This window comes from Lachnoanaerobaculum gingivalis (genome assembly GCF_003862475.1).
In the GTDB taxonomy this organism is placed as follows: domain Bacteria; phylum Bacillota; class Clostridia; order Lachnospirales; family Lachnospiraceae; genus Lachnoanaerobaculum; species Lachnoanaerobaculum gingivalis.
Map to the genome: position 1 here is coordinate 1 of NZ_RRCO01000009.1, position 57,671 is coordinate 57,671.

Consider the following 57,671-nt stretch of genomic DNA (forward strand, 5'->3'; position numbering starts at 1 on the left):
CGACTTTCTCCAAGCCTCGGACACTGCGTTATTGGCATTATCCAAATATCTCCACTCACCGCCTGAGTTATCCCATCCTTCTGCATGTACAGTGAACGGATTGGCCCAGAGGAACAAAGCGGAAACCGCCAGCAAGCCTGCTTGACTTACTACCCTCTTTTTCTTCATCAAACCACCTCCTTGATTGTGTATCAACATGAATATAAGGTCCTATACCATGCTCTACATGCATACTCCCATATCACTGTTTAATGTGTCTGCATTAAATCAGTCTCTATATCCGGTTAAATTATTTATATATTTTCTCTATGCAAACAAAACAACTCGCAAAGATATGAAAAAATATCTTTGTAAGTAATTTTTGTATAAAGAAATTTATATCATGTTATTACTGTAAAAACCTAAATTATGTTTTTTATACTGTTTGTTCTTATAGATATTTCAGAAAATTTTTCTACAGTCCTTTTAAAATTTTTGCAAGTTACCGTCCTGTCAGTTATTTAATGCCAACACGGATATCTGACATAATATGTCCTATATAAGTTTATTCCACGCATATCTCACTCCACACTCTAATGCTTTAAGGTTACGTTAATATTATATTCATATAATATTATTATTTTAGTGTTTTGTCAAATAAGTCAAATCTTTAATTATCGTTTTGTTTTTATATCTTTTGCTGTAATACTTTTTTCAGTTTTTATAAATTAAACAGCATATTTGAATATATTTTTTTATTTTTTAGCTCTTATTTTTAGTGATTAAAACAGAAGCAAGATTGTTTGCAATGTATTATACATCTACTCAAATAGTCAAGCTATTGTACACATGTCTTTTATCCATATCCTTATTCATTAAGTCCTGTTCTTAATATTTTCGTCAGAAATAAAGTTTTAAAAAAGCACAACAAAAAACCGGCTCCGGGCAAAGCCCGAAACCGGCAATATTGTTTTATTCAAATTTATATGTAAATTATCTCTTTACATTGAATGCTGCCATACCAGGGTAGCAAGCGCTCTCACCAAGCTCCTCTTCGATTCTAAGTAACTGATTGTACTTAGCAACTCTCTCAGATCTTGAAGGTGCACCTGTCTTAATCTGACATGTGTTAAGAGCTACAGCAAGGTCTGCTATAGTTGTATCCTCTGTCTCACCTGATCTGTGTGAAGAAATTGAAGTATATCCTGCCTTGTGAGCCATCTTTATAGCCTCAAGTGTCTCAGAAACGGAACCGATCTGATTGAGCTTTATAAGAATTGAGTTTGCACAACCGTTGTCGATACCCTTCTTAAGTCTCTCAGTATTTGTAACGAATAAGTCATCACCTACAAGCTGAACTTTTCCGCCAAGTTCCTTTGTAAGAAGCTTCCATCCTTCCCAATCTTCCTCATCAAGACCGTCCTCGATAGAGATGATAGGATACTTCTCAACAAGCTTCTTCCAATGCTCAACAAGCTCTGCAGATGTGAACTCTGTTCCTGCTTTTGGAAGCTTATACTTTCCGATTGTACCTGTCTTCCACTCACTTGATGCTGCATCCATAGCGATCATGAAATCAACGCCCGGCTTATATCCTGCCTTCTCAACAGCCTTAAGAATGAACTCGATAGCTTCCTCATCGCCACCTGTAAGGTTTGGAGCAAAACCACCCTCATCACCTACACTTGTAGCAAGTCCTTCAGCCTTTAAAAGTGCTGCAAGGTTGTGGAATACTTCAGCACACCATCTAAGAGCCTCTTTGAAGCTTGGAGCTCCTACAGGCATAATCATAAACTCCTGAACGTCTACGTTGTTTGATGCATGAGCACCACCGTTTAAGATGTTCATCATCGGTACAGGAAGTCTGTTTGCATTTACACCACCAAGGAATCTGTAAAGCGGAATATCAAGTGAAATAGCTGCCGCTCTTGCACAAGCTATTGATACTGCAAGGATTGCATTAGCACCGAGCTTTGACTTATCCTTTGTTCCGTCGGCCTCGATCATTGCCTTATCTACAGCATAGATATCTGATGCATCCATACCTTCAAGTACATCATTGATAGTTGTATTTATATTCTCAACAGCCTTTGAAACACCCTTTCCGAGGTAACGTGACTTGTCACCGTCTCTAAGCTCAAGCGCCTCAAACTCACCTGTAGATGCACCTGATGGAGCTGTTCCTCTTCCGATTGTTCCGTCTACAAGATAAACCTCAGCCTCAACTGTCGGATTTCCTCTTGAGTCAAGTATTTCTCTTCCGATAACCTTCTCAATTTCTAAATAGTTCATTGGTAAAAACCTCCTTTTGGTCTCATATATCGCTTAACCTATATGATAAAATTATAACTCTATGCGACGATAGTATAATAACATAAATCTCAAGATAACTCTATATAAAAATATATAATTTTGTTATACTGTTGAATATTAGATTATATTGTGCCGAGCAATCAGGTACAAAAATGTAAACTTCGATGATTACTTCACTATTTTAGATATATTAAGGGGAATTTATGCCTGACTATAAGTATAATGAACAAGTCGATATAGAGAATATAAAGAAGCTCAGAACAATGCTTTCAGAGCTGCCTGCATTTTTTAAAGACTTTTTTAGAGGAATTGAGCCTCGTACACAATCAAGAACTCAAATTGCCTATGCCTATGATATAAAAATATTTTTGCAGTTTCTGCTTGAAGAAAATCCAAGTATTAAAAAATCCTATACCGATCTAACCGATATACCTATTTCAGTACTTGAAAGTCTTACTGTAACAGATATTGAGGAGTATATGGAGTATTTAAAATATCGTGACACTGACGGTAAGAAAATATCAAATAAGGAAAATGCCATAAAAAGAAAAATATCCACACTAAAGAGTGTATTTAAATATTTTTATCGTACCGAGAAGCTAAGCGAAAACATCATGGAAAGAGTGCAATTGCCGAAATTACATTCTAAAGAAATTATTAGACTTGATATTGATGAAGTCGCAATGATGATAGATGAAGCTGAAAACGGCGAAGGACTCAGTGACAGACAAAGAGCCTATCATGGAAAGACCAAAGTACGTGATGTGGCACTGCTCTCTTTATTGCTCGGTACAGGAATAAGAGTATCCGAATGTGTGGGACTTGATATATCCGATGTGGACTTTAAAAATAACGGGATCTTGATTCATAGAAAAGGTGGAAAAGATGTTACAATATATTTTTCAGATGAGGTAAAGGAAGCTCTGCAAAACTATTATGATGAAAGAGTTTTAATTCTGGAAGAAAGCGGACATGAAGGTGCATTTTTCTTATCAATACAAAACAAAAGACTATCCGTTCGTAGTGTTGAAAATCTTGTGAAAAAATATGCCAAGATAATCAGTCCTTTAAAGAAAATAACTCCACATAAGCTTCGTTCCACATATGGCACAAATCTATATAAGGAAACAGGTGATATATACCTGGTGGCTGATGTTCTGGGTCACAGTGATGTAAACACAACCAAAAAACACTATGCGGCTATAGAAGATGACAGGCGAAGAAGCGCCAGAAATGTGGTAAAGCTGAGGGAGAAATAATTTATTTCTCCCTCAATATATTTGGAATTATCTGTCGACCTTATAGCTTACAAGTATAAAGCAACCGGGATGCACCTTATTGCTGTCCATTCCGTTCATATCCATAATCTGTTCTATATACTTGCCATTAGATATACCTGTATTATTATATTTTTCAGATATACTCTCAAGGCTGTCGCCGTACTCAACTTTAACTGATGTATATCTTATATTCTCTGTATCCATGCCGGCTCTTGTAGTATTTGCCCTGCCAAGTAAAAAGCTTATTAAAAACAATGTAAAAATGAATGCTAAAAATACTTTTCTCATATTCTCCTCCAAACATTTGTTCTATGTAATAAGTCTACAATAAGAACATATGTTTGTCAAGAGAAAATCGAACATATGTTTTTTTACCTCATACTTCTCTTCATCGCCTTCTCTATTTCTCTTTGCTGTGTCTTTTTGGCAAGTGTCTCTCTCTTATCATAGTTTTTCTTTCCCCTTGCCAAACCTATTTCAACCTTTACAAGACTTCCCTTTAAATACACCTTTAAAGGTACTATGGTCAGTCCTTTTTCATTAAGCTTTGAATCGAGCTTTAATATCTCTTTCTTATGCATCAGAAGTTTTCTTACTCTCAAGGGATCTTTATTGAATATATTTCCCTTCTCATAAGGATTGATATGCATTCCCATGATAAAGACTTCACCGCGTTCGATTCTTATCCATGATTCCTTTATTGAAACATGACCCATTCTTACAGATTTTACCTCCGTTCCGAACAGCTCAATGCCTGTTTCATAGTTTTCCAAGATAAAATAATCAAAATATGCTTTTTTATTATTTGCTATTATCTTAATCCCCTCTGCCATCTCTCTCCTTTACAAGTTTAAAGTCAATTCTCTTTGCAAGTCTGTCTATATCATAGACTTTTACTCTTACCTTTTGACCCAAAACAAATTTCTTTTTTGTAATTTCTCCTACAAGTTCATATCCGGCTTCATTATAGACGAAGTAATCGCCTTCCAAGTCGGCCATTCTTATAAACCCTTCCACAGTGTTTTCAAGCTCTACAAATATACCGAAGCTTGTAACTCCGCTTATTATGCCGTCAAATTCCTCTCCCATATGCCCAAGCATATATTCGCATTTTTTATACTTTACAGTCTCTCTTTCGGCTTCCTCGGCTCTTCTTTCCATCTGTGATGATTGTAAAGCTACACCGTCCAAAATAGCTCTGTAGTGCTCTGTCCGTCTTTCGGAAAGTCCGTTTTTTATATTTTCTTTTATTATCCTATGTATCTGCAGGTCGGGATACCTTCTTATAGGTGAGGTAAAATGAGTATAATATTTTGCCGCAAGACCGAAATGACCTATGCATGATGTATCATACCTTGCCTGCTTCATACTTCTGAGCGCAATCCTTGATATAATGGCCTCGGCATCACTTCCTTCAATGCTTGCCAGAAGCTTTTGAAGTTCCTTCGGAGATACTTCATCATTTTTTCTTCTGAGCGTAAAGCCGAAGTTATTTATGAAAATTGCCAGACTCTTTATCTTTTCGGGATCCGGATTTTCATGGACTCTATAAAGAAACGGCAAATCCTGCCAGAAAAAATCCTCTGCTACGGTCTCATTTGCAGCAAGCATAAAATCCTCTATAAGCTTTGTAGCCGAATTCCTTTCATATGGCTTAATATCTACCGCCTTACCGTTTTTATCAAGTATTACCTTACTCTCCGGCAGGTCAAAATCTATAGATCCACGTTTTGTTCTTGCGCCTCTTAGAAGTTCGGATACAAGTTTGAAATTATTAAAAAGCTCAATATAATCGCTGTACCTTTTCTTTGTCTCCTCATTTGAATCTGTAATAATTTCATTAACCGCAGTATATGTCATTCTCTCATTTACATTAATAACACTCTCGCAGATATTATGTCCTATTATATTACCCTTTTCATCTATCTCCATCAAACATGAAAGTGCAAGTCTGTCTTCACCCTGATTTAATGAACAGATTCCGTTACTTAGCTTTCTCGGAAGCATAGGAATCACTCTGTCTACCAGATATACGCTTGTAGCTCTGTGTAATGCCTCCTTATCAAGTGCTGTATTCTCTCTCACATAATGAGTAACATCCGCTATATGAACCCCCAAATGCCATATATTTCCATTCTTCTCAAGTGTTATGGCATCATCCAAATCCTTTGCATCCTCACCGTCTATTGTAACGGTAACCAGATCTCTGAAATCCTGTCTTCCTTTTATATCTTTTTCAAGAACCGTACTCGGAATTTTTTTCAATTCATTTTCCACATCATCGCCAAACTTTTCAGGGAGACCGAAAGCTCTGACTATGGAAAGTATATCAACTCCTGCATCCGTGCTTTTTCCAAGAATTTCAATGACCTTGCCCTCAGGCTTCTTTTTATCACCACCGAAATCTGTGATCTCAACAACCACCTTATCTCCGGTTTTTGCACCCTTATCTCTTGCTGCAGGAATATATATATCTTTTAAAATCTTTGTGTCGTCAGGCAATACAAAGCCGAATTTATTATTCTTCTTGTAATAACCTACCATTTGAATATTGGCATGCTTTTCTATACCTATAATATGTCCTTCAGCTCTTTTTTCGCTGCTTTCAATATCTATAACAACTTTTACCTGATCTCCGTTCATGGCATTTGCTGTATAATCGGCAGGAATAAATATATCCGAATCTCTTCCTTCCACTCTTACAAAACCGAATCCCTTTGGATTTGCCATAAACTCACCGATTAAAAACTTATTCTCAGGTTTTTTATACTTACCTCTTTTGCTTATTTCAAGTCTGCCTTCAAGCAGCAATTCTTTCAATACTTCATCCAGCTCAGGTCTTCTTTCTTTATCAACGTTAAAAAAAACCGCCAGTTCTTTTGCCTTCATAGGCACGTACAGAGGGCTTTCTATAAAGTCCATCACTATCTTTTTTCTTTTTTCTAAATTCTTATCCATATAAACCTTTATAAATAAAAAGCACTCTTTTGAGTGCTTTTTGTTATTTAACAATATTTAAAACCAATGATAAAATCAAAAATAATGCCGCAGCAACCTTTGTAAGCTTCTCAAGTAAGCCTTCAACCGAACGGCCTCTGTTCTTACCCCAATATGTATCGGCAATACCGCCTATTGAACCAAGTCCCTGCTCATTTCCTTCCTGAAATAATACTACTGCAGTCAGGAAAACGCATACTAAAATAAATATTATTGAAATAATCCTGTTTAACATTAACATATTTACACTCCATTAAAATACAAAACTGTTCTTATAATATCACTAAACAGTACTAATTGCAAGCCGGATTTTATTACTCAATCCTTACATTGCTGTCACTGTTTTTCTCTTTCTCAGTCTGTGAAGACTCTTTGTTTCCTGTGACCTTTACCTTAGCACTGTTACTTACCCATATACTCGGCAAAATTTCATAAGAATATTTTACAGAGTAGTCACCTGTTTTACTTGTGTTCACATTAGACTCAACCTTTATTTTTCTCCTGTCAATTTCCGTAATCTCATCATCATTTTGAATCTTTGCGGTTACAAGATTGTCAAAGTTTTTCCACTCACTTCCGACTGTAATCTCAAGGTCTTTACAATCAAGAATCTTTTGAAACTCTACATATACCTTTGAAAGAGAATGATTATACTTATCCTTTTTACCAAGATGTAATTCAAGTCCTTCATCGTATATATGCTTTTTTTCTCCGACTATAAAACTGTATTTATCCTGTAATGAACCGTTTTTTATAAGGAGGGAATATCCTCTGTCATTTACAAGGCTCTGTAAATCCTTTGTATTGACACTGATATAGCTGTAATCGTTTACAAATGCGTCTTTCTTTTCATCTGTAGTAAACATCGAACAGAATGCCGCATTGGCTCCCGGAAGCTTTTCAATTATATCATTCGGCAATATATCATAGCTTTCCTCATCACGCCTTACTATACCTACTGTTTTTCCGTTTAAAAAATCTTCCGCCCTGTCACTTCCGTGGCAGGTTGCTATACTCATATTAAGTTCTTTCTTGATAGGATATCTGTAATCCAATTTGAAAACAAAGATATTATTTGTATTAACTTCTTCAATAGTCTTCAAATCATCCACAAAATCATCTTTTTTTTCTATTACCATTCTTCGCTCTATGATTTCCATAGGCAAAATGCCTTCAAATTTTTGTCCTGCAGCTAATTTCCCATCTATCTTTACAGAATTAACCTTATTAAAATCCACCTTTTTTCCGGACTTTCTTTCAGTCTCTGTGACAGTCTTTCCGTCAGTCACATACTTTATATCAACACCTGATAGATCTCCGGTAAAAATATCAAGACTTGAGTTTATAAGTCTAAGCTCAGACACACTGCCCTCCGTCTTAGGAGGCAGTGTTATATCAAAACTTATATCTCTTTCCACATCCGAACTGTTTTCAATATTTGCACTTAGACAGAGATTACTGTAAATATCCATATCCAGTATATCAGCAAAATTTTTTATAATACTTCTTCTATTATCATTCTCGCTCACGGAAATCAAGGACATAGCATTTGAACCATATTCGGTTTCTCCACTCAGATTATTAAGTACTCTAATTCTGAATGATGTCTTAACTCCGTTATCATTGCTTTCATAATCCGGATTTATAGGGTTTTTAAATACGGCATTTCTTCCTTCTCCATAAGCTCTGGTGTCATCTCCGACTAGCACAGAAGTAAGCAATATAACTGAAAACACAAAAAGACAAAAGTACCTGATAAAAGCTTTACTTTTCTTTTTCCTTCCTCTACTTCTAACCATATCTATCTCTCACTTTTCTAAAACAAAGCACATATCTGTCAAAGATTACCCCACAGCTTAATTTAAACTAGGATCTGATTCTGATATTCTTTTCCTCAAGCTTCTTTAATATCTTATCCATAACCTCATTCACATCCGCATCAAGAAGAGTTCTTTCCTTGTTTCTGAATGTAAGTGAATAAGCCACCGACTTAAATCCTGCCTCTATCTGATCTCCCTCGTAGATATCAAACAGATTAAAGAACTCAAGATTGCTTCCGCCGTTTTCAGAAATTATATCCTCAATCTCACCTACCAAAACGCTTCTTGGCACTACCAATGAAATATCTCTTGAAATTGCAGGATATTTTGCTATTCCTGTATATTTAATATCAAAGTTTACAAAAGGAATTACATTCGGCATATCAAGTACCGCTATATAGGTCTTCTCACCCAATTTATAATTTTCACATACAATCGGATGCACCTCACCCAAATATCCGAGGCGAACTCCGTCAAGTACTATATCGGCCTTTCTTCCCGGATGTAAGAACTCTTCCTTACAACTTGGATCATAGTGAAGCTTACATGCAATTCCTATTGTATATAAGAATTCCTCTACCACACCCTTCATATCAAAGAAGTTTTCCTTACCGTAGAATCCAAGTACAAACTGCATTCTCTCATCAGGCAATTCCTTTAAAGGAAGCTCCTTAGGAATATAGATGTTTGCAAGCTCAAATAAATGCACATCCTTATTTCTTCTGTTGTAATTTGTTGAAAGAGAATTAAGTATACCGTTTACAGCCTGAGTTCTCATCATTCTGAAATCTTCACCAAGAGGATTTGAAATCTCTATTGCTTTTCTGTAATGGCTGTCCTTTGATAATCCGAGCTTGTCAAAAACCTTTGCACTCTCAAATGAATAGTTCATCGCCTCTGAGAATCCTAAGAACTTTGCCACCTCTCTTGCAAATTCTTCTATTTCAAGCTTCATACTGATACCGCCTATAGTAGCGCTTGATTTAGGCAATGTTGTCGGTATCTTATCGTATCCGAAAAATCTTGCCACTTCCTCGGCCAAATCCGCCATGAAGTGAATATCCTGTCTGAATGTAGGAGCCACAATCTCATTAGTCTCTTTATCGTATTTTAACTCAATTCTGTCAAAGATTTCAAGCATATCTTCCTTTGATATGGAAGTTCCAAGTAATTTATTGATTCTTTCAGGCTCAAAGGCTACTCTTGACTCTACCGCCTTTATCGGGTAAACATCAACAGTTCCGCCTACTACTTCTCCCGCTCCAAGTTCTTCCACCAGGGAACATGCTCTCATCATAGCATCGTAAGCATTGTTCGGATCAAGTCCCTTTTCAAATTTTCCTGATGAATCTGTACGAAGTCCTATTCTCTTTGATGAAAGTCTGATATTTGTACCGTCAAATGTAGCGCATTCAAATATCATTGTGCTTACATCATCTGTAATCTTTGAGTTCTCACCACCCATAATTCCGGCAATGGCTACAGCTTTTTTAGCATCATTTATCATAAGTATGTTGCTGTCAAGCTTTCTTACCACTCCGTCAAGAGTTTCAAACTCATCTCCGTCCTTTGCTCTGTCTACAACTATTTTTTGTCCTTCGATAAGATTGTAATCAAAAGCATGCATAGGCTGACCGTACTCTGCCATAACATAGTTTGTTATATCCACTATATTATTTATAGGTCTTATTCCCACTGCACGAAGTCTTTGCTGCATCCATGCCGGTGACGGTGCAAGCTTTATATTCTTTACAACTCTTGCCACGTATCTCTTGCAAAGAGTTTCATCCTTCACTTCCACAGACAAATAATCATTTACATTCTCAGAATTTCCTGTTGTATTTACCTGCGGTAAAACAAGCTTTTTCTTAAATGTAGCAGCAGCCTCTCTTGCAATTCCTATTACTCCGTAGCAGTCCACTCTGTTTGATGTGATTTCATACTCAAATACTGTATCTCTAAGTCCTAAAAGTTCTATAGCATCGCTGCCGACTTTCGCATCCTTTGGCAAGATATATATTCCGTTTTCAGGTGCATCAGGGAAGTAGTTCTTATCTTGTCCAAGCTCATCAATAGAGCACATCATACCGAATGACTCAACTCCGCGAAGCTTACCTTTCTTTATCTTGATGCCATTTTCAGGCAACGGACTTCCGTCATGTCCTCCTGCAACTTTTCCGCCGTCTAAAACTACAGGCACCTTATCACCTACCGAAACATTAGGCGCTCCTGTAACTATCTGTATTTTTTCATTTCCGACATCCACCTGACAAACAATAAGTTTATCCGCATCAGGATGTTTCTCTATTGAAAGAATCTCTCCTACAACTATTTTATCGAGATTTTTATCCAATTCTTTATAACCCTCTACCTTTGTTCCGGTAAGAGTCATTGCATCTGTATATTCACTTGGAGTGACTTCCAAGTCAGGCACATAGGCCTTTATCCATGATAATGCTGTATCCATTCTTCACCTCTGTTATTTACTGTAAATATAATATTTTGTACAAGCTTTATTAGAATTGCTTTAAGAATCTGATATCATTCTCGTATAAAAGTCTCATATCATCGATTTCATACTTTAATAGAGCGATTCTCTCAAGTCCGATACCGAATGCAAAACCGTTGTATTCATTCTTGTCTACACCACACATATCAAATACATGTGGATGTACCATTCCACAACCAAGGATCTCTATCCAACCGCTGCCCTTACAGAATCTGCATCCGCTTCCATGACATTTAAAACAGGTCACATCCATCTCTGCACTTGGCTCTGTAAACGGGAAATGGTGAGGTCTGAACTTAACTTTAGTATCTTCTCCAAATAATTTTTTAGCAAATACCTCAAGTGTTCCCTTAAGATCTGCAAATGTGATATCCTTATCTACAATAAGTCCCTCTATCTGGTTAAATGTAGGTGAATGAGTGGCATCCACTTCGTCTGAACGATACACTCTTCCCGGGCTTATCATCTTTATAGGAAGCTTTCCTGTCTCCATAATTCTTGCCTGTACGGGTGATGTCTGAGTACGAAGCACTATATCCTTTGTTATGTAGAAGGTATCCTGTTCATCCTTTGCAGGGTGATCCTCAGGAATATTAAGCTTTGTAAAGTTGTATTCATCAAACTCTATCTCAGGTCCTTCCACAACCTCATATCCCATATTTGTAAATATTTTTTCAACTTCATGTAATGCGATTACATTCGGATGATTGTGCCCGAATTCTCTCTTGTTTGCAGGCAATGTGACATCTATAGTCTCCGCTTTTAACTTTGCCTCAAGCGCAAGCTTTGCAAGCTCGCTTCCGACATTATTTAATGTATTTTCAATAGCTTCTCTTGCTTCATTTACTACTTTACCGAATTCAGCTCTTTCTTCAGGAGCTATATTTTTCATATTTTTAAGAAGAGCGGTAAGTTCGCCCTTTTTACCAAGATATGCTACCTTAAGCTCATTCAATCTTTCTTTGTTTTCTGCACTGTTTATCTTTTCTAAAGCTTCTTTTTGAAGTTTCTCTATTATGTCCAGCATTTTTTCTCCTTATTTAATGAATAGTCATGCCCCATATCAGTTTAAACTAATATGGGGCCGGCAAAAGTCCTATCTATAGATAATATCATCTCTACCCGGTCCATTGCTTACCAACTTTACAGGTACTTCAAGTTCTTTTTCTATAAACTCAATATACTTCCTACAATTCTCAGGCAATTCCTCATACTTCTTTATACCTCTGATATCACAATTCCATCCCGGAAGATATTCATATACAGGTTTTGCAATCTTTAATTTATTTGTCGTAGGGAAGTCCTTGGTTATCTCACCATTTATATCATAGCCTACACATACAGGAATCTCCTTTAGATATCCGAGTACATCAAGTACTGTAAGTGCGACCTCTGTAGTACCCTGAATTCTTACACCGTATCTGGATGCTACAGCATCAAACCATCCCATTCTTCTGGGTCTTCCTGTGGTAGCACCGAACTCACCACCGTCTCCACCTCTTCTTCTAAGTTCATCTGCAGCAGCCTCATCCTCTATCTCACTGACGAATTCTCCTGCGCCTACCGCTGATGAGTAGGCCTTAACCACTGTTGTGATTTCTTTTATCTCATATGGAGCAATACCTGCACCGATAGCACCGTATGCAGCCAATGTGGAAGATGATGTAACCATAGGATAGATTCCGTGGTCAGGATCCTTTAGTGAACCCAGCTGACCCTCAAGGAGAATATTCTTTCCTTCTTTTATAGCCTTGTAAAGATATGAACTCACATCGCATACAAAAGGTTCAACCATATCTCTGTACTCATGAAGTGTATTCATAAGTTCTGTTTTATCAAGCTCAGGCATATTGTAAAGATGCTTGAACATAACATTTTTTAATGTACAAATCTTTTCAACCTTTTCTTCCAATATTTCATCATCAAAAAGCTCACTTACCTGTATTCCGATTTTTGCAAACTTATCTGAATAAAAAGGAGCTATTCCTGACTTGGTAGAGCCATATGCTTTTCCGGCAAGTCTTGCTTCCTCATAGGTATCCTGCAAAATATGATATGGCATCAGAAGCTGTGCTCTGTCTGATACCAAAATCTTAGGTCTCGGTACACCTTTTTCAACCAGTTCGTTTATCTCTTTAACAAGATATGGAATATTAAGTGCAACACCGTTTCCTATAATGCTTGTTGTATGATCATAAAATACTCCTGACGGCAACAGATGCAAAGCAAACTTACCGTAATTGTTTATAATTGTATGACCTGCATTGCTGCCACCCTGAAAACGAATAATAATATCCGCCTTTGCCGCAAGCATATCTGTGATTTTGCCCTTACCTTCGTCGCCCCAATTGGCGCCTACAATAGCTCTTACCATTTAATTCTCCTTACACATTTATATCAGCCTTTAATCCCAGAATATCTTTATTTTCATCCAGTATAGGCTTGATAATTCTTTTTATAAAATCTTCAACCTGAACGCTGCTTCTTCCGATATATTTTTCAGGCTTCATAGACTCTTTCAATTCTTCCTTTGAAAGATTGAACATAGGATCTTTTGCAATCAAATCAAGCAGATTGTTTTCTTCACCAAGTTCTTTTACATTCTTTCCGGCAATCATTGAAAGCTCTCTAATTCTTTCATGCAGCTCCTGCCTGTCTCCACCGGCTTTTACCGCATCCATCATTATATTCTCTGTAGCCATAAAAGGCAATTCTGACATCAAATGTTTTTCTATAACTTTCGGATATACCACCAATCCGTCCACTACATTTAAATATAAATCAAGTATACCGTCTATGCTTAAAAAGCCTTCAGGTATTGAAAGTCTCTTATTTGCGGAATCGTCAAGTGTCCTTTCAAACCACTGAGTGGATGCCACCATCATAGGATTCATAACATCACTCATTACATAGTTTGCCAAGGATGCAATTCTCTCGCTTCTCATCGGATTTCTCTTATATGCCATAGCTGATGAGCCTATCTGTGACTTTTCAAAAGGCTCTTCAATCTCTTTTAAATGTTGCAAAAGTCTGATATCATTTGAGAACTTATGTGCCGAAGCCGCAATACCTGCAAGCACATTTAATACCTTGATATCCACTTTTCTTGAGTATGTTTGCCCTGAAACAGGATAACATTCCTTAAATCCCATCTTATTTGCAATCATAGGATCTATTTTATTTATCTTCTCATCATCTCCGTCAAAAAGTTCCACAAAAGAGGCTTGAGTACCTGTAGTACCCTTACATCCCAAAAGCTTTAAATTCTCAAGAGTATAATTTACATCCTCATAATCTAGCAAAAGCTCATTTATCCAAAGTGTAGCTCTCTTACCCACTGTGGTAGGCTGTGCCGGTTGGAAATGAGTAAATGCCAAAGTAGGCAAATCCTTATATTTTAAAGCAAACTTTGAAAGTTCGTTTATTACATTGATAAGCTTTTCTTTTACCAGCTCCAGTGCTTCCTTCATTATGATAATATCCGTATTATCTCCTACATAACAGCTGGTTGCTCCAAGATGAATAATACCTTTTGCTTTTGGACATTGTACTCCGTAGGCGTATACATGACTCATTACATCATGCCTTACTTGCTTTTCCCTTTCCTTTGCCACATCAAAATTTATATCATCCTGAAATTTCTTTAATTCTTCTATTTGCTCATCAGTAATATTCAGGCCGAGTTCTTTTTCCGTCTCTGCAAGAGCAATCCACAGTTTTCTCCAAGTTTTAAACTTCTTGTCCTGTGAAAAAATATATTGCATCTTTGCACTTGCATATCTTTCTGAAAGCGGACTAATATATCTATCTTTCAAGCCTTCCTCCTATTGTATACCAAGTCTTTTAAATACTTCGGCGTAGGCATCTTCCACTCCGCCCAAATCTCTTCTGAATCTGTCCTTATCCAGTTTTTCATGGGTTTCTTTATCCCATAATCTGCATGTGTCCGGTGATATCTCATCAGCAAGAATTATATCTCCCTTATATCTGCCGAATTCTATTTTAAAATCTATCAGGTCTATTCCAAGTCCGTCAAAATAATTAATCAGTGTTTCATTTACTTTGAAAGCGTATGAGGCAATCTTGTCAATCTCATCCTGAGTTGCAAGATCAAGCGCCAATGCATAATAACCGTTTATAAAAGGATCTCCAAGATCATCATCTTTATAGGAAAATTCCAAGGTAGGAGTTTTTAACTTGATTCCCTCTTCCATGCGGAGCTTTTTAGCAAAGCTTCCTGCAGAGTAGTTTCTCACTATTACCTCAAGCGGTACTATCTTTACAGCTTTTACAGCAGTCTCTCTGTCGTTAAGCTCTTCGATATAATGAGTAGGAACGCCCTTCTTTTCCAAAAGTTTAAATAGATGATTTGTCATACGATTATTAATCGCACCTTTTCCTACTATTGTTCCTTTTTTCTCTCCGTTAAATGCTGTGGCATCATCCTTATAAGAAACTATGAGCACATCAGGGTCCGCAGTCTTAAATACTTTCTTAGCTTTTCCTTCATACAGCTGCTCCAACTTCTCCATTGTACACCTCCATTTGCTTTCAAAATCTACAATATCCCTCTGTCCACCAATAAAACAAAGCGGGCAGATACCACGGTTGTATTATATACCACTATAAAGGATGTGGCAATATATTAGGAAAAAAAGGATATCTCTATTCACCTGGGAGTGAATAGAAATATCCTCTAAAACGGAGTATCTATTTTATTTTTAGGAATAATCCCGACTTAATAAGCACAGGCCTAAGAGCCGCATAAAGTATTACTATCAATACTGTACTTACTATTGCATTTATAAGAGTTGTACCTGCCGCCCATGTAGCCATGATCTTTGCGGCATCCGCCTGAACTCCCAAAATATATACCTTATACAAATATCCTACTATAGGATCGAATATAACATTGAATCCCAGTCCACAAATTGAAGATATTGCAGTCCACTTCATAATATACTTTGTATCATGATTTTCTGTAATATGTGCTATTTTATGTGCGACAAAACCTGCAATAAGTCCGATGCAAAGCTTTAATATAAATGTCTTAGGTGCAGATGTTATATATACCGGATCTAAAATATCAGCTATGGTCATTCCAAGGCTTCCCGCTATACCGCCATATACTCCTCCAAGCAATATCGCAGCAATAACACAAAAAGCGTTTCCTATATGTAAGGCTGTCATATCACCTGATATTGTAGGAATCGGTATCTTTAAATATGTGAAACTCACATAACATAATGCCGCCATAAGTGCCGTTGCTACAAGTTTAAAAACCGTACTGTCTTTTGTTCTTTCCATGATCTTTCCTCCATCATTTTTGGCTGACATAAGTATATAAAAATAGTGGTATGATTAAAATATCCACTTTGAATAGTTTCAATCATACCACTTATATTATTTGAATATATTTTCCTCGTTTTTATTTTAATTATTATTCCAAATTCAATTTATCTCTGAGTATGCGATAGCTTATTGCATAGGCAATTACAGCTATTATTATATTCTTTGTACCAATTAAAATCATTGTAATGATACTATATACACCTGGACTATGTATAAAAGGCCCGTATACAAATGCTTTTGTTATCACTTCTATTATTGCGTCAACAGCATTAAATACTCTGTTCATAACTATAAATATTATTACACTCATCAAGATTTTATGTGAATTAAACAGCTGCCCGATTGAAACTGCTAAAAATAAAAGCAATGTATTGGAAACTGTTTGTATAATTGCAAATAAACAGCCAAAGACTATTCCAAGTACAATTCCCATACCGTTTAACATTGTAAAATCACCCAGTACTGCACCTTTAAATCTTGCTATATAAAGCATCAAATCTCCAAATCCGTCTGTTACCAATATATATCCACCCAATATGATACTTGCCGATACAACAATCATCAGCGTTACAATTGTTTGTACTACTACCGCCGGTATTACCTTACCCAAAATAATCTCATGTTTCTTTAAAGGCAATGTATTTGTAAAATATCCTACACCTGAATACACAGTTTTATAAAACCTGACTCCTATATATATATTCATACCTATTCCTGTAACAATCAATATAACTACGTATAAAATAAAAGTTATATATGCCAAAAAAATCGATAATATACCTCCCTCCGAGTCATTAATTCCAAAAACCAACATCGGAACTATTACTACACAGAAAATTATTCCCGTAATAACAGCAAGCGCTATTGCTACCGGTAAAAGTGCAGATTTCATTTGCTTAAATTCATATTTTATCAATTTACCCGACATTTAATACCTCCTTGAAATATTCGTCTATAGAACAGCCTTTTTCATTTCTTATACGGTCTACAGTATCATATAATATGATTTCTCCGTCCCTTATAAATATAACCTCGTCAAGCATACTCTCCACCTCCGGAGTAATACTTGTAGATATCAAAATGCCGGCATTCCTATTATAGTTACTTAAAATTATTTTCAGTATATAATCTCTTGCATCAGCGTCTACATTAATGAAGGGTTCGTCCAAAACGTAGAGCTTTGCATTCCTACTCATAACAAGTATAGCTTGCAACTTTCTTCTGTTTTCTTTTGACAAAGCCTTTATCTTGAATTTATCCGGAATCTTTAAATCATTAAACATATCATAGGCTCTGTCTTTGGAGAAATCCTCATAAAAATCGGCATGCATACATATTGTATCTTTAACCGTCATACTTTCATCAAGGAAAATTTTATCCGGAAGATATGCAACATAGGATTTGGTTATTTCATTCGGTTCAACTCCGTCAACACTCACTACTCCCTCAGTCTGCTTTAATACACCTGTAATTATCTTCATTAAAGTAGTTTTACCTCCACCCTTAGGACTGAACAGCCCTACAATTTTTCCGGACGGTATATTCAGGTTTATATTATTCAGTGCCTTTTTAATTCCATATTTTTTACTGACAGCCTTTAAACTAAGTAAATCAAGCATTTTTCACTTCCTCCATCTTCTCTATGTTCTTAATTATTTCCTCTTTTGAAAACCCCATATTAACCATATTAAAAAAATATTCCGATGTATATTCTCTTGCCATTTCCTCTTTGCTTTGCTTAATTATTTCCCTATTATTTGTAGCTTCTCTACCTGTATTTCTTATAGTATCTACAAGCCCCGTTCTCTCAAGCTCCGCATACGCCCTTTGGACAGTATTTGGGTTTACATTCAACACATTTGAAAGCTCTCTTACGCTCAGAAGCTTATCTCCGCATCCTATCTCACCTGAAAATATTTGCATTCTTATATAATCAATAATCTGCAAATACACGGCTCTGTCAGATTTCACCTTCCATTCCATATACTCCCCTTCCGTTTATTGTACTACTTCATTAATACACTATAAGAATAAACAAATATTTAATATTTGTAAATAATTTTTTTATTAATAATGATTTACATTAATTCTTTGGCCGGTTTACCTTGCTCCTTATTTCTTTTAAGTCCTATTTTGACAATAATATAGCTTAGAATGTAATATATTATTATCAATACAGTATTTTTTAATATTGATGCTATTGCTCTTACATGGCAGTGAATTTCATTTAATCCGGTCTCCAGCGCTTCTTTTGGATAGCTACGAATTATGTTCATAATTATAGGTTCTATAATTTCATCACCAAAAAATAAAACGAATATAGCCGTGAAAAGTACTATTGTAATCACGCCACCTATTTTTTTTATTGATTTTCCTATAGAGACACATAACCACAAAAGCAATGTAGTTGCAAAAATCCCAAGAATTTTAGCTGTAAAAATTTCAAATCCGAAACGGCCTATAGTACTACAGTCATTGGAAACATCAATAAAAGCAAACTCTGAAAAAGCCACCAGATCAGCAAATGAAATTCCATATCCATAGCCATATCTTAACGAATAAAATCCACCTAGTACTCTTTCTGTCGATATAAATAGTGCAACTCTTACTGTTATCTGAAATATTACCATAGGAATAAATTTACTTAATATAAGTTTATTTGCAGATAATGTATCTACAGAATAAATATTTCTATAAAAAACATCTCCTCCAAAAACATACAAAATGATTGACAAAAAAGGATATAGTAACTGCAAAAACATATTAGCAATAGCATAGAGTAAATGCCATAATACTATTGTTCCTACGCTCTCTACCCCCAAAATTAAAAATATAAAATGCACAACCAAAAAAATAATTCCTGTCACAATAGCTATTGATAACAATGTGAGTTTAAATACTCCCATTAATTGCTTAAATTCACTCTTTATCATCTCTATAAACATAGAATACTCCTTTAAGCCTTTTTATATATTTATTATACTATATTTTATGCAAAAACAGACCTTCAATTACTGAAAGTCTGCTTTACATTCTTTAATCTCTGCTCTCCACTACAAGTAAGTCTCCGCTAAAAGTGGCTTTCAACTTATCACCTTTTATCTCATTGCTTATATAAAGGCTTGGAGTCGCTATATTGTCAATTATTCTGTTTTCAATAGGATACTTTACTCCTTCGAGTTTCTCCATAAAGTTTTTTTCTTCAAGTGAAAAAAAGCTTATGTATTTTCCCCAAAGTTTTCCTCTTTCCAGGATGAAATGATTTGATTTGACATATATCTTATTGTATTTGTCGTATATGGTTATATCCACTCCAAGTTTTTTATACTTTTGAAGTATCAAAATATTGGCAAAGGCATGGTCAAATCTCTTTCCGAGAGCCCCAAAAACTGCGATGTTTTTTATACCGACTTTTACGGCTCTGTCCACCGCAAGTTCACTGTCTGAGAAATCCTTTACCGGATCATGTTTTACTATCTCAACATCAAGTTCTGCATATTTTTTTAACCTATCATCGTCAGACAGTGTATCAAAATCTCCAACCATTATATGAGGGATTAAATTTATTTTTTCAAGCTTTGTAATTGCCGCATCCACACTGATAATAATATCTTCTTTATTTTCGGCTATATAGTTTTCCAATAATGATATATCTATATCCCCACCGGTAACAATTATTGCATTCATTTACAATATCTATACCTCTCCCAGTGCATCATTTAAAGCTTTTATATTCTTTAAAATATCACCTTTAAATACTGAAGAACCTGCCACAAACTCATCGACTCCGGCATCTGAAAGAGCTTTTATATTATCTATACCTACTCCTCCGTCCACCTGTATCAAAAGTTTCTGATTTTTCTTTTCTCTCATTTTTGAGAGTTCTCTTATCTTATCCAAACTGTAGGGAATAAATTTTTGTCCTCCAAATCCCGGATTTACACTCATTATAAGTACCATATCCACTTCTGAAATGATATTTTCTAAGAGTGAAACCGGAGTTGCTGGATTTATGGATATACCGCTTCTAAGTCCAAAGGACTTTATTTGTGATATACATCTGTCTATATGCTTGCAAGCCTCAAAATGTATCGTTATACCGTCGGCTCCACTATTGTAAAAATCTTCAATATATCTCTCCGGATTTTCTACCATCATATGTACATCAAAGAAAAAATCTACAGATTTTCTTAATGAACTTATAACAGGCATTCCAAATGAAATACTCGGTACAAACATTCCGTCCATTACATCCAGATGTAAAACTTTTATATTTCCTTCTTTTAATAGCTTCATCTGTGATGATAAATCAAAGAAGTCAGCTGCAAGTAGTGATGGTGCAATATTCTTTTTCAATACTTTCTCCTTTCAGAAAGCTCTTCATACATTTTTTTATAGCTTTGATACCTGGATTCACCGATAAGTTTTTCTTCCAAGGCCTGCTTTACGGCACAATCCGGCTCATTTATATGCATACAACCTGCGAATCTGCATTTCCCCTCATACTCTTCAAACTCATGGAAATGAAATCTGAGCTCCTCCTTATCAAATGTAGGTGATTCCACACTTGTAAATCCCGGAGTATCAAATACAAAGGTGTCACTGTCAATCATAAACAGCTCGGAATGTCTGGTAGTATGCCTGCCTCTTTCTATTTTTCTGCTGACAGTATTTGTATCCATATTTGCTTTCGGTGCAAGTATATTTGTTATAGAGGACTTTCCGACTCCCGATGCTCCGGCAAGTACACTTACCTCACCTTTAAGAGCCTCTTTTAAATATTCAAGTCCTTTTTCTTCAAAAGTTGAAGCTATAATATTTTTAAATCCCGCATCATTATATATTTTTGCATATTCCAAGGCCTTATCCATGTTAAGATCCGTCTTGTTCCAGCATATCTCCACTTTTATTCCGGCATTTGACATATTTATCAAATATTTGTCCAAATAGTAAAATGCCGGAGACGGTGATTCCACCGCCAAAACAAGCACAACTTTATCTATATTGGCTACTGCAGGTCTTATCAGGGCATTTTTTCTTTTATATATCTTTACAATATTTCCTTCAAAATCTTTTGTGTCCGTGATTTCAAAGTCTACATTGTCACCCACAAGCGGCTTTACGCCTAATTTTCTGAAAATGCCCTTTGCCTTGCATTCAAAAATCTGACCTTTTCTTTCTCCCTCATCAAGGATTATACAATAATAAAAACCTGCAATCCCCTTTATTATCTTTGCAAAATAAATTTTGCTCATATCTTCTTTACTCAACTCTAAAGAACTCCACTGTATATGATTTCATTACCTCGCCGCTGTCTACATTTACAATCTCAACTTCTCCCTGGTCTACTCCGTTAGCGCCCACAATAGTTCTAAACCTTACAGGAAGTATGGTGTCGCCTGTAACGGTTCTTGCTTCCATCAATGTAGAATATACATCACTTCCGTTTACAGTCTGCTTAAGCCTGATCATAACCTTTACACTGGTAAATCCTGAGCTTGGTCCTATAACATCCTGTAAAGAGTAGTTTGTATCTATTGAAGCCACATATCTGTAGCTTGCGGCTGTCGGTGCAGGTGCAACTGTAGCCTTTGTGGTTTGTGCCTGCTCGGAGCTTTCACTTTTTGATTCGCTTGACTCCGCCACGCCTGTACTTACAGCATAGTCGATCCTTGTACCGCTGTCCACACTTGAACCTGCCGCTATCGACTGTCCGGCTATAATTCCTGCCGCTATACTTTGACTGTTTTGTTCAGCTTTTGTTCCGAGTACAAGTCCGTTGCTCTCAAGTAAAGCTTTTGCATCCGCTTCACTCATATTTATAATATTAGGCACAATAACCTTTGTAACCTTTTTACCGCTACTGACAATCAGAGTAATTCTGTCACCGTTTTTAGGCTTTGTCGGGCTGTAGGATATTACCTTTCCCTTTTCAATAGTATCGGAATTTTCCTCTTTTGATTCTACCGAAAAACCGTTTTCCTTTAGCAGAGCCTCTGCCGCCTCCTTAGTCTTTCCCGCAATACCAAGTTTTGTTATATCAACCGTATCGGAACCGAGACTTATTACGACACTTACCTTTGAATACTTTGAAACCACCTCATCGGCCTTAGGATCCTGTGAAATAACATTTCCCTTTTCTACAGTATCCGAGTATTCACTTGACTTTACCTGCATCTGAAGATTGTTGTCTGAAAGCTTCTTGTCGGCCATTTTCTCTGAAAGTCCTACTACATCAGGCATTACAGTCTGTGTGGAGTCAAGCGTACTTTGAGAATTATCACTCTTTTTACCTCCGAATACTCCTGTAAATCTTCCGACAAAGAATACTAAAAGTATAACTATGATTACAGCTACAATGACTCCGACAATGGACATGATTCTGTCCATCTTTTCGTCTTCTTCATCATAATCATCTTCATCATTATCAACTTCGTCATTGTCATATTCATCATCTTCCATATCATCTATGGGCTCTACCTGATTTAAAACCGCAGTATCCTCAGACTTTATTACCTTTGTAGCTCCTGTCAGAGCATAAGGCTCATCCGGATTTAGCAGCACATTTTCCAAATCATCCAAAACTTCAGTGATATTTTGATATCTGTTTGCCGGATCCTTCTTTGTACACTTTAATATAACTCTTTCAAGATTTGCGGATATTTGATTATTATATATATGTGGCGGTGTTATAGCCTGCTCAAGATGTGCAAGAGCTATTGAAACAGTGGAATCTCCGGTAAAAGGGACTCTTCCTGTAAACATCTCATACATTGTGATACCCAAAGAGTATATATCACTCCTTGCATCGCATCTTCCGCCTCTGGCCTGTTCAGGTGAAATATAGTGTACGGAACCTATAGCATTCGCATTTAATGTCTGCTCCGACACCGCTCTTGCTATACCGAAATCCGCAACCTTTACTTTGCTTTCCTCTGTTATAAGTATATTTTGAGGCTTTATATCTCTATGCACTATATGCTGTGCATGGGCAGGCTTAAGGGCCTTTGCTACCTGTATCGCAATACTTACACCCTCTGTAATATCCAGCTTACCCTTTATTTTTATATATTCTTTTAGAGTGATACCGTCTACAAGCTCCATAACTATAAAATGGTACTTGCCCTCATCTACCACATCGTAGATATTGACAATATTCTCTCCTAAAAGTCCTGCCGCCGCCTGAGCTTCTCTTTTAAATCTTTCTACAAATTCCGCATCCGAGCAAAATTCTTCTTTTAAGACCTTTATTGCTACAGCTCTGCCAAGCTTCAAATCCTTGGCTCTGAATACATTTGACATGCCTCCCGAGCCTATTTTTTCTATAATTTCATATCTTCCTTGCAAAACAACTGATTCAAGATTCATAATACTACCCCTCATTTATATCTATAAGCAAAATTGATATATTGTCATTTCCGCCTGATAGATTTGCCTCCTCTACTAGTCTTTTTGCACTTGACTTTACACCGGCACTTGAAGATATTATATTGAAAATCTTCCTGTCGTCCACCATATTTGTAAGTCCGTCCGAACACAATAATACATATTCAATACCGGCAAGATCCAACTCAAAACTGTCTATCAGTATCCTTTCTTCCGCACCCACAGCTCTTGTTATCTTACTCTTATTCTCTTTATATTCAGCACTCTCTCTTGTTATTTCACCTTTTGAAACAAGCATTTCCACAAGGGAATGATCTTTTGTTATCTGTGAAATACTGTTCTCATCAAGTACATAACATCTGGAATCGCCTACATTGAATACATGCAAAGTATTATCTATAATGCTTGCCGCTACAACGGTTGTTCCCATTCCCGACAGATTCGGATTTTTACTTCCCTCCGCAAACAGATTTGCATTTGCATATTCTATGGCTCCTTGTATTGCCGTTACAGGCATTTTTATTGTATGTTCAATATATGTAAGCATATAGCCTATCAAAGACTTTGACGCATAGTCTCCGGCCTTTTCTCCTCCCATTCCGTCAGCCACAATATATAAATTCGGCAATACTCCTACCGGCGTATCACTTATATATACCGTATCCTGATTTACAAGTCTTTTCCTGCCTACATCGGTCAAAGCAACCGAATACATATTACACCTCCAATTTTTAAGAATTCGTTTCTGATTGAATAAATCTCCTTCTTAATTGTCCACAGGCACCGTCTATATCTCTACCCATCTCTCTTCTGACTGTTGCATTTACCTTATGTTTCTCCAAGAAATCCCTAAAAGCCTTTATCTTAAGCTTGTCGGACTGTTTAAAATCTCTCTCCTTTATAGGATTTACCGGAATCAGATTAATGTGAATATTTCTTCCGTTTACAAGTTTTACAAGATTCATCGCCTCTTTTATATTATCATTTACACCTGCAACAAGTGAATACTCATATGATACTCTTCTTCCGGTCTTTTTAAAATAATAATCACATGCTGAAATAACATCCTTTAGAGCATATTTATTTGCCACAGGCATTATAGTTTTCCTTATTTCATCATTAGGTGCATGTAAGGAAAGTGCCAAAGTAATACTCAGTCCCTCATCTGCCAAAGCTCTTATTTTCGGTACAATACCGCAGGTTGATACGGTGATATTTCTTTGGCTGATATTCAGTCCCATATCACTGCTTATAATTTTTACAAATTTTACTATATTATCATAATTGTCCATAGGCTCTCCCGAACCCATTACAACAATATTTGATATTCTCTCTCCGAGAAGTTTTTGTATACTGTATATCTGATCAAGCATTTCCGAGGCTGAAAGGTTTCGTACAAGACCGTCAAGAGTCGAAGCACAGAACTTACAACCCATTCTGCATCCCACTTGGGATGATATACAAACCGAGTTTCCATGCTCATATTTCATCCTTACACTCTCTATAATATTTCCGTCCTCAAGTGCAAAAAGATATTTCTGTGTACCGTCAAGCTTTGACTTAAATATCTCTACAGCCTTAAGATTTGTAAGGCTTGTACTTTCCTTAAGCTTTTCTCTGAATGCCTTTGACAGGTTTGTACATTCATCAAAGGAGGATATAAGTGATTTATGCATCCACTCAAATAATTGCTTTGCCCTAAACTCAGGCTCATTCATCTCCTTTACAAATGTCCTTAATTCATCTAAATCCATTGACTTAATATCAGTCATTATCTCTCCTAAATACTGCAATGAAAAATCCGTCGCAGTTGTCTCTTCCGGGTATCAGTTTCATATACCCGTTTTTCAATTCGCTCTCTTCAAGCATTTTTATTGTTTCTTTGTCCATTCTCTCTGTCAGATCAACGGCTTTAAAATCTTTGTGGTTTTTTAGAAACAAAAGCATATTGTCTTCATTTTCCGCTTTATTCAATGTACAGGTGGAAAATATCAACTCGCCGTTTTTCTTTACATACTTGGACACATTATCAAGTATCTCTTTTTGTAAGTTTGAAAGTGATTTTAACCCTTCTTCTTCAAGTCTATACTTTATATCGGGCTTTTTCCCTATAATGCCTATTCCGCTACATGGTAAATCAGCCAAAATCAAATCAGCATCACTAAATCTTTCATCAAAGATTCTTGCATCCGCAACTGAAGGAATTATATTTGAAAATCCCTGTACTTTTGCATTTTCTCTTATCAATTCAACCTTATTTTCACTTACATCACAGGAATATATCTTTGAACTCTTATCAAGCTTATCCGCCAGAAGAAATGACTTTCCTCCCGGTGCGGCACATACATCCACACATTTTTTAATATCCCTTACTCGAAGTACCTTTGATATCATAGATGATGAAGTATCTGTGATATAACATTTTCCGGACTTTATAACCTCAATATCATCCACTCTGTCAAATCCTGTAATATATAATATATCCGAATTAAGCTTTGATCTTTTGACATTGATATTCTCAGCTTCCAAATCTTTTATTACATCTTCGACACTTGATTTTGAAGTATTTACTCTTATTGACAAATGCCCTGTATTAAGGAAATACTCCAAGGTTTCGTTAAAATACTCACCTGTATTATCTCTTATTATATTTAAAATGAGTTCAGGCATTGAATATCTGATACTTAAATCATCAAATTTCAGTTCTTCTTTTTCACTGCTTATCTTTCTGAGTATTCCGTTTACAAAGCCTGTAAGCCCCTGCAGTCTTTTAATCTTAACAAGATTTACAGCCTCATTTATTACAGCTCTGTCAGGAACTCTGTCCATATAAAGCATTTGATATACAGACATTCTGAGTATCTCTCTGATTACAGGTTTTACACGCTTTCCGTTATTATATTTTTTTATAATATCATCCAGCTGCAGTCTGTACTCAACCACTCCATGGACCACTTTTGAAAAAAAGCCTCTGTCCGCCTTTGATAAATATGAATATTTTTCAAGAGCCATATCAATTACCTTATGGCTGTACTCTTTTTCAACATCTATCAATAAGAGAGCTTCCAAAACTAAAGCCCTTATATTTGTTTTTTCCATTATCAGTTCCTTCTTCTGCTTCTACCGCTGAATAAAAGCATAAGTCTAAGCATTTGCAATACCCCTGTAGCCGCTGCAGCCACATATGTCATAGCCGCCGCAAAAAGCACCTTTCTTGCACTCTTATCTTCTCTGTCAAAGAGAATTTCATTGTTTTCCAACTCTATTAAAGCTCTTCTTGAAGCATCAAACTCTACAGGCAGTGTAATAATTTGGAAGATTACTGCAAGTAAAAACATTGCTATACCTATTTGAATAAGTATATTTGACATATTTCCATACCCAAGTAAAAATCCTATACATATAATAGGCCATGAAAGTCTGCTTCCCCAGTTTGCTACCGGTACAAACGCACTTCGCAAGTTTAGAGGTACATATCCGACATTATCCTGTATTGCATGTCCACACTCATGTGCCGCAACTGCAATTGCCGCTACGGAAGTTGATCCGTAAATCACTTCACTTAAACTTACAGTCTTATCTCTCGGGTCATAGTGATCTGTAAGTCTGCCTGAAACAGGTCTTACGGAAACATCATATATTCCGTTTGCTCTTAAGATTCTCTCGGCAACCTCTCTTCCCGTGAGTCTTGACTGTGATGCCACTCTTTCATATTTTGCGAATGTTGCCTTCATTCTCCATGATGCAATCAATGTTATAAGCATTCCTATAATAACAAAAATATAGGTTATATCAAATCCGTAATACATAAGCTCCTCCTCTTATATCAGGTCCTTTATCCCAACTTATATCCCTGCTCTATATCTCTTCCCATCAGGAAGTCCTTTGCAGACATTCTTTTCTTACCCTCAAGCTGCAAAGATAAAACTTCCAGGATACTTTGATTACATATTATAAAAATCCTGCTGTTAAAGCTATATATTTTGCCGTAATTTTCACTTAAGTTTATATTTGGTAATTCCGATATATTCTCTGCCACCTCGGCTTCCCATATCTTAAGCACCTTGCCCTGATACCTTGTATATGCACTTGGCCACGGATTCATTCCTCTTATCAATCGCTCTATTTCAACGGCGGTTTTATTAAAGTCTATCTCACCCATGCCCTTTGAGATCATCTTTGCATATTCTGTAGTAGCCTCACCTTGAGGTATCGGTACAATGCTGTCAAAATTTGCTATGGTATCCACTATCGCCTCGCCGCCAAGCACTGCCAGTTTGTCAAACAGCGAACCTCCGGTCTCTTTTTTGTCTATTTTTATTTCATACTGTTTTAAAATATCACCTGTATCCAGACCTTCATCCATCAACATAGTTGTAATACCTGTCTTTTCTTTTCCGTCTACAATTGACCACTGTATAGGCGCAGCACCTCTGTACTCAGGCAAGAGTGAGGCATGAATATTTATACATCCGAATTTCGGTATATCAAGAATAGCCTTCGGTAAAATCTTTCCATATGCCACAACCACAAAAAAATCGGCATTTTCAGACTTAAGTCTATCAATCAGTGCTTCATCCTTCATCTTTGAAGGTGTAAGCACAGGTATATTAAGGCTTAATGCCAATTCCTTTACAGGTGTAGGGCTTAGCTCTCCTCTGTTTCTTTTCTTATCTTCTCTTGTGAGCACAAGACTTACATCATGCCCCGCTTTTACAAGTGCTTTAAGCGGTTCAACAGAAAAGTCCGGTGTTCCCATAAAAACTATTTTCATTCTTCATCTTCCTCATCTTCGTACATTCTTTCAAGCTCTTCATTGTCTATAAGTTCGCCTTCTACAAGGTCCACATATAGCTCACCCTCAAGATGTCCGCATTCATGGCATATAGCTCTTGCAAGTAGTCCTTCTCCTTCAAGAGTGTATTCATTCATATCTATATCGAATGCTTTTACCACAACATGGTTAGGTCTTTTTACCACTCCGCTCTTTCCGGGAACACTGAGACAACCTTCATATCCTACCTGCTCACCGTCCTGTTCAAGTATAACAGGATTTATAAGTACATGTACATTTTCAGGCTCTGTCTCTATTACAACTATACGCTTTAAAACTCCTATCTGAGGTGCCGCAAGTCCTACACCGTTAGCCTCTCTCATAGTGTCTATCATATCATCTATCAAAACTTTCGTTCTGTCATTTACTTCCTTTACTTCTTTACACTTTTTGTTTAACACACTGTCGCCCATTACTCGTATTGCTCTTATTGCCATTATCTATCTCCTTAATTAAAGTCATATATCGCACCGACATTTCTGTAGTTGCCAAGACTTTCTTCTATCTTTTTTTGTATATTTAAAAGTATATCATAATTAGCATTTTTTATGTATACCAGTTTTCTGTAATAGTCCTTGACCTTACTTACACTCGGTTCGGTAGGTCCTATTATCATTGATTTTTTAAATGTGGCTTCCGACTTTATGATTTTTACAGTCTCACTTGCACATTTATTTAATTCTTCTTCCTTAATACTGCTAAACATTACTGTAAGCATATGACATGCAGGCGGGTATCCTCCCAGACTTCTGTAAGCTATCTCATTGTCAAAATATCTTTTATAGTCCTGTGCCGCAGCGGCAACTATAGCATAGTTTTCAGGCTTATATGTCTGGATAACAGCCTCTCCGTCCTTGGCTCTTCCCGCTCGCCCCGCAGCCTGTGTCAAAAGTTCAAATGTCCTTTGTGCACTTGTATAATTGCTTACATAAAGCGATGTATCCGCAGCCATTATTCCGACCAAGGTAACATTAGAAAAATCATGGCCTTTTACTATCATCTGTGTTCCTATCAAAATATCCGCATCACCTTTTGCAAAATCCCTTATCATATCATTGGCGCTGTTCTTTTTTGAAACACTGTCGGTATCCATTCTAAGTACCTTCGCATTCGGAAACTCCGCTCTTGTCATAGCTTCAAGTTTTTGTGTTCCGGTACCGAAATTTGCAATATACTTTGAGTTGCAGCTTGGGCAAGTTTTTGGCAGGTCTATTGAATATCCGCAGTAATGACATACCAGTCGATTATTGTTATGCAATGTCATAGTAACATCACAGTGCTTACATTTTATAGCTTCACCGCAAGATCTGCATGATACAAAGCTTGAATAACCTCTTCTGTTCATAAACAGCATAATCTGCTCATGTTTTCTTAATCTGTCCTCTATAAGCGTTCTTAACTTATCGCTGAAAATACTCCTGTTTCCTCGCTTTAGCTCATCCCTCATATCAACTATACTTACCTTCGGCAAAGCGGTATTTTTAGCCCTCGTTTTTAATTCCAAAAGCTTAATTTCTTTTTCCATTGCTCTGTTATATGTCTCGGGTGTTGGAGTTGCCGATGCCAAAACCAAGGATGCATTTGTAATTTCCGAAAGTTTTTGTGCCACATCTCTTACATTAAATGTAGGTACATTTTCATTTTTATAGGCTGAATCATGCTCCTCATCTATTACTATAAGCCCAAGATTTTTTACCGGAGCAAATATTGCCGACCTTGGCCCTATTATTACATCCGCATCATCATTTTTTATTCTTTCAAATTGATAAAATTTTTCATTCTTGGAAAGCTTTGAATTTATGATTGCAACTCTCTCACCAAAATGCTCCGCCATCCTAAGCACTGTCTGATATGTCAATGAAATCTCCGGTATAAGCACTATTGCCTTATATCCCTTTGATATCACATACTTTATCATATTTATAAAAACTAGGGTTTTCCCGCTTCCGGTAATACCATGTAAAAGATAGGTATTCCTGCTGCAATTTTCAAAGTCGCACTTAAAAGTATTTACAGCATTTTCCTGCTCGACATTTAAAGTATATTCTTTAGGCTTTATTACATCATTAAAGTCTTCTATTCCCAGAGAACGAAGTATAGGCAACAGTGGATTTACCTTTCTTTTCTTGGAACCTATTACAATATAGCCTTCCTCCTCCATTTTCTTTAATGTAGCGGAATTTACTTTAAGCTCTTTATTTATAAAGCTTTGCGGCAGGCTTGTTTTTGTTTTCAGCTCTTCCAAAACTCTTGCCCAGGCTGTTTTTCTTGACTTTATAAGTTCTTCTATTTTTTTATCAAGGCACTCTGCATCAATATTTAAGGAAATCTCATTGCTGACTCTTTCCGCTGCCTCCGACCTTACAGGCATTACCGTTGCTATTGCCTTATCAAAGCTTACACCATATCTGTGCTTTATCCATATGGCAAGACTTAATAGATTTTCATCAGCACTGAGTTCTCTTTCAGGTATTGAAAGTATGGATTTTAATTTTGAAACATCTACATTTGTATTTTCCCTTATATCAATTACATAGCCTTTTTTTACTATTTTTCCGAATTCAATCAAAACAGGACAGCCCGGAATTATACTATCCCTCATTTTTTCGGGAATAATATATGTAAATGGTCTGTCCACATTTGTATTTGCTATTATTATATCAGCGAATAAATTTTTCATAATTTTTTATTTTATCTACAACATCAAAAAGTCTCATACTGTTTGAGCCCTTAAGCAAACATACATCTCCCGCCTTGAGATATCCGGACATAAATTTTTCCAAACTCTCATTATCTTCAAAGCTCTTTGTATATATATCTTTATTGATATCTTTTATAATTTCCTTTGCCAATTCTCCCACAGTAAATACAGCATCGAGTTTCACATTCTCATTAATAAAATCCCCGATTTCTTTGTGGAGTATTTTCTCATCCGTACCGAGTTCCTTCATATCAGCCAATACTGCAATTTTTCTTTCGGCCTCGAAATCTTTAAGTATTGAAATAGAAGCCTTCATGGAATCCGGTGAGGCATTGTATGTATCATCTATAATTGTAAAATCTTTTAATTTTATTAATTCCTGCCTGTGAGAAAATCCCCTAAATTCCTCCAAATGTTTTGCCGCAGATTCTATCGAAAGATTGTAATGATCCGCTACTGCAATTGCCGCCAAAGCATTTGAAATCTGATGCTCACCGAAAACATTCAAATGAACTCTTACCTTCTTTCCTCCTATATGAGCTGTGAACTCAGGCATTGCATTATTAAATACTATATCGGTTGCATAGTAATCACATGATGTATTTCCCTTTGCACTGAAATACTTATATACTATACCCTTTTCTTTAGGCGGATCAAAAAGCAAATCATTATCGGCATTTAAAAATACTACACTGCCCTCTTTCATACCGTCCATTATATGGAACTTCTCGGCTCTTATATTTTCTCTTGTATGCAAATTTTCAATATGTGCCGTACCTATATTGGTGATCAGAGCGCAGTCACAGTTTACTATTTTTGCAATTCTTTCCATCTCTCCGAACTGACTCATTCCAAGCTCTATTACGCCAATTTCTTCGTCATTTATTCTGCTTAAAGTAATCGGTACACCCACTTGCGAGTTGAAATTATTAGGTGTCTTAAAAACTTTCAAATCTGAAAGCGCAAGTGCCACCATTTCTCTTGTTGTAGTCTTACCTACGCTTCCTGTAACTCCGACCAAAGGCAATGTCAACTTACTTCTGATATATTTTCCAAGCTTTTGAAGTGCTTCAGTAGTATCATTTACAAGTACTATATTAAAATCATCTTTAAGAAAAATATCTTTTTTTGAACTTATTGCCGCTCTGCAACCCATATCATATACAGACTCCAAAAATTTATGGGCATCATTTTTCTCTCCGACCAGCGGAACAAAAAGACTGTCTTTATCAGCCTGTCTTGAGTCAATAACTATATTTGAAAATACGGCATTCTCATTTCCCGAGATAATTTCTCCGCCTGTGGCAAATGCAAGCTCCTTTATTGTTGTATCATTCATCTTTTTATCTTCTCCAAGCACTCATCCACAACTTCTCTGTCTAAGAAATGAGTTCTGACTCCGTTTATTTCCTGATAGTCCTCATGTCCTTTTCCGATTATAGCGATGAGATCACCCTGCTTTGCATTCTCTATAGAATAATAAATAGCCTCTCTTCTGTCTGGTATGGTAATATAATCACCTCCTGTAGGCTTTAGTTTTGATATTATATCTGCGATTATGTCCTCTGTCTTTTCATATCTTGAATTATCAGCAGTCACTATTGAAAAATCAGCCAGTTTTCCGCAGATTTCTCCCATTGAATATCTTCTGTCCTTTGATCTGTTTCCTCCGGAACCGAATACTATTACAAGTCTCTTCGGATTATAATGTCTTAAAGTATGTATAAGGCTTTCGGTACTGATTGCATTATGAGCATAGTCAATTACCACATTGAATTCATGTGAAGTATATGCTACCTCCATTCTGCCGTTTACTCTTGTATTTTTTAGTGCCGTCTTCAAATCATCAGCTTTTACTCCGAGTATAATAGCTGCGGCAAGTGCAGATAATGCATTATATACATTAAATTCTCCGGGAATTCCTATATAAATATCTGATACGGTTTCAGCTACATTATATTTTTCTCTGACGGTATTTGAACAGCTTATATCTATCTTTGTACCTAAAAAATCTTTATTTGATATATATTCAATATTTTTTGCTTCAAAATCTCCGCCTTTTCCGAATGTATACTTTTCTGATGATGTAGACTGCTTTAAGACAAAATCTGAATGTTCGTCTTCTATATTTACAATTGTTTTATCACATTGTGTAAAGAAAAGTGATTTATACATCAAATACTCATCAAAATCTTTATGTTCATCAGGCCCGATATGATCATGTGAAATATTTGTAAATATTCCGGTATCAAAACGGATACCTTCCGTTCTTTTCATCTTTACCGCCTGTGAAGAGACTTCCATCACCACATATTCACAGCCTGCATCAAGGCATTCTTTAAAGGTTTCATGCAGCTCATATGACTCAGGTGTGGTATTTAATGTAGGTCTGTGTATATTTCCTATGGTAATTCCGTTTGTACCTATAAGTCCTACCTTGGCATTTTGCTCAAGAAGGTTCTTTAACATATGAGAGGAAGTTGTCTTTCCCTTTGTACCGGTAATACCTATTATTTTCATTTTTTGTGCAGGATGTGAGAAAAATGCGGCTGAAAGTCTTGCAAGTGCCACTCTGGTATCTGCCACCTTTATAACACATACATCATCTCTTTTTATATCTCTTTCTACCACTATCGCCTTTGCACCTTGCTTTACTATATCATCAATCACATCATGAGTATCAAATCTCGCACCTTTTATACATACAAAGATACAGTCCTTTACTATTTTCTTTGTATTAAATACCAAATCGGAAAAATCATCCTGTAATTCTCCCGATATTATCTCTATATCAAGTCCCTTGGCGTTTTCAATCAGTTTCATCTTTTCTCCCTTTACATATGTTTACTTTAAGGTCTTTTAGAACAATCCTACTATATCTCCGTTATCATCTACATCTACCGCTTCTGCAGCAGGCACCTTCGGAAGTCCCGGCATGGTCATAATATTTCCTGTTATTGCAACCACAAAACCTGCTCCCGCATTCACATATACTTCCCTTACATTTATCTCAAAATCCTCAGGTCTTCCAAGTTTCTTAGGGTCATCTGAAAGTGAATATTGATTCTTTGCCACACATATAGGAAATTTATCAAATCCAAGTGCTTTTGCCCTATCAAGAGCCTTCTTTGCCGCAGGTGAATATACTACCTTCTTTGCTCCGTATATTTTTGTTGCAATAGTATGAAGCTTATCTTCAAGACTTATATCATCAGGATAAAGAAAAGTAAAATGACTCTTTTTGTTTTCAAGTGTGTAAAGGATCTTTTCGGCAAGCTCCATGCCTCCCTTTCCGCCTTCTTCCCATACCTTTGAAACTGCAAACTCGCAATTTCTGCTTTCACAAAACTCTCTGATAAAGCTCACTTCCGCCTCTGTATCACTGACAAAATTATTTAGGGTAACCACTACAGGTACTCCGAAGAGTTTTATATTTTCAATATGCTTTTCAAGATTTACTATACCTTTTTTCAATGCATCAAGATTTTCATTTGATAAATCTTCCTTAGCCACTCCGCCATTATATTTAAGAGCTCTTACTGTAGCTACTATTACCACACAGTCAGGAGAAAGACCTGCCTTTCTGCATTTTATATCAAAGAACTTCTCTGCTCCGAGGTCCGCACCGAATCCTGCCTCTGTAAGCACTATATCGGCCATTCCCATTGCAATCTTTGTAGCTCTTATTGAATTACATCCATGTGCTATATTTGCAAAAGGACCACCGTGAACAAGTGCAAGTGAATGATTCAGAGTCTGTACGATATTCGGCTTTATTGCATCTTTTAAAAGTGCGGCCATAGCTCCCACAGCTTTTAAATCTTTGGCAAATATAGGCTCTCCTTTAAAATTATATGCAACTATAATATTTGAAAGCCTTTCCTTCAAATCGTTCATATCCTTTGACAGACATAGTATTGCCATTATCTCTGAAGCCACCGAGATTACAAAATGATCCTCTCTGACCACTCCGTCGGTCTTATTTCCAAGTCCTACAACTATATTTCTCAGCACTCTGTCATTCATATCTATACATCTTTTATGAATTATTGCTCCTGTATCTATCCCAAGTGCATTTCCCTGCTGTATGTGATTGTCAAGCATTGCGGCCAAAAGATTATTTGCAGATGTTATAGCATGAAAATCCCCTGTAAAGTGAAGATTTAACTCATCCATAGGTACCACCTGTGCATATCCGCCTCCGGCAGCTCCACCCTTTACACCGAAACATGGTCCGAGAGAAGGCTCTCTAAGTGCTATTACCGCACTCTTTCCCATCTCCTTAAATGCCTGTCCAAGACCTACAAGAGTTGTAGTCTTTCCCTCTCCTGCAGGAGTCGGATTTATTGCCGTTACAAGTACAAGCTTACCTCTTTTTTTATCTTCATGAGCCTTTAAAAAATCTTCGCTAAGTTTTGCCTTATACTTACCGTACATTTCCAAGTCATCGGCATCTATCCCGTATTCACTTGCCACATCGACAATATTTTTCATTTCTATACTTCTTGCAATCTCAATATCGCTACGCATATATCCTCCTAAAGATAAGTTCCCGGATATTTATAAAATATCCAAGAACTCGTCCATATTCATCAATATTTCTCTTTTCTTTGTTCCGGCTTCACCACCTACAACCCCCGCACTTGCAAGCTGATCCATAATTCTTGCGGCTCTGTTAAAGCCTATTTTAAAGTTTCTTTGAAGATTACCTATAGAAGATTTGTCTTTTTCTATTATATATCTTCCTGCTGCCTCAAACAGCTCATCTCTTTCAGAAATATTATTTCCGGCACTTGCCGCATTCTGCGTTTCTTCTATCTGCTTGATTGTATTCTCATCATATGTCGCCTGCATTCCCTGATTTTTTAGGAAGTCAACTACTGCAGACACCTCTTCGTCAGATACAAACGCACCTTGTACTCTCATAGGTGTTGCCGATCCATATGGTGCAAACAACATATCGCCCTTTCCGAGAAGCTTTTCAGCACCGTTGCTGTCAAGTATTGTTCTGGAATCCGTACCTGAAGATACCGCAAACGCAATTCTTGAAGGTATATTTGCCTTTATTATACCTGTAATAACATTTACACTAGGCCTTTGTGTAGCTATAACAAGGTGAATTCCACATGCTCTGGCAAGCTGTGCAAGTCTTACTATTGCATCTTCAACCTCATTGTTTGCAACCATCATAAGGTCCGCCAACTCGTCTATAATTATAACTATCTTCGGCAATTTCTCAGGCAAGCCTTCAATATTGCCTCTTCTTCTCGCCTCTTCTATTCTCTTATTATATGCTGTAAGATCTCTTACACCTGTAGCCGCAAACTTCTTATATCTCTCACCCATTTCAGCCACAGCCCAGTTAAGTGCTGAAGCCGCCTTCTTAGGCTCTGTTACAACAGGTATCAAAAGATGAGGTATTCCGTTGTATACCGAAAGCTCTACAACCTTAGGATCCACCATGATAAGTTTTACATCTTCAGGTGAATACTTGTATATAATACTCATTATCAAAGTATTGATACATACCGATTTTCCCGAGCCTGTAGCACCTGCAATAAGTACATGAGGCATCTTTGCAATATCTGAAACTATTACTTTACCGGAAATATCCTTACCTACGGCAAAACCGATACTTTCATTTCCGTTTTTAAAAGCTCTGCTCTCAAAAAGATCTCTTAAGAATACCGTCTGCTTTTGCTTATTCGGTACCTCTATACCAATGGCGGATTTACCCGGTATAGGTGCCTCGATTCTTATATCACTTGCCGCCAATGCAAGTTTAATATCATTTGCAAGTGAAAGTACTTTAGATACCTTTACACCCTGCTCAGGCTTTAGCTCATAAAGTGTTACGGAAGGTCCCACACTTATATCTTCCACAGTTACATTTACATCAAAGCTTGCCAATGTCTCCTGCAATGTAATTGCAGTATTTCTATATTCACTGTCCGATATTGCCTCTCCCGCTTCGGTATTCTTATTTAACAGGAATGTACCCGGATATATATAAGGTCTTTGAACTTTCTTTGCAATTTCATTTCTTATCTTACCCTGTGGCGAGTTTGCTCTTTGCTCTTCCATCTTCTTTTGCAATGCTTGTGTGTCCGAAACTATAACTTTTCCGCCTGCAGTTACTAAAGTCTTTTCACCGTCATTGCTTACCAGGGTATTTTTAAGTTTGTCTGTGACATTAGTTTCTTCTCTTTTGAAACTCTCGTTATTTACAGGTTCACTCTGTTCCGCTTTATTATATGAGTATATATCATCAAATGTGTTGTTTCCATATGATGTTCCCCTAGGCTCATCATATTCATCACCATAAGCTTTTATAAATTCAATGCTGTTGTCCGAGTTTTCTTCTCTTCTTGTAAAACTGTGATCCTCGTCTATATAGCGGAAGTCTTCATGTGTTTCGTCATCTGTAATTCTTACAGTTGAAACAGGCTGTTCATATATATCTATTTCATCCTTTCTTGCCAGTATTTCATTGGCTCTTCTCAATGTTTCTTCATCTATATCATTTTCAAATCTTGACTCTTCTTTACCTCTGTTTATATTTCCATAGAAGGTATCAGGTCGTTTATTTACAATAATTGAAGACTGTGTACCGGATTTTTTAGGCTCATAGCTGGCCTCATATTTACTCTGAATAGTGCCCTTGTCCGAGCTGTCCTTTTCAAATTTTTCATCATTTTTAGCATCAAAAATACCGCCTATGGGCTCATGATTTTCTGCATTTGCCGTCGGAAGATCCACAACATGCTTTTTTTTCTTCTTTGAGAAATCAATAGCACCCAGGTCAATCTTACCCTTATTAGGCTTGTAGTCATAGTCTAAAAGTTCACCTATATATCCTTCATTTTTATCATCAATATCAAGTTCTTCAAACTCTTCTTCAAACTCCGGCTCTTCTTCATATTCCCATTCTTCGGCAAGTTGCTGTTCTCTTCTTCGTTTTCTTTGTTCCATCACCCTCGCCACATCATTTTTTGCCCTTGATATGGTCATCCGGCCTCCGGTTTTTACTATGGATACAAATGATTTTCCGGTTAATATAACAATTGATATTATAAGTACTGCAATAAAGAATATGATAGCCCCGATTTTACCCAGTACCGATGATATAAGAAGTCCAAGACCTCCACCTATGAAGCCGCCATACCAGCCCTCTGTATAAAATCTCATAAGACCGAACTCTTTTAAATTCGGAATTCCAAAAAGCGATATAAGTGCATCAACAGCAAGCACAGCCATCAAAACACCTGCAAATTTAATTTTTGCAAGACTTGATCCTATATTTGACAATAAAAATGTTCCACCGACAAATACAAACATAGGCACTGCAAATCCCAGTATTCCGAATACTCCAAGCTGGAATATTCTGAGATATTTTCCCACTACTCCCATAAGTCCGAAATGACTTAAGAAAAGTACCAATGATACACAACATAATGCAATCATAAGAATTTCCGAATTAAGGAAATCCAACTGCTCATTATTATCTATTTTCTTCTTAGCTCTGCTACGGCTACTTGTTTTTCCTGTTTTCTTTGTTGTTTGTTTTCGACTTGCCACTTCACTTCTCCACTTCCATAAAGTCTACTCTTAAGTATACATAATATAGAAATTATTTGCAATAAGATAGAACCTCTACTTAAAAATAATACATCAGACAGTCTTAGTATCGCTGTTTTCAATTACAATACCTATATCCATGTTTACAAGCTCAGCTATATGTTTTGAAGCCTCTTTTGTAATAAGACCTTTTTTCAAGAAGCCTATACTTACCGTAATATCCGAATTCACACATATATCCGACTCCCCGGTATCGCCATTCATTCCCGAATTTATATCTGCACTTACCGCACTTGCATTTGAATCATTTATAGCCTTTATAAGGGAATATACCGGTTCTTTTACATCGCCGCTAAAACCTGTGCCATATATACAATCGAGAATATAATCATATGAATTAAATTTATCAAGTAAAGCCTGATAGTCCATACTGTCATCTAAAATATTGTATTTTATTCCGTTTTGTTTGCAAATATTAAAATAATACTGCCCGTCTTCTGAAAATTTTTCCTTTATCAAAAGTATCTCTACATCTATTTCTTCCGTATTTAACAAATCGGCAACCACATATCCGTCACCTGCATTATTTCCACTTCCGGCAACTACAAGGACTTTATCACCTATATTCCAGTCTCCCACATAAAATATTGCCTCTCCGGCCCTGTACATTAACTCCTTACTGTCTACAAAATTTGCAATAGTATAGCTGTCGGCATCTCTCATTTCTTTTACTGACAGCACTCGTTTTTGCTCAAATGAATCAAAAAATTTTTTTACAAGTTTTTTGTAATCGCTCTCCCTTATCTCCATGCCCTTGGCGCCCATCAGCTCTAATTCAACTCCCATCTCTACAACTCTGGTATCAAGAGTTTCAAAGCCGTTCTTTCTGTAAAATTCAAGCCTCTTTTTTCTTTGCTTTAAATTATCGCTTTCCTCTATCGGCTCTATTGCCAGAGAAAGCCTTGGATGAATTTTCTTATACTCATGCAGTATTCTGCTTCCGTATCCACTCTGTCTCAAAGAATTTTCTATTGCAAAATAAAAGATATATGAAAGTTCATCACCAACCAATGTATGTATAAATCCAAGCCATTTATCGTCATCATAAATTGACAAAAATTCCACGCCTCTGTCATTTCCGACTAATACCATGATATAAAAAGGTATCCTCTCTTCAAAAGGAAAAGCATCGAAGTAAAGTTGTTTTATTTCTTCCAGATTTTTTGTATTTTCATCTATTGTCTCAAATCTAATCATTATTCTCCTATCCGAAAATATGGATTTTATTCCATGCCATATCTTTTCTTTATTACTATTACTACACGTACAGGCGTAATAAGCCATAAAAATTTTGTTTAAGAATTTTAATTCAATCTTTCGAAACTATTTTTCTTTTTTTAGATATAAAATGCTATTTTATTTGACATTCTTGATAAATAGGTATAAAATCGTTCCTTGTCAAACTTAAGACTGATTGCTCAGTCTGTTTATGGGAGGTATTTAAAATGTTAAAATTAAAATTATTTTCAATCGCTGCAATAGCTATGCTTGCTTTCACCGCTTGTGGTTCAAACTCACAAAAGGCTGATGCTTCTTCTGCTGTTGAGTCTGCTAAAGAAGAAGTTTCTTCTGCTATGGAATCAGCTGCTGACGCTGCTTCTTCAGGTGTTGAAGCAGGTAAGGCTGATGCTTCTTCTGCTGTAGAATCAGCTGCAAATGAAGTTTCTTCTGCTATGGAGTCAGTAGGTGGAGATCTTTCAAGCGCTGCCGCTGATGTTGCAAATGTTATGGAGTCTGCAAACGGTTTAGCTTCAGATGCTGCCAACATCGCATCAACTGCTGCTGACGCTGCTTCTTCTATTGCTGCAGATGCTGCTACAGTAGCGAAATAATCTTATATAATCTTAAGTCAGCTACAAAATGTAGCTGACTCTTTTTTTATTTCTTCGATTTTAATGTGGCTGCAGTGATTGCTTCTATCACTCCTGCTCTAAAACTGTAATCCTCAAGTGCTTTTACACCTTCTATAGTAGTACCTGAAGGTGAGCACACCATATCCTTTAGTACCGCCGGATGTATACCGGTCTCAAGTAATTGTGCCGCACTTCCAAGTACTGTTTTTGCAGCCATCTTTATGGCCACATCTCTTTTTAGTCCATGAAGTACACCTGCATCAGCCAATGCCTCTATAAACATTGCAACATATGCCGGGCCTCCTCCTGAAAGTCCTGTAACGACCGGAAAAAGTCTCTCTTCCACCCATTCCACAAGACCTATCGCCGAAAACATGCCGTCAATAGCTTTCTTTTCTTCATCATATGCATTGCTGTCACTGTCAAGAGCAAATACACCCTCACCTACTATAGCGGGAGTATTCGGCATTATTCTTAATACTCTTTTATCTCTTCCTATCCATGACTTTATAGTCTCGCTCTCAAGACCTGCAACAATTGATATAATAAGTTTATCATTAAGCTCTGCAGCTATCTTTTCAAAAAGAGATTTTGCATGTATCGGCTTTACTGCTACAAGTATGGTATCGGAATTTTTTACCAGATCCGTCTCATCATTGTATACTTTAAATCCGTCAGTCTTTGCCCTCTCTCTTGTTTTATCATATGTATCAAAAACACCTATATCTTTGATATCCGTCGCCTTTTTCGAAACAAATCCTTTTGCAATGGCGGATCCCATATTTCCAAAGCCTATTACACCTAATTTCATTCTATCTCCTATTCCAATATCTTATCATTAAACTTTGATACCTCTTCCAGATACTTTTTGCCAAGCTCACTGATTGCAATATCTTTTCTCATAATATAACCTATGGTCATTTTTTCATCAGAATCAAGCTTTACAGCCATATATTCATCACCGTTTAACTCTTCACATATGATACCTGAGCAAAGTGTGTATCCGTTTAAACCTACCATAAGATTGAGTAAAGTTGCCCTGTCATTAGCCTTTATCAGCTTATGGTATTCATAGGTTGAAAGAACCTCTTCCGCAAAATAAAACGAATTGTAATCTCCCTGCTCAAAAGAAAGACATGGATAATCCATAAGCTCTTCCATTTTTATCTTACTTTTATTTGCCAAAGGATGATTTCTGTACAAATAAACATAAATACTACACTCCATCAGCGGAGTAAAGACAAGATTTGATTCCTTAAAAAGCTTGGTCAGAATATTTTTATTAAAATCATTCAAATAAAGTATTCCTATCTCACTTTTAAATGTCTTTACATCATTAATAACATCAAATGTCTTTGTCTCATTTACTGCAAATTCATATTCGTCCATACCGAATTGCTTTACCAGATTTACAAAGGCACTGACTGCAAATGTATAGTGCTGCATTGATACACTGAATTTCTTTTTAAGCTTGGTACTTGAAATATATTTTGCCTCTATCAAATCAAACTGCTCAACTACCTGTCTTGCATATCCTACAAATTCACTGCCTTCCGGTGTAAGAAATATACCTCTGTTATTCCTTGAAAACAGTTTTATTCCTATTTCCGATTCCAGTTCAGCTATTGCTGACGAAAGACTCGGCTGTGTAATAAAAAGATTTCCTGCGGCCTTATTTATAGAGCCTGCATTTGCTACTTCTATAGCATATTTTAATTGAGTTAAAGTCATACTATGCCTTCAATTCTTTACTTTCCAAAGTATTCTTTATAATTTCGCTCACCCTATTTGCAAGTGCCTTATGTGAGTCTTCCGTTAAATGCATAAAGTCAATATCATTCATAGTAACACATGAAGCTGAATCAAAAAATCCCACCCCAAGTTCCTTTGCTATAAGTTCATATTCTTTTGCAATTTCATAGGACTTATCGGAGCATATACCCATATTTTTACCCACATCTGAAAGCTCACATTCCTTTAATATAGGTCCCGGAGCTATTACAAGTATATTAGGCTTATCTCTCCAAACTTCCGCCTCAAGAGCCTTTTTTACAAGTCTTCTCATTCCAAGTGCAATATTGGCTGCTGTCAAAGAAAATCTCTCTTTACAATCATTTGTTCCAAGCATTATAACCAACATATCAAGTGGTGAATGTGTTTGCAAGCATGGTAAAAGATATGTTAACCCTGAAAGTCCCTCATTAAAAGGATCGTCAAGACAGGTGGTTCTTCCGCAAAGCCCCTCTTCATATATTCTATATTCACTTCCAAGGAGCTTGGCAGCTACCATAGGCCATCTGATGTCTTCATTAAATCTCCCTCCGGTTACAGCATCATACCCCCATGTATTTGAATCTCCGTAAATAACAACTCTCTTTTTCATATTTTTTCCTACCTATTATTACAGTTTTCTTTTATTATACTAAAACTTCACAGTCTTTTTCAATACAGGTAATTTATCAAAATGGGGCTGTCGGAAAATGGCAGCCATAAAAAAAGTTATGGAGGATTTAGATTTTTCCGGACTGTTAGCCAATTGTTCGGATAAGGGAAGAACAGGGTACAACCCGGTCTTGATGTATGCAGTTATTGCAATAGGAAGAAATATAAATAAATATCATCGTTTTCTCTACGCAAAACTAAAAAAATTTGAAGGAAAACCACAGGAGAAAACAGCATAGTAAAAAATGCAAAAGCAAAATTTCAGCCAAGAGAGTTTTATGCCCAAAAATAGACAGTATTATAGAAAAACAAAATATCCTGACAAAGTCACAAAGCCGAAACGCCTTGTATTTGTCAGGATATTTCTATTTCGCTCTGCGGGAAGTAAAATTACTTATTTCCCGACAGCCCCTTATATATAAAACATTGATATACCATTGTACAAAAATAATGTTTCAAAAAATCATCTTAAATGATCATTTGCTTCATATATATAAACAAATATATATAGAGCAAGTAGAAGAAAAAAACTTGATATTTCCAAAAATAAACTATCAACAATTATTCCTATTATACATACTGCCATTGAAGCAGCTATTCCAAAAAAGTAGATAGATAGTAGTTTAGAAATCTTATTATAATTATAATATCCTGGTTTCATATTTGCCAAGGCTCTGGATATATTATTATCTTTGCAAAATAAAAAATATAAGCCTAATACAAATGAAATTATTAAAATTATTATACATCTAAACATTTATGACCAACCCACAACATCCCAAACACTATAAGAAAACTCTTCTTCATATATTATCCTTCCCAAGACTGATGAAAAAACAGTTAAAACTAAAAAATATATTCTCTAATAGTTTTTTCAAACTATAGAATACAATTATATACTTTGAATCTTTGTATTGTCCATTATTTCACAATTATTTACATCTTCTATACAAAGGACTTTCTATTCCGTTCTTAAATATTTATATTGTAATTATATACATGACTGTTTTTTATGTCAATCTAATTTCATTTTTTTAATATAATTTAAAAAAAATCTAGTTTCTATGAATTGAGTTTACCCGATGACGATCCGGTCTATACCCTAAAAAAAGTTATGGAGGATTTAGATTTTTCCGGACTGTTAGCCAATTGTTCGGATAAGAGAAGAACAGGGTACAACCCGGTCTTGATGTATGCAGTTATTACTTATGCAAATATGCGAGGAATACGTACTATCGATTGTATTGTGGATTTATGTGAAAGAGATATTGCTTTTATCTGGCTTACTCAAGGGAGAAAGCCAAAACTTCAACAACTCTATAAAGAGCTTGAACATTGTGGACAGCGATTAATGCACTATAAAGAATACTTTGAGATTATGGGGAAAGGTAGAAACAGCTATTCCAAAACTGATTTGGAAGCAACCTTTATGCGAATGAAGGAAGATCATATGCTGAATGGGCAGCTAAAGCCTACATACAATGTGCAGATAGCAGTAGAGAATTATTTTATTGTACATTGTTATGTAAGTAATGAAGATCAATGAAGTATGGGAAGAGCTTAGAGAGACATCACATACTAACATACAGAGTGAAAAGGTATCTTAAAACGACAGACACGCTCTATTCAAACAGAAGGTCATTTTGGAGATATTAAAGAAAATGAAGATTTCCGACGCTTTAACTATCGTTCTTCAGATAAGGGGGGGTTATGCCCAAAAATAGACAGTATTATAGAAAAATAAAATATCCTGACAAAGTAACAAAGCCAAAACGCCTTGTATTTGTCAGGATATTTCTATTTCGCTCTGCGGGAAGTAAAATTACTTATTTCCCGACAGTCCCAATTGTATTTAAAGTATTTATTTCTTTTTCTTCTTATAATAAAGATATCCTGAAATTATTACGGCAGCCGCCGCTATGAAAGAAAGTATAATAATATATTTATTTATACTCTCAGTCCTAATCAGAACAATTTCTCCTTGTGGACTTTCTACTTTAAAGCTCAGATAAGATCCGACTTTAACTGTATCTGCTATTATAATTCCGTTTTCAGTCTTTATTCCTACAGCATTTGCCTTACAGTCTTCATTTAAAACTCTAAGCTCAATACCCTCATTCATATATCTTCCTTCAGGTATTATACTGTATTTATATGCCCTAATCACATCTTTATCTGGTACGTCTATCTCTTCCACTTGAATACTTGTCCCTTCATAGAATAATGCACTTGCAAGTAAAACCGGTTTACCGTTAATATTTGTATTTGCAGAGATATTTTTATTCCATCTTTCTTCAACCAAATATATGTTTATATTCCTCTTTATATTATTTAATTCCTTATTCTCCCAGTATGTATTATACCCCTCAACCTCCGGAGCCTTCGGAATATCGGCACCGCTGACATACGAATTATAAGCTACATTTATTGTCTTTATAATGTCATCTCCCACAAAGTAATTTACTCTTAAAGTTTTAAATCCTTCAGGAGTATTATTATCCTGCAAAAGTTCCTCATATGAGACAATACCTGCTTCGGAATTTAAAGTCATATCATTTATCGCTCCTACGCCTTCATCAACATATCTGTTTGAATTTACATAGGCGTCTTTTAAAACATCTCCGGCAATACTTCCAAATCTTCCGGAGTTGGTACTTACTACAGTACTCATTGCGGTATTTCCTGTCAAATCTTTTGCAATTCCGGCAATTCCTCCTATATAATCGCTTCCTTTTACATCCCCAAGCATATAAGAATCTTTAATAAGGTTCTTACTGTAACCGGCAATTCCTCCTATATAAGATCCGTTTTGTGAACTGACATCAGCAAAGTTTTTGTTTGAAATTACTGCCCCATAGTCGGCTTTTGCCACTATACCTCCTGCATAGTCATTTTTTACATTTATTTCGCCTTCATTTGTATTTGACTGTATCAGAGCATATACATTATTTGAAAAATTAAGAGATGTCTCTCCTCTTTTATCGACATTATCTTTAATATCTGTTTCCGTAATAATGCCATCCTCCGGATCTATGCCGACTCTACCTACAATTCCTGCAGTATTTATGTCACCGTTTATAATTGCTCTGTTTACGGAGTTTTCCAGTCTACCGTATGCATATTCCTTAGGTGGATTCACAGATACGTCAAAATAAATTTTTCCGTCATCAATTTTTTCTTTTAGCCTGTCTCCTCCATTTTGAATAGTGCCTCTTATATTGTCAATTTCATTCTTTACTCCGTCAACACTCCCCTTTATATCCTGTCTGCTGCTTCTTAAGTCCTGCCTGGCTTTATTTATCTCAGCTTCAAGCTCATCCTTTTTCCCGCTTACAGTGTCATAGGAATTATCAAGATTCTGTCTTAAATCACTTTTCTCATCATCCAGATAGTCAAGCAGCTCATTTGATTTTGAATACAAATCGTCAATTTCATGAGTAATTGCCTGAAAATCATCTGCAATATTGTCGGCACTTTCTTTTTTATCTTCAATATCACTTTTCATTCTTTTAGATATCTCATTGATATTTTTTATACCCGCAATAAGATTTTGAAGTTTGGTATTTCTGTCATTTATGATATCCTTATAACTTTCTCCATGCCTTAAATCTCCAACATTATCTCCTATATCTGAAACATCGGAGTTTATATTACCGGTTATACCCTTTATATCGTCTCTTTTTTCTTTCAACCCGTCATCAAATTTATCCGCCTCTTCAGTATGGAAATTTTTTCTTTCGTTTATACTGTCTTCAAGCTCATTTTTTTTGGAATCAATGCCGTCTACATTATTCTCCAATATGGTTGCATTTTTATCCACCTCGGCCTCAAAAGCATCCAATAACTTTGAGAGAGTTTCAGTCTGTCTTTCAAGACTGTCTATAGTATCCCCTTCATATGAAATCTCTATATAAGGCTTTAATAATCCGGCTATACCTCCTATATCCTTCCTGCCGTAAACTGAGGCTTCATTTATACAATTATTTAAAGCTCCTGTCTGTAAACCGACTATACCTCCGACTTTATATCCTATATGAGAATATCCTACCTTTTCACTGTTGGTACAATCTCTTATAATTCCGCTTGATACTCCTGCAATTCCGCCTATCATCTCCTGCTTTACATCATCCGTAACGGTATTCAAAGCGTTAATACTTGGTACACTTTTCATTTTATCATCATCAGGAAGTACACTCTCATTATCACCTGCAATTCTTCCAAGATTTTGTGAACCTACAATACTTCCCTTATTATATCCGCAGATACCTCCGACTATTTTTGTTCCGTCTACCACGGCATGATTTTTTGAGTTGATTATAAATCCGCTTTCATCATTTACACCTGCTATACCGCCTACTCTTTTATAAGCTGTTACATATCCGGCAAAGCTTACATTCTCTATAACACCTTTATTTGTTCCTACGACTCCTCCTACAAGTGTCTTTCCACCCTCAGGACTTATATTTCCTTCCACATGAAGGTTCTTAACGCTTCCCTTTGTTCCGAGTACACTTATAAGACCTGCACCTGTACTTTTTTCACTTACATTAAGTCCCTTTATTGTATATCCGCTGCCGTCAAGAGTTCCGGAGAATATCGCAACAGGCTTAAAATCCTTATCGGACAGATCAATGTCATTTGTTAAAACATAGGTCTTATTTAATGTAAAATTCTCAACAGTAGAACCTTTTGAAAGACTTATGAGTTCATCGGCACTGCTTATATTTATAACATCCTGTGTATTTTGCACAGAGTTAATATCGACATTTGCAGTCGCATATACCGGTAAAGCATTTCCGAATATTAAACTAAGACTCAGTAATAATGATATTTTCTTCTTCATCTTCTCTCTTATTCTCCTCCTCATTTATTTTTCTTGAAAACGATGTCTTGTCAATAATGAAATCAAAAGTATAAAGCAATACAGGCAACACCACCATTACCATTATCATAGAAATAACAACTCCTTTTCCAAGAGTTTTTCCAAGAGATGCAATGGTCGGATTTGATGTGATATTTCCTATTACAAATCCTGAAGCCGCCATAATACTTCCCGATGTGACTATTGTAGGGAAGGCCTCATTTAAAGTTCTTGAAATCACTTTCTTTCTGTCTGAAATCTCTTCTCTTAGAGCCAGATATCTGCTTGTGATAACAATTGCATAATCAATTGTCGCTCCCATCTGTATTGAACTTACTATCAAATAACTTAAGAAGAACATATTCTCACCCGTCAGATACGGCAAACTGAAGTTTATCCAGATACTTCCCTGTATGGTAAGTACCAATATAAAAGGCAATGCTGCATTTTGGAATGTAAAAAGTAATATAACACCAACCAAAAGTGCTGTTACAATACTGATTCTTAAATTGTCACCTCCAAATGATTTGCTGATATCATAGTCACTTGAACTGTCACCAACCACATATGCTTCATCATAATATTTCTTTGCTATTTCTTGCACATTATCAATATTGGTAAAGGTATCTTCACCTTCAAGAGGCTTATCCCATATAAGTAAAATTCTTGAATACTTCTCACTTTCCAGCTGTTTTCTTGCATCTGTTATGCTCTTATGTATATCTACTATATCGCTGATAGTATCCTCATCTATATCAAGACCTCCTTCTTCAATTTGGTCATATAAAAAGTCCACCATATTTATTATAGGTATTCTATAGCTGTCAATACTCTTCATAAATGCACCATACTGCTCATTCTTTAATGCATAGAATCTGTATGCCGCCTTTACAAGATCCACATCCACATCTGCAACCTCAGCCAGTTCCCTTGGATTCAAACTGTCTGTAAGTACATATTCGCCGTTATTACCTACTTCAATATTTGCAAGTCCTGTAACACTCTTTACTCCCTGAATATTTGAAACCTCTTTAAGCAATGCCGCCTCTCGCAAGTAGTCCTCCTTTGGAATAACTATCGCCATTATATTGCTTCTTCCAAACTGCTCCTCGATTTTTTCCTTCGCTTCAAGATATTCGGTCTTCTTATCCGACTCTATAGAATTTACATCAAATATATATCCGGTTTTACTTGAAAGTATAACTCCACCGACTGTAATAACTATAAATAAAGGAAGTATAATTCTTTTTAACTTTAAAATTCCGCTTCCAAATACTTCTATATTCGGTACAAAATTTTTATGCATTGATTTTTCAATCTGTTTTTCAAACATCATTATAAGTGCAGGCATAAATGCAAACACTGCCAGCATACTGAATATAATTGACTTAAGTAAAACTCTTCCAAGGTCCATACCTATCTGAAACTGCATTGTCATCAGTGCCACCATACCTGCCATAGTGGTAAGAGAACTTGATGATATCTCAGGTATAGCCTTTGCAAGTGCTTTTATAAGAGCATGCTTCGGCTTATAATACCTTCTTTCCTCCATAAATCTGTGGAAAAGTATTATTGCATAGTCAATGGCAAGCGCCAACTGCAATACTACACCTACAGCCTTTGTTACAAACGAAATTCTTCCGAATATAAAATTTGTACCTATATTCAGTACTATCGCTATTCCGAATGTAAGCATGAAAATCAGTATTTCCATATATGTTTGTGAGGTGAACAATAATACTGCAATTATTATGATTATTACAAGGACAAATATAACCTTCATATCCTTGTTCAAATCTTTGGCATCATCCTTATCAATGGTTGTATATACAACATTGTCATAGGGTGAAACCAAATCCCTTACCTTAACTATTGCATCCTGAACTAATTTTGAGCTTTCAACATCGTCAAAGCTTATTGTATACAGAGCGGAAAAATTTTTATAATAATCTTCTATATCCTTATTTTCATAATCCTTATCAGATTTATCATAAAAGTCCACTCTTGAAACTCCCTTGATATCCTCAATTTCCTTTGATACTTCAAGGGCTCTGTCATAATCAACATTATAAATCATTACTTTTGCCGTTCCGAAAGTCGTAAAGCTCTCATCCATAATATCAAGCCCCTGCTTTGTCTCGGAGGATTCCGGTAAATAATCCGATAATTTATCACTGACCTTCACCCATGATGAACTGAACACTCCGAATACTGCGGCAAGAATAAAAAATACAAGAAAAGCTTTTCTCTTATTCACTATAAATGAAGCAATCTTTTCAAACATCTTTCTCTCTCCTATTCTTTATATATATGTATATTTTTAGACATGTGACTATTATTCTGGTATTATAGTATATTCGAAAGCATTTTTCAACACCTGTTTATTATTTTTTAAACAAAAAAGTTGGGATCCATATCGAATCCCAACAAAAATTATTCTTTATTATTTTTTCTTTTTATTTGTATAATATGTGTCATCCATCGGTAATTTCGGTCTTAATTTGCCGTCTCTCTTGTAGTACGCGTTCTGTACTGCAGGTGCGGTAGGAATTGTTGCAATCTCACCGATACCCTTTGAACCGTATGCCACTCCAAGAAGTTCTTCCTTCTCAACATATATCGCCTCAATCTCAGGTATATCTGTAGCTCTCATAAGACCAAGTGTACCGAATTTTGACTTAGGTACACAATCCTGTAACTTAAAGTCCTCAGTAAGTGCATATCCGAGTGACATAAGCACTCCACCCTCTATCTGACCCTGGATGGAAATAGGGTTTACAACCTTTCCTGAGTCATGAGCCGCATAAACCTTCTTAACCTTACCGTCATCATCAAGTACAACAAGATGTGTTGCAAATCCGTATGCAACATGAGATTTAGGGAACGGTACGTCTGCTCCAAGCTTATCTGTAGGCTCAAAGTATTCTGCATAGTAGTCCTTGCCGTTAAGCTTATTTAAATCTCCGCCAACAGCATCAAGATCTTTCTTAAGTTCAAGTGAAACCCTTCTTATAGCCTCACCGCTTATAAGAGTCTGTCTTGATCCTGAAGTAGTACCTGAGTCAGGGTCAAATTCAGAGTTACATCCCATATTTTTAAACTTAGACTTAGGCAAGTTCAAAGTTTCCGCCGCCATCTGTATAAATATTGTTGCACAACCCTGACCGATATCTGAAGCACCGCAGTATATCTCTATAACACCGTCATTAACAACAAGTTTTGCACGTCCTGTATCAGGAAGTCCTACACCTACGCCGGCATTCTTCATAGCACATGCCAAACCTACATTCGGATAGTTCGCTTCATAAGCATCTTTTACAGCTTCCAATGTCTCTTTAAGAGCTGTTGAACAGTCTGCAATCTGTCCGTTAGGCAATACCTTGCCCGGCTCGATAGCATTTCTGTATCTAATTTCCCAAGGTGATATTCCAACCTTTTCTGCAAGCAAATCTATAACGGACTCAAGTGCAAACTCACTCTGGCACACTCCGAATCCTCTGAACGCACCTGCAGGAGGATTGTTTGTATAGTATCCATATCCTCTAATGTCATGATTCTGATAGCAATAAGGTCCTACAGCATGAGTACATGCACGCTCAAGTACAGGTCCGCAAAGAGATGCATAAGCTCCTGTATCAAAATAGATATCACAGTCAAGTCCGGTAAATATACCGTTTTCATCACATCCCAGAGTAAATGTACCATGCATAGCATGACGCTTCGGATGGAATGCGAGTGACTCGTCTCTGGTAAACTTAGCCTTTACAGTTCTTCCAAGCTTATATGCACAAAGTGCCGCTATATGCTGAACTGAAACGTCTTCTTTACCTCCGAATCCGCCACCTACAAGCTTGTTCTCAACGACAACCTTCTCAGGATCCCAGCCGAACATTATAGCTATCTCTTTTCTTGTATCGAATACACTCTGGTCTGTAGAGTAAACCTTTACACCGTCCTTATATGGAAGAGCTATTGCACACTCAGGCTCAAGGAATGCATGCTCTGTGAAAGGTGTATCAAAAGTCTCTGTAATTGTATACTTTGAATTTGCAATCGCTTCCTTGGCATCACCTCTTTTAACATGTCTTGACTGACATAGATTACCGTTAGGATGAACCTTAGGTGCGTTCTCCGCCTTAGCTTCGTCTATATTTCTTACAGGCTCCAAAACCTCATATTCAACCTTAACAAGAGCCTTAGCCTTTTTTAATATCTCTTCACTTTCAGCAACTACGATACAGATAGCATCACCCATGCATCTTGTGATATCGCCTTTTGCAATCATTACATCCCAGTCCTGCTGAATATGTCCTACCTTATTGTTCGGAACATCCTCAGCCATATAAACCGCAACAACTCCTTCAAACGCCAATGCCTCTGAAGCGTCGATATCAAGTACTCTTGCTCTAGGATACTTTGTTCTGACTGCTGAAGCATGGAGCATATTCTCAAGTTCCACGTCATCAACATACTCACCGATACCGAGAACCTTTTCTCTTACATCAATTCTGAATGCATTTGATCCTACACCGAAGTCATCACCCTTTTCAAGTTCTTCATCAATTTTCTTGTCGCCTCTAAGTATCTGAGCGGCAAGGTCGATACCCTCAATAATCTTCTTATATCCTGTACATCTACAGATATTTCCCTTTATCGCCTCTTTAATTTCGTCTTCTGTAGGATTAGGATTTCTGTCAATAAGAGCTTTACCTGACATTACCATACCCGGAATACAGAATCCGCACTGTACAGCACCTTTTGATCCGAATGCATATACAAATGCCTCTTTTTCAAAGTCACTTAATCCCTCAACTGAAACAATGTTCATTCCCTGTGCTCTTTTTGTAGTCATAACACAGGCTCTGGTAGCTTTTCCGTCAATTATAATAGTACAAGTACCGCAAGCTCCCTGACTACATCCGTCTTTTATAGATTTGAGCTTTAAATCGTCACGTAAAAATCTTAAAAGTGACACTTCTTTTTCAGTTTCAACCAATTTACCGTTAACTGTAAAACTGTACATCAAAATTCCCTCCACGATGTATTTATATGCCATTAAATACGTTGCTGATTTTATCTTTTTAAAATCGCGGCATATATGATTGTTTTGCAAATTTCGTTCGGCTTTATAACATTTAATTTCAGATTTTGAACTTAAGATATAAATGTTATTTTTACCAAAAAAAATTTTAGATATATCTTCCTTAAAGAAAATATCCCGTAATCTTATTCACTTTTTTCAACAATGTATTGTTGACATTATAGCATAATTTTTGGAATAAATAAACTTCTTTTTATTTATGTATTCGATAATAAGCAACATTTTGCCTTATTTTCTTAACGTTTGACTTGGTGATATACCAAAATATTTTTTATATAATCTACTGAAATAAAGCGGGTCACGATACCCCACATTTATAGCCGTTTCAGTAACGGATACCCCCGATAACAGTAGATTTACAGCCTTTCTTAGGCGTAATCTTATAAGATAATATATAGGTCTTATACGGTAAATCTTATTGAATGTATATAAAAAATGAGCCTTGTTCATACCTGCAATATCGGCCGGATCTTCAAGCATCAAATTTTTATTATAGGATTTTTCCATAAATTCCACGGCATTTTCCAGCTGTAATATTTCCTGATTTATCATAGAATAGCCGAATGAACTTAGAATAAGTTGTTGAGCAATAATACTGTTATGCACCTGATCGTCAAAACTTGCCCTCTCCACACTGCTTTTAGTTTCGACATCAATTATTCTTCCCAAAACCATGTCGGAATACAGTATTGATTATGAAAGAATTGTTTATGGCGGATATTCTCTTGGCGGTCTGGCTGCAGTATATTCTCTTTCAACTATTGATATACCGAGCATAGTATTTTCACTTTGTGGTTCATTCTGGTATCCGGATTTTATAAACTACTGCAAAGCTACCGATTTTAAAAATAAAAAAGCTTCCGTTTATTTACAAAACGGGAAACTTGAGGGGGATAAACATAATAATATTTTATAAAATGCACCGAAGACTGCTACAGATTTGCACAGTGTAATCAAAGAAAAGCTTGTGGGTGTTACATCTGTATTTGATAATTATGGACACCATGAAAACCTTGAAAGCAGATATAATAATCTGTGCAAATGGCTAAGTGAAAAACTTAAAGTTTAATACTAAAAACAGTAAACCGATTTGGCTTACTGTTTTTTAATTACTATACTCTTTTTATTTCAAATCTGAATGACTCGTACTCTTCCTTGATTCTTGGAATCAGCACTCCTCCGTTCATCCAAACTTTTCCTCTTCTTTTCTCGTCTGCTATCTCATAATAAGCACTGTCTTCAAGGCCTCTCGGATAAATATAAATATTTGACTCATTTGCCTCTACAGCTTGTACCACCGCACTTAAAAGTCCGAAGGATTTATCCTTTGAAAGAACCTCCCAAGCAGTTACTCTTGATTTATCATATGGACTTGTAATTCTATAGTAATCGCCTTCATGTATAATCTCATCATATTTCAGATAATCCTTAACCTGAGACTTCACCTGCTCCTGCTCTTTTTCAGATACCTTGTTTAAATCAAGCTCATATCCGAAAGTGCCTCCCATAGCTACAGTAGCTCTTGTTTCAAAAGGTGTTTTCCTTGTAGTTTGATGATTAGGTGATGCGGATACATGTGCACCTGCACTTCCAATAGGATATGCAAATGAACTTCCGTACTGTATTTTCAATCTTTCAATAGCATCGGTATCATCACTTAACCAGATTTGAGGATGGTAGTAAAGCATACCGAGATCATATCTTCCGCCACCGCCTGAACATCCTTCAAACAAAATATTAGGATACTTCTTTGTAAGTTCATCAAGTAATTCATAAAGTCCAAGTACATATCTGTAGTGGAACTCTCCCATACTCTTTGCTGAAAGATTAGCAGAATATACCGCAGACAAACTTCTGTTCATATCCCATTTGATATACTCAATATTGGCATTATCAAGGATCTTTACCATCATATCTTTAATATAATCTCTGACGTCTTTTCTGGTAAAGTCAAGAATAAACTGTTCTCTGCCCTTTACTCCTTTTCTGTTCGGTACTCTGATCATAAAATCCGGATGCTCTCTGTAAAGTCTTGTATCCTCATTTATCATCTCAGGCTCAAACCAGATACCGAATTTCATATCAATTGCATTGATACGGTCAACCAATTCCTTTAATGATGAACCGAGTTTCTCCTCGTTTACATACCAGTCACCGAGCCCTCTAAAGTCATCATATCTTTCACCAAACCATCCGTCATCCATAACCAAGAGCTCTATTCCAAGACTCTTTGCCTTTGATGCGATATCAAAGATTTTATCTGCATTAAAGTCAAAATATGTAGCTTCCCAGTTATTTATAAGTATCGGCCTGTGCTTATGTACAAACTCACCCTGCTGCAAATTTTGTCTTACAGCATCGTGGAATGAATGTGTCATTTTCTCAAATCCTGCATTTGAATATGTAAATGCAACCTCAGGAAGCACAAGTTCTTCACCTGCATTCAAAATATATTCAAACTGCTCAGGATGAAGTCCTACAACAAGCCTTGTCTGATTTACCTGATCTATTTCAGCCTCGATTACAAATGAACCGCTATATACAAATGCAACACCCACACATTCACCGAAAGTTTCTGTAGCATCCTTTTTTGCAAGAATTGCAAAAGGATTTTGCTGGTGACTTGATGTGCCGCGCTTACTTTCAAGTACAAGCTTTCCATGAGCCAAAGGGCTTCTCTCAAACTCTCTTTCCATAGCATGCTTTCCATGGAAATGTATAAGATCAAAGTCACCGTCCACCATATCTATACATGCTGAAAGTGCCTTTTCTATTTTGAGTTCATTTACTGATGTATTTACTATTCTTACAGCTCTTGTGATAATATCATATTTTTCCAGTACACCATATAAAAGCTCTACTCTTACTCCGCTTACCTTATCTATAAGGTTTACTTTAAGACTCTCACCCTCTTCTTCATTCCAGAAAAAAGCCGGAAGTCCTTGCAAATCATATTTTCCCTTTTTGATTTCACATGAGTCATATTTTAATTCCACTACATTTGTACCGTCAGGATTTATTACCTGAATGCAGTCGACTCTGTAATCTCCGTTTCCAAAAGTAGGATATTCCTGTGGATATACATCCAAAGAATAGCTTCTATCCGGTGTTTCATACGGATTTCCGCTAAAACCTCTGTCTATACTGCTGATTCTATAGGACATATCGTCACTGTCTTCTATTCTTTCACCATACCATGTATGGAAGAGATAACCTAAATCATCAAACTTCATCTGATATGATGTATTCTTTGTTGAAAGAGTAATTAAATTACCGTTTAATTTAATAGACATAATAACCTCTTAATATTATAATTTTCCACCTGATGTCGCTATACCTTCTACAAACTGCTTTTGGAATATCAGATATAGAATTATCATAGGAATACAAGCAAGTAGTGATGCTGCCATCAACTGTGGATAGTTATTTGTATACTGTCCCTGCATTTTGGCAAGTGCAGCTGAAAGCGGCATAACATTCTTATTTACAATCATAGGCCACATAAGGTCCTTGTAAGCAAAAACCGCTGTAAAGATACCGAGTGCAATCATTCCCGAACGCACAAGCGGCATCATAATAAGCAAAAATGTCTGTCCGATATTACATCCGTCTATTCTTGCCGCTTCTTCCAAATCTCTAGGCAAAGACATAAATGTCTGCCTCAGAAGAAATGTTCCAAAAGCCGATACAAGTCCAGGGAATATAAGGGCAAATATTGTATCAAGCATTCCAAGCTTACTTACCATAAGGTACTGAGGAATAATAAATATCTGACTTGGAACCATCATTTGGAAAAGTACCAGTCCGAAGCACACAGTTTTTCCCGGAAAATCGAGTCTTGCCAATGCATAACCTGCTATAGTGGATGTCATCACCGCAAAAAATACTCTTCCGACTATAAGCAATAATGTGTTCAGATATAATTTCATAAAGTCCATATTGCCTATAACTTCTGTGAAATTTGAAGTTATCCATTTTGCAGGAAATATAGTAAACGGATTCACAGATGTGGACTCTGTTACCGTTTTAAAAGCTGTAAGTGCCATCCATGCAAAGGGTACGATCATAGTTATGGATACCATGATAAGTATCACATGAATTAAAAGTTTATTTAATTTCATATCTCCTCCTAATTATAATGAACCCATTTTTTCTGTGCCAACATCTGCAATATGGTGATAATAATGATAATTAACAATAAAATTACCACAACTGCCGCTCCCATTCCCTTATCCTGATTTCTGAAAGTATACTGATAGAATAAGAATACTAAAGACCGAGTCCTTGGCAGTGCAGGATTATCTCTGTCCATTACCATGTATATAAGGTCAAATACCATGAATCCGCCTATTACTCTTGTAATACTTACAAAGAATATAGTAGGTGAAAGTAAAGGTATAGTAATATTAAAGAACTGATGTATTCCACTTGCACCGTCAAGACTTGATGCCTCGTAGTAGTCACTTGGTATTTCCTGCAATCCCGAGATAAAAAGTATCATATTATAACCGATTATTGACCATATACCTATTATGGCAATAGAATATACAGCCAGATTAGGGTCTGATATCCAGTTTACTTTCAAATGGAAAATATTATTTATAA

The 57,671-nt window shown here is 36.3% G+C and carries 47 protein-coding genes and 1 pseudogene (1 of these 48 running past the window's edge); 6 read left to right on the forward strand and 42 right to left on the reverse strand.

The window, feature by feature from the left end; all coding sequences use genetic code 11:
* Nucleotides 1–972: 972 nt before the first annotated feature.
* Nucleotides 973–2,271 (reverse strand): phosphopyruvate hydratase, encoded by a 1,299-nt coding sequence (eno, locus tag EHV10_RS14130; RefSeq protein WP_128675204.1) that lies wholly within the window; start codon nt 2,269–2,271, stop codon nt 973–975.
* Between the two features lie 224 nt (nt 2,272–2,495).
* On the opposite strand from eno, the gene EHV10_RS14135 reads away from it, so the two are divergent.
* Nucleotides 2,496–3,551, forward strand: a complete 1,056-nt coding sequence (locus EHV10_RS14135; protein WP_128675205.1) for a tyrosine-type recombinase/integrase — start codon at nt 2,496–2,498, stop codon at nt 3,549–3,551.
* A 27-nt stretch (nt 3,552–3,578) separates the two neighbouring features.
* Here EHV10_RS14135 and EHV10_RS14140 read toward each other — a convergent pair whose 3' ends face one another.
* The 31 genes from EHV10_RS14140 to EHV10_RS14290 form a co-directional block, all read right to left on the reverse strand.
* The gene (locus tag EHV10_RS14140) at nt 3,579–3,860 is read right to left on the reverse strand and encodes a LysM peptidoglycan-binding domain-containing protein (protein WP_128675206.1); all 282 of its coding nucleotides are present in this window, start codon (nt 3,858–3,860) and stop codon (nt 3,579–3,581) included.
* An 83-nt stretch (nt 3,861–3,943) separates the two neighbouring features.
* Nucleotides 3,944–4,405: an SsrA-binding protein SmpB gene (smpB, locus tag EHV10_RS14145; RefSeq protein WP_007591038.1), complete on the reverse strand. Its 462-nt coding sequence runs from the start codon at nt 4,403–4,405 to the stop codon at nt 3,944–3,946.
* The gene (gene rnr / locus EHV10_RS14150; protein WP_128675207.1) at nt 4,389–6,530 is read right to left on the reverse strand and encodes a ribonuclease R; all 2,142 of its coding nucleotides are present in this window, start codon (nt 6,528–6,530) and stop codon (nt 4,389–4,391) included. Before rnr ends, smpB begins: the two co-directional genes overlap by 17 nt.
* A gap of 43 nt (nt 6,531–6,573) precedes the next feature.
* The gene (gene secG, locus EHV10_RS14155) at nt 6,574–6,804 is read right to left on the reverse strand and encodes a preprotein translocase subunit SecG (RefSeq protein ID WP_034212181.1); all 231 of its coding nucleotides are present in this window, start codon (nt 6,802–6,804) and stop codon (nt 6,574–6,576) included.
* A gap of 79 nt (nt 6,805–6,883) precedes the next feature.
* Entirely contained in the window at nt 6,884–8,368 is a 1,485-nt protein-coding gene (locus tag EHV10_RS14160; protein ID WP_128675208.1) for a bacterial Ig-like domain-containing protein, read from the reverse strand.
* 67 nt (nt 8,369–8,435) lie between these two features.
* Nucleotides 8,436–10,856, reverse strand: coding sequence for a phenylalanine--tRNA ligase subunit beta (pheT, locus tag EHV10_RS14165; protein WP_128675209.1), 2,421 nt, complete (start codon nt 10,854–10,856; stop codon nt 8,436–8,438).
* Nucleotides 10,857–10,905: 49 nt separating this feature from the next.
* Nucleotides 10,906–11,925 (reverse strand): phenylalanine--tRNA ligase subunit alpha, encoded by a 1,020-nt coding sequence (gene pheS / locus EHV10_RS14170; protein ID WP_128675210.1) that lies wholly within the window; start codon nt 11,923–11,925, stop codon nt 10,906–10,908.
* A gap of 69 nt (nt 11,926–11,994) precedes the next feature.
* Nucleotides 11,995–13,272, reverse strand: coding sequence for an adenylosuccinate synthase (locus EHV10_RS14175; RefSeq protein WP_128675211.1), 1,278 nt, complete (start codon nt 13,270–13,272; stop codon nt 11,995–11,997).
* Between the two features lie 10 nt (nt 13,273–13,282).
* A complete protein-coding gene (purB, locus tag EHV10_RS14180) occupies nt 13,283–14,713 on the reverse strand; it encodes an adenylosuccinate lyase (protein ID WP_128675212.1) in 1,431 nt (476 codons plus the stop codon).
* Nucleotides 14,714–14,722: 9 nt separating this feature from the next.
* Entirely contained in the window at nt 14,723–15,430 is a 708-nt protein-coding gene (purC, locus tag EHV10_RS14185) for a phosphoribosylaminoimidazolesuccinocarboxamide synthase (RefSeq protein ID WP_128675213.1), read from the reverse strand.
* Nucleotides 15,431–15,608: 178 nt separating this feature from the next.
* A complete protein-coding gene (locus tag EHV10_RS14190) occupies nt 15,609–16,205 on the reverse strand; it encodes an ECF transporter S component (protein ID WP_007591025.1) in 597 nt (198 codons plus the stop codon).
* A gap of 133 nt (nt 16,206–16,338) precedes the next feature.
* Nucleotides 16,339–17,178 carry a hypothetical protein gene (locus tag EHV10_RS14195; RefSeq protein ID WP_128675214.1) on the reverse strand — a complete coding sequence of 280 codons (840 nt, stop codon included), beginning with the start codon at nt 17,176–17,178 and terminating at the stop codon, nt 16,339–16,341.
* On the reverse strand, nt 17,168–17,869 hold the full coding sequence (locus EHV10_RS14200; RefSeq protein ID WP_128675215.1) for an ATP-binding cassette domain-containing protein: 702 nt from the start codon (nt 17,867–17,869) through the stop codon (nt 17,168–17,170). The genes EHV10_RS14195 and EHV10_RS14200 overlap by 11 nt, the downstream gene beginning before the upstream one ends.
* Entirely contained in the window at nt 17,862–18,233 is a 372-nt protein-coding gene (locus tag EHV10_RS14205; protein WP_128675216.1) for a GntR family transcriptional regulator, read from the reverse strand. Before EHV10_RS14205 ends, EHV10_RS14200 begins: the two co-directional genes overlap by 8 nt.
* A gap of 95 nt (nt 18,234–18,328) precedes the next feature.
* Complete coding sequence (locus tag EHV10_RS14210; RefSeq protein WP_128675217.1) at nt 18,329–19,195, reverse strand: hypothetical protein; 867 nt, start codon at nt 19,193–19,195, stop codon at nt 18,329–18,331.
* 91 nt (nt 19,196–19,286) lie between these two features.
* Nucleotides 19,287–19,937, reverse strand: a complete 651-nt coding sequence (locus tag EHV10_RS14215) for a thiamine diphosphokinase (protein WP_128675218.1) — start codon at nt 19,935–19,937, stop codon at nt 19,287–19,289.
* A gap of 9 nt (nt 19,938–19,946) precedes the next feature.
* Nucleotides 19,947–20,606, reverse strand: coding sequence for a ribulose-phosphate 3-epimerase (rpe, locus tag EHV10_RS14220; protein ID WP_128675219.1), 660 nt, complete (start codon nt 20,604–20,606; stop codon nt 19,947–19,949).
* A complete protein-coding gene (gene rsgA, locus EHV10_RS14225) occupies nt 20,603–21,505 on the reverse strand; it encodes a ribosome small subunit-dependent GTPase A (protein ID WP_207667173.1) in 903 nt (300 codons plus the stop codon). The genes rpe and rsgA overlap by 4 nt, the downstream gene beginning before the upstream one ends.
* Nucleotides 21,506–21,512: 7 nt before the next feature.
* Nucleotides 21,513–23,618, reverse strand: coding sequence for a Stk1 family PASTA domain-containing Ser/Thr kinase (gene pknB, locus EHV10_RS14230; protein ID WP_128675221.1), 2,106 nt, complete (start codon nt 23,616–23,618; stop codon nt 21,513–21,515).
* Between the two features lie 4 nt (nt 23,619–23,622).
* A complete protein-coding gene (locus EHV10_RS14235; RefSeq protein WP_128675222.1) occupies nt 23,623–24,351 on the reverse strand; it encodes a Stp1/IreP family PP2C-type Ser/Thr phosphatase in 729 nt (242 codons plus the stop codon).
* A gap of 16 nt (nt 24,352–24,367) precedes the next feature.
* Nucleotides 24,368–25,408 carry a 23S rRNA (adenine(2503)-C(2))-methyltransferase RlmN gene (gene rlmN / locus EHV10_RS14240; protein ID WP_128675223.1) on the reverse strand — a complete coding sequence of 347 codons (1,041 nt, stop codon included), beginning with the start codon at nt 25,406–25,408 and terminating at the stop codon, nt 24,368–24,370.
* Nucleotides 25,401–26,735 carry a 16S rRNA (cytosine(967)-C(5))-methyltransferase RsmB gene (rsmB, locus tag EHV10_RS14245; protein ID WP_128675224.1) on the reverse strand — a complete coding sequence of 445 codons (1,335 nt, stop codon included), beginning with the start codon at nt 26,733–26,735 and terminating at the stop codon, nt 25,401–25,403. Before rsmB ends, rlmN begins: the two co-directional genes overlap by 8 nt.
* A 2-nt stretch (nt 26,736–26,737) precedes the next feature.
* Nucleotides 26,738–27,445 carry a zinc metallopeptidase gene (locus EHV10_RS14250; protein ID WP_128675225.1) on the reverse strand — a complete coding sequence of 236 codons (708 nt, stop codon included), beginning with the start codon at nt 27,443–27,445 and terminating at the stop codon, nt 26,738–26,740.
* A gap of 26 nt (nt 27,446–27,471) precedes the next feature.
* Entirely contained in the window at nt 27,472–28,410 is a 939-nt protein-coding gene (gene fmt, locus EHV10_RS14255) for a methionyl-tRNA formyltransferase (RefSeq protein WP_128675226.1), read from the reverse strand.
* The gene (gene def, locus EHV10_RS14260; RefSeq protein WP_007590987.1) at nt 28,407–28,907 is read right to left on the reverse strand and encodes a peptide deformylase; all 501 of its coding nucleotides are present in this window, start codon (nt 28,905–28,907) and stop codon (nt 28,407–28,409) included. Before def ends, fmt begins: the two co-directional genes overlap by 4 nt.
* An 11-nt stretch (nt 28,908–28,918) precedes the next feature.
* Nucleotides 28,919–31,150: a replication restart helicase PriA gene (gene priA, locus EHV10_RS14265; RefSeq protein WP_128675227.1), complete on the reverse strand. Its 2,232-nt coding sequence runs from the start codon at nt 31,148–31,150 to the stop codon at nt 28,919–28,921.
* Entirely contained in the window at nt 31,131–32,510 is a 1,380-nt protein-coding gene (locus tag EHV10_RS14270) for a UDP-N-acetylmuramoyl-tripeptide--D-alanyl-D-alanine ligase (protein ID WP_128675228.1), read from the reverse strand. Before EHV10_RS14270 ends, priA begins: the two co-directional genes overlap by 20 nt.
* On the reverse strand, nt 32,507–33,994 hold the full coding sequence (locus tag EHV10_RS14275) for a UDP-N-acetylmuramoyl-L-alanyl-D-glutamate--2,6-diaminopimelate ligase (protein WP_128675229.1): 1,488 nt from the start codon (nt 33,992–33,994) through the stop codon (nt 32,507–32,509). Before EHV10_RS14275 ends, EHV10_RS14270 begins: the two co-directional genes overlap by 4 nt.
* 36 nt (nt 33,995–34,030) lie before the next feature.
* Entirely contained in the window at nt 34,031–35,701 is a 1,671-nt protein-coding gene (locus EHV10_RS14280) for a formate--tetrahydrofolate ligase (RefSeq protein WP_128675230.1), read from the reverse strand.
* 30 nt (nt 35,702–35,731) lie between these two features.
* On the reverse strand, nt 35,732–38,749 hold the full coding sequence (locus EHV10_RS14285; RefSeq protein WP_128675231.1) for an FtsK/SpoIIIE family DNA translocase: 3,018 nt from the start codon (nt 38,747–38,749) through the stop codon (nt 35,732–35,734).
* A 93-nt stretch (nt 38,750–38,842) separates the two neighbouring features.
* Nucleotides 38,843–40,006 (reverse strand): NAD(P)H-hydrate epimerase, encoded by a 1,164-nt coding sequence (locus tag EHV10_RS14290; RefSeq protein ID WP_128675232.1) that lies wholly within the window; start codon nt 40,004–40,006, stop codon nt 38,843–38,845.
* Between the two features lie 248 nt (nt 40,007–40,254).
* Here EHV10_RS14290 and EHV10_RS14295 point away from each other — a divergent pair, with 248 nt between their 5' ends.
* On the forward strand, nt 40,255–40,641 hold the full coding sequence (locus EHV10_RS14295; protein WP_128675233.1) for a hypothetical protein: 387 nt from the start codon (nt 40,255–40,257) through the stop codon (nt 40,639–40,641).
* 46 nt (nt 40,642–40,687) lie between these two features.
* Here the strand turns inward: EHV10_RS14295 and proC are convergent, their stop codons facing one another.
* Genes proC through EHV10_RS14310 form a run of 3 tightly spaced genes read right to left on the reverse strand, consistent with a single transcriptional unit; the run spans nt 40,688 to nt 43,045 of the window.
* A complete protein-coding gene (gene proC / locus EHV10_RS14300; protein ID WP_128675234.1) occupies nt 40,688–41,473 on the reverse strand; it encodes a pyrroline-5-carboxylate reductase in 786 nt (261 codons plus the stop codon).
* Nucleotides 41,474–41,481: 8 nt separating this feature from the next.
* A complete protein-coding gene (locus EHV10_RS14305; protein ID WP_128675235.1) occupies nt 41,482–42,393 on the reverse strand; it encodes a LysR family transcriptional regulator in 912 nt (303 codons plus the stop codon).
* 1 nt (nt 42,394) lies between these two features.
* The gene (locus tag EHV10_RS14310) at nt 42,395–43,045 is read right to left on the reverse strand and encodes an SGNH/GDSL hydrolase family protein (protein ID WP_128675236.1); all 651 of its coding nucleotides are present in this window, start codon (nt 43,043–43,045) and stop codon (nt 42,395–42,397) included.
* Nucleotides 43,046–43,151: 106 nt separating this feature from the next.
* Here EHV10_RS14310 and EHV10_RS15460 point away from each other — a divergent pair.
* The 3 genes and pseudogenes from EHV10_RS15460 to EHV10_RS15465 form a co-directional block, all read left to right on the forward strand.
* A pseudogene (locus tag EHV10_RS15460) lies at nt 43,152–43,253 on the forward strand (transposase); the annotation flags it as partial.
* 965 nt (nt 43,254–44,218) lie between these two features.
* Nucleotides 44,219–44,650, forward strand: a complete 432-nt coding sequence (locus tag EHV10_RS15070) for a hypothetical protein (RefSeq protein ID WP_243116157.1) — start codon at nt 44,219–44,221, stop codon at nt 44,648–44,650.
* A 78-nt stretch (nt 44,651–44,728) separates the two neighbouring features.
* Complete coding sequence (locus tag EHV10_RS15465) at nt 44,729–44,848, forward strand: hypothetical protein (protein WP_334295168.1); 120 nt, start codon at nt 44,729–44,731, stop codon at nt 44,846–44,848.
* A gap of 117 nt (nt 44,849–44,965) precedes the next feature.
* Here the strand turns inward: EHV10_RS15465 and EHV10_RS14325 are convergent, their stop codons facing one another.
* From EHV10_RS14325 to EHV10_RS14340, 4 genes are all read right to left on the reverse strand, one after another.
* Nucleotides 44,966–47,947 carry a coiled-coil domain-containing protein gene (locus tag EHV10_RS14325; protein WP_128675237.1) on the reverse strand — a complete coding sequence of 994 codons (2,982 nt, stop codon included), beginning with the start codon at nt 47,945–47,947 and terminating at the stop codon, nt 44,966–44,968.
* The gene (locus EHV10_RS14330; protein ID WP_128675238.1) at nt 47,913–50,249 is read right to left on the reverse strand and encodes an efflux RND transporter permease subunit; all 2,337 of its coding nucleotides are present in this window, start codon (nt 50,247–50,249) and stop codon (nt 47,913–47,915) included. The genes EHV10_RS14325 and EHV10_RS14330 overlap by 35 nt, the downstream gene beginning before the upstream one ends.
* Before the next feature lie 159 nt (nt 50,250–50,408).
* The gene (gene xdh / locus EHV10_RS14335) at nt 50,409–52,988 is read right to left on the reverse strand and encodes a selenium-dependent xanthine dehydrogenase (RefSeq protein WP_128675239.1); all 2,580 of its coding nucleotides are present in this window, start codon (nt 52,986–52,988) and stop codon (nt 50,409–50,411) included.
* 306 nt (nt 52,989–53,294) lie between these two features.
* Nucleotides 53,295–53,735 carry a helix-turn-helix transcriptional regulator gene (locus tag EHV10_RS14340; RefSeq protein ID WP_243116155.1) on the reverse strand — a complete coding sequence of 147 codons (441 nt, stop codon included), beginning with the start codon at nt 53,733–53,735 and terminating at the stop codon, nt 53,295–53,297.
* A gap of 4 nt (nt 53,736–53,739) precedes the next feature.
* Between EHV10_RS14340 and EHV10_RS15075 the strand changes: the two genes are divergently transcribed.
* Nucleotides 53,740–53,982: a hypothetical protein gene (locus tag EHV10_RS15075; RefSeq protein WP_243116156.1), complete on the forward strand. Its 243-nt coding sequence runs from the start codon at nt 53,740–53,742 to the stop codon at nt 53,980–53,982.
* Between the two features lie 196 nt (nt 53,983–54,178).
* Here EHV10_RS15075 and EHV10_RS14350 read toward each other — a convergent pair whose 3' ends face one another.
* The 3 genes in view from EHV10_RS14350 to EHV10_RS14360 are tightly spaced (at most 15 nt apart) and all read right to left on the reverse strand, a layout consistent with a single transcriptional unit that may run on beyond the window.
* Nucleotides 54,179–56,359: an alpha-galactosidase gene (locus tag EHV10_RS14350; protein ID WP_128675240.1), complete on the reverse strand. Its 2,181-nt coding sequence runs from the start codon at nt 56,357–56,359 to the stop codon at nt 54,179–54,181.
* Nucleotides 56,360–56,374: 15 nt separating this feature from the next.
* The gene (locus EHV10_RS14355; protein WP_128675241.1) at nt 56,375–57,187 is read right to left on the reverse strand and encodes a carbohydrate ABC transporter permease; all 813 of its coding nucleotides are present in this window, start codon (nt 57,185–57,187) and stop codon (nt 56,375–56,377) included.
* 8 nt (nt 57,188–57,195) lie between these two features.
* On the reverse strand, nt 57,196–57,671 hold the 3' portion of the coding sequence (locus tag EHV10_RS14360; RefSeq protein WP_128675242.1) for a carbohydrate ABC transporter permease. Its footprint extends 415 nt past the window's final position; the window shows 476 of its 891 coding nt (coding positions 416–891); its start codon lies beyond the right edge, outside the window; its stop codon occupies nt 57,196–57,198.

Excerpts from the sequence above, each read along its gene's own strand:
- eno (WP_128675204.1), bottom strand. The coding sequence starts at position 2,271 with ATGAACTATTTAGAAATTGAGAAGGTTATCGGAAGAGAAATACTTGAC.
- EHV10_RS14135 (WP_128675205.1), top strand. The coding sequence starts at position 2,496 with ATGCCTGACTATAAGTATAATGAACAAGTCGATATAGAGAATATAAAG.
- EHV10_RS14140 (WP_128675206.1), bottom strand. The coding sequence starts at position 3,860 with ATGAGAAAAGTATTTTTAGCATTCATTTTTACATTGTTTTTAATAAGC.
- smpB (WP_007591038.1), bottom strand. The coding sequence starts at position 4,405 with ATGGCAGAGGGGATTAAGATAATAGCAAATAATAAAAAAGCATATTTT.
- rnr (WP_128675207.1), bottom strand. The coding sequence starts at position 6,530 with ATGGATAAGAATTTAGAAAAAAGAAAAAAGATAGTGATGGACTTTATA.
- secG (WP_034212181.1), bottom strand. The coding sequence starts at position 6,804 with ATGTTAAACAGGATTATTTCAATAATATTTATTTTAGTATGCGTTTTC.
- EHV10_RS14160 (WP_128675208.1), bottom strand. The coding sequence starts at position 8,368 with ATGGTTAGAAGTAGAGGAAGGAAAAAGAAAAGTAAAGCTTTTATCAGG.
- pheT (WP_128675209.1), bottom strand. The coding sequence starts at position 10,856 with ATGGATACAGCATTATCATGGATAAAGGCCTATGTGCCTGACTTGGAA.
- pheS (WP_128675210.1), bottom strand. The coding sequence starts at position 11,925 with ATGCTGGACATAATAGAGAAACTTCAAAAAGAAGCTTTAGAAAAGATA.
- EHV10_RS14175 (WP_128675211.1), bottom strand. The coding sequence starts at position 13,272 with ATGGTAAGAGCTATTGTAGGCGCCAATTGGGGCGACGAAGGTAAGGGC.
- purC (WP_128675213.1), bottom strand. The coding sequence starts at position 15,430 with ATGGAGAAGTTGGAGCAGCTGTATGAAGGAAAAGCTAAGAAAGTATTT.
- EHV10_RS14190 (WP_007591025.1), bottom strand. The coding sequence starts at position 16,205 with ATGGAAAGAACAAAAGACAGTACGGTTTTTAAACTTGTAGCAACGGCA.
- EHV10_RS14195 (WP_128675214.1), bottom strand. The coding sequence starts at position 17,178 with ATGTCGGGTAAATTGATAAAATATGAATTTAAGCAAATGAAATCTGCA.
- EHV10_RS14200 (WP_128675215.1), bottom strand. The coding sequence starts at position 17,869 with ATGCTTGATTTACTTAGTTTAAAGGCTGTCAGTAAAAAATATGGAATT.
- EHV10_RS14205 (WP_128675216.1), bottom strand. The coding sequence starts at position 18,233 with ATGGAATGGAAGGTGAAATCTGACAGAGCCGTGTATTTGCAGATTATT.
- EHV10_RS14210 (WP_128675217.1), bottom strand. The coding sequence starts at position 19,195 with ATGTTTATAGAGATGATAAAGAGTGAATTTAAGCAATTAATGGGAGTA.
- EHV10_RS14215 (WP_128675218.1), bottom strand. The coding sequence starts at position 19,937 with ATGAATGCAATAATTGTTACCGGTGGGGATATAGATATATCATTATTG.
- rsgA (WP_207667173.1), bottom strand. The coding sequence starts at position 21,505 with ATGAGCAAAATTTATTTTGCAAAGATAATAAAGGGGATTGCAGGTTTT.
- pknB (WP_128675221.1), bottom strand. The coding sequence starts at position 23,618 with ATGAATCTTGAATCAGTTGTTTTGCAAGGAAGATATGAAATTATAGAA.
- EHV10_RS14235 (WP_128675222.1), bottom strand. The coding sequence starts at position 24,351 with ATGTATTCGGTTGCTTTGACCGATGTAGGCAGGAAAAGACTTGTAAAT.
- rlmN (WP_128675223.1), bottom strand. The coding sequence starts at position 25,408 with ATGACTGATATTAAGTCAATGGATTTAGATGAATTAAGGACATTTGTA.
- rsmB (WP_128675224.1), bottom strand. The coding sequence starts at position 26,735 with ATGGAAAAAACAAATATAAGGGCTTTAGTTTTGGAAGCTCTCTTATTG.
- EHV10_RS14250 (WP_128675225.1), bottom strand. The coding sequence starts at position 27,445 with ATGTATTACGGATTTGATATAACCTATATTTTTGTTATTATAGGAATG.
- fmt (WP_128675226.1), bottom strand. The coding sequence starts at position 28,410 with ATGAAAATAGTTTTTATGGGAACACCGGACTTTTCTGTTGAACCGCTT.
- def (WP_007590987.1), bottom strand. The coding sequence starts at position 28,907 with ATGGCAATAAGAGCAATACGAGTAATGGGCGACAGTGTGTTAAACAAA.
- priA (WP_128675227.1), bottom strand. The coding sequence starts at position 31,150 with ATGAAAAATTTATTCGCTGATATAATAATAGCAAATACAAATGTGGAC.
- EHV10_RS14270 (WP_128675228.1), bottom strand. The coding sequence starts at position 32,510 with ATGAATGATACAACAATAAAGGAGCTTGCATTTGCCACAGGCGGAGAA.
- EHV10_RS14275 (WP_128675229.1), bottom strand. The coding sequence starts at position 33,994 with ATGAAACTGATTGAAAACGCCAAGGGACTTGATATAGAGATAATATCG.
- EHV10_RS14280 (WP_128675230.1), bottom strand. The coding sequence starts at position 35,701 with ATGCGTAGCGATATTGAGATTGCAAGAAGTATAGAAATGAAAAATATT.
- EHV10_RS14290 (WP_128675232.1), bottom strand. The coding sequence starts at position 40,006 with ATGATTAGATTTGAGACAATAGATGAAAATACAAAAAATCTGGAAGAA.
- EHV10_RS14295 (WP_128675233.1), top strand. The coding sequence starts at position 40,255 with ATGTTAAAATTAAAATTATTTTCAATCGCTGCAATAGCTATGCTTGCT.
- proC (WP_128675234.1), bottom strand. The coding sequence starts at position 41,473 with ATGAAATTAGGTGTAATAGGCTTTGGAAATATGGGATCCGCCATTGCA.
- EHV10_RS14305 (WP_128675235.1), bottom strand. The coding sequence starts at position 42,393 with ATGACTTTAACTCAATTAAAATATGCTATAGAAGTAGCAAATGCAGGC.
- EHV10_RS14310 (WP_128675236.1), bottom strand. The coding sequence starts at position 43,045 with ATGAAAAAGAGAGTTGTTATTTACGGAGATTCAAATACATGGGGGTAT.
- EHV10_RS15070 (WP_243116157.1), top strand. The coding sequence starts at position 44,219 with ATGGAGGATTTAGATTTTTCCGGACTGTTAGCCAATTGTTCGGATAAG.
- EHV10_RS14325 (WP_128675237.1), bottom strand. The coding sequence starts at position 47,947 with ATGAAGAAGAAAATATCATTATTACTGAGTCTTAGTTTAATATTCGGA.
- EHV10_RS14330 (WP_128675238.1), bottom strand. The coding sequence starts at position 50,249 with ATGTTTGAAAAGATTGCTTCATTTATAGTGAATAAGAGAAAAGCTTTT.
- xdh (WP_128675239.1), bottom strand. The coding sequence starts at position 52,988 with ATGTACAGTTTTACAGTTAACGGTAAATTGGTTGAAACTGAAAAAGAA.
- EHV10_RS15075 (WP_243116156.1), top strand. The coding sequence starts at position 53,740 with ATGTCGGAATACAGTATTGATTATGAAAGAATTGTTTATGGCGGATAT.
- EHV10_RS14350 (WP_128675240.1), bottom strand. The coding sequence starts at position 56,359 with ATGTCTATTAAATTAAACGGTAATTTAATTACTCTTTCAACAAAGAAT.
- EHV10_RS14355 (WP_128675241.1), bottom strand. The coding sequence starts at position 57,187 with ATGAAATTAAATAAACTTTTAATTCATGTGATACTTATCATGGTATCC.